This is a genomic window from Chloroflexus sp., assembly GCF_034434295.1.
Lineage (GTDB): Bacteria > Chloroflexota > Chloroflexia > Chloroflexales > Chloroflexaceae > Chloroflexus.
The window spans coordinates 1-50,652 of record NZ_DAOTZQ010000007.1 but is presented as its reverse complement, the minus strand read 5'-3'; the positions used below and the strand labels follow the sequence as shown (position 1 = coordinate 50,652).

General features: G+C 54.1%; 33 protein-coding genes. 18 read left to right on the top strand and 15 right to left on the bottom strand.

Annotation, left to right across the window (positions count from 1 at the left end; genetic code table 11):
* The 3 genes from VAE57_RS02020 to VAE57_RS02010 form a co-directional block, all read left to right on the top strand.
* Positions 1–1,353: NAD(P)/FAD-dependent oxidoreductase (locus VAE57_RS02020; protein ID WP_322820248.1), on the top strand; the 1,353-nt coding region annotated here is incomplete at its 5' end.
* A 7-nt stretch (positions 1,354–1,360) separates the two neighbouring features.
* Positions 1,361–2,833, top strand: a complete 1,473-nt coding sequence (locus VAE57_RS02015) for a sugar transferase (protein WP_322820247.1) — start codon at positions 1,361–1,363, stop codon at positions 2,831–2,833.
* Positions 2,834–2,864: 31 nt separating this feature from the next.
* A complete protein-coding gene (locus VAE57_RS02010; RefSeq protein WP_322820246.1) occupies positions 2,865–3,899 on the top strand; it encodes a Gfo/Idh/MocA family oxidoreductase in 1,035 nt (344 codons plus the stop codon).
* 465 nt (positions 3,900–4,364) lie between these two features.
* Here VAE57_RS02010 and VAE57_RS02005 read toward each other — a convergent pair whose 3' ends face one another.
* From VAE57_RS02005 to VAE57_RS01995, 3 genes are all read right to left on the bottom strand, one after another.
* Positions 4,365–5,930 (bottom strand): ATP-dependent acyl-CoA ligase, encoded by a 1,566-nt coding sequence (locus VAE57_RS02005; RefSeq protein WP_322820245.1) that lies wholly within the window; start codon positions 5,928–5,930, stop codon positions 4,365–4,367.
* 68 nt (positions 5,931–5,998) lie between these two features.
* Positions 5,999–6,421 carry a hypothetical protein gene (locus VAE57_RS02000; protein ID WP_322820244.1) on the bottom strand — a complete coding sequence of 141 codons (423 nt, stop codon included), beginning with the start codon at positions 6,419–6,421 and terminating at the stop codon, positions 5,999–6,001.
* 12 nt (positions 6,422–6,433) lie between these two features.
* Positions 6,434–8,068 (bottom strand): hypothetical protein, encoded by a 1,635-nt coding sequence (locus VAE57_RS01995; protein WP_322820243.1) that lies wholly within the window; start codon positions 8,066–8,068, stop codon positions 6,434–6,436.
* 750 nt (positions 8,069–8,818) lie between these two features.
* Here VAE57_RS01995 and VAE57_RS01990 point away from each other — a divergent pair.
* From VAE57_RS01990 to VAE57_RS01975, 4 genes are read left to right on the top strand one after another with little or no spacing between them, the layout of a single operon-like run.
* Positions 8,819–12,448: a PAS domain S-box protein gene (locus tag VAE57_RS01990; RefSeq protein ID WP_322820242.1), complete on the top strand. Its 3,630-nt coding sequence runs from the start codon at positions 8,819–8,821 to the stop codon at positions 12,446–12,448.
* A 16-nt stretch (positions 12,449–12,464) separates the two neighbouring features.
* Positions 12,465–12,863, top strand: a complete 399-nt coding sequence (locus tag VAE57_RS01985) for a response regulator (RefSeq protein WP_322820241.1) — start codon at positions 12,465–12,467, stop codon at positions 12,861–12,863.
* Complete coding sequence (locus VAE57_RS01980; RefSeq protein ID WP_322820240.1) at positions 12,844–15,012, top strand: diguanylate cyclase; 2,169 nt, start codon at positions 12,844–12,846, stop codon at positions 15,010–15,012. The genes VAE57_RS01985 and VAE57_RS01980 overlap by 20 nt, the downstream gene beginning before the upstream one ends.
* Entirely contained in the window at positions 15,013–16,185 is a 1,173-nt protein-coding gene (locus tag VAE57_RS01975; protein ID WP_322820239.1) for a response regulator, read from the top strand.
* 148 nt (positions 16,186–16,333) lie between these two features.
* On the opposite strand, the gene VAE57_RS01970 is transcribed toward VAE57_RS01975, so the two are convergent.
* Positions 16,334–17,254: a hypothetical protein gene (locus VAE57_RS01970; protein ID WP_322820238.1), complete on the bottom strand. Its 921-nt coding sequence runs from the start codon at positions 17,252–17,254 to the stop codon at positions 16,334–16,336.
* Between the two features lie 77 nt (positions 17,255–17,331).
* Between VAE57_RS01970 and VAE57_RS01965 the strand changes: the two genes are divergently transcribed.
* From VAE57_RS01965 to eno, 8 genes are all read left to right on the top strand, one after another.
* Positions 17,332–18,066 carry a metallophosphoesterase family protein gene (locus VAE57_RS01965; RefSeq protein WP_322820237.1) on the top strand — a complete coding sequence of 245 codons (735 nt, stop codon included), beginning with the start codon at positions 17,332–17,334 and terminating at the stop codon, positions 18,064–18,066.
* Between the two features lies 1 nt (position 18,067).
* Positions 18,068–19,399, top strand: a complete 1,332-nt coding sequence (locus VAE57_RS01960) for an aspartate aminotransferase family protein (protein WP_322820236.1) — start codon at positions 18,068–18,070, stop codon at positions 19,397–19,399.
* Between the two features lie 74 nt (positions 19,400–19,473).
* Positions 19,474–20,403 (top strand): undecaprenyl-diphosphate phosphatase, encoded by a 930-nt coding sequence (locus tag VAE57_RS01955; protein WP_322820235.1) that lies wholly within the window; start codon positions 19,474–19,476, stop codon positions 20,401–20,403.
* A gap of 24 nt (positions 20,404–20,427) precedes the next feature.
* On the top strand, positions 20,428–21,579 hold the full coding sequence (locus VAE57_RS01950) for a tyrosine-type recombinase/integrase (RefSeq protein WP_322820234.1): 1,152 nt from the start codon (positions 20,428–20,430) through the stop codon (positions 21,577–21,579).
* A 930-nt stretch (positions 21,580–22,509) separates the two neighbouring features.
* Positions 22,510–23,826: a chlorophyllide a reductase subunit Y gene (gene bchY / locus VAE57_RS01945; RefSeq protein ID WP_322820233.1), complete on the top strand. Its 1,317-nt coding sequence runs from the start codon at positions 22,510–22,512 to the stop codon at positions 23,824–23,826.
* Positions 23,823–25,304 carry a chlorophyllide a reductase subunit Z gene (bchZ, locus tag VAE57_RS01940; protein ID WP_322820232.1) on the top strand — a complete coding sequence of 494 codons (1,482 nt, stop codon included), beginning with the start codon at positions 23,823–23,825 and terminating at the stop codon, positions 25,302–25,304. The genes bchY and bchZ overlap by 4 nt, the downstream gene beginning before the upstream one ends.
* 75 nt (positions 25,305–25,379) lie before the next feature.
* Positions 25,380–26,165, top strand: coding sequence for a 5'/3'-nucleotidase SurE (gene surE, locus VAE57_RS01935; protein WP_322820231.1), 786 nt, complete (start codon positions 25,380–25,382; stop codon positions 26,163–26,165).
* A gap of 191 nt (positions 26,166–26,356) precedes the next feature.
* Positions 26,357–27,637 (top strand): phosphopyruvate hydratase, encoded by a 1,281-nt coding sequence (gene eno / locus VAE57_RS01930; protein WP_322820230.1) that lies wholly within the window; start codon positions 26,357–26,359, stop codon positions 27,635–27,637.
* Between the two features lie 218 nt (positions 27,638–27,855).
* Here eno and VAE57_RS01925 read toward each other — a convergent pair whose 3' ends face one another.
* From VAE57_RS01925 to VAE57_RS01880, 10 genes are all read right to left on the bottom strand, one after another.
* Entirely contained in the window at positions 27,856–29,142 is a 1,287-nt protein-coding gene (locus VAE57_RS01925) for a citrate synthase (protein WP_322820229.1), read from the bottom strand.
* 236 nt (positions 29,143–29,378) lie between these two features.
* Positions 29,379–32,357, bottom strand: a complete 2,979-nt coding sequence (locus VAE57_RS01920; RefSeq protein WP_322820228.1) for a hypothetical protein — start codon at positions 32,355–32,357, stop codon at positions 29,379–29,381.
* Between the two features lie 104 nt (positions 32,358–32,461).
* Positions 32,462–33,631 (bottom strand): MFS transporter, encoded by a 1,170-nt coding sequence (locus VAE57_RS01915; protein WP_322820227.1) that lies wholly within the window; start codon positions 33,629–33,631, stop codon positions 32,462–32,464.
* A 78-nt stretch (positions 33,632–33,709) separates the two neighbouring features.
* On the bottom strand, positions 33,710–34,666 hold the full coding sequence (locus VAE57_RS01910; protein ID WP_322820226.1) for a formimidoylglutamase: 957 nt from the start codon (positions 34,664–34,666) through the stop codon (positions 33,710–33,712).
* Positions 34,663–34,908: a hypothetical protein gene (locus VAE57_RS01905; protein ID WP_012259644.1), complete on the bottom strand. Its 246-nt coding sequence runs from the start codon at positions 34,906–34,908 to the stop codon at positions 34,663–34,665. Before VAE57_RS01905 ends, VAE57_RS01910 begins: the two co-directional genes overlap by 4 nt.
* 26 nt (positions 34,909–34,934) lie before the next feature.
* The gene (locus VAE57_RS01900) at positions 34,935–35,456 is read right to left on the bottom strand and encodes an FHA domain-containing protein (protein ID WP_322820225.1); all 522 of its coding nucleotides are present in this window, start codon (positions 35,454–35,456) and stop codon (positions 34,935–34,937) included.
* A gap of 16 nt (positions 35,457–35,472) precedes the next feature.
* On the bottom strand, positions 35,473–36,729 hold the full coding sequence (locus tag VAE57_RS01895) for a vWA domain-containing protein (RefSeq protein ID WP_322820224.1): 1,257 nt from the start codon (positions 36,727–36,729) through the stop codon (positions 35,473–35,475).
* 2 nt (positions 36,730–36,731) lie between these two features.
* The gene (locus tag VAE57_RS01890; protein WP_322820223.1) at positions 36,732–37,682 is read right to left on the bottom strand and encodes a PP2C family protein-serine/threonine phosphatase; all 951 of its coding nucleotides are present in this window, start codon (positions 37,680–37,682) and stop codon (positions 36,732–36,734) included.
* 29 nt (positions 37,683–37,711) lie between these two features.
* Positions 37,712–39,778 carry a PQQ-binding-like beta-propeller repeat protein gene (locus VAE57_RS01885; RefSeq protein ID WP_322820222.1) on the bottom strand — a complete coding sequence of 689 codons (2,067 nt, stop codon included), beginning with the start codon at positions 39,776–39,778 and terminating at the stop codon, positions 37,712–37,714.
* A 149-nt stretch (positions 39,779–39,927) separates the two neighbouring features.
* Positions 39,928–41,412, bottom strand: a complete 1,485-nt coding sequence (locus tag VAE57_RS01880) for an FGGY family carbohydrate kinase (RefSeq protein WP_322820221.1) — start codon at positions 41,410–41,412, stop codon at positions 39,928–39,930.
* A 238-nt stretch (positions 41,413–41,650) separates the two neighbouring features.
* Here VAE57_RS01880 and VAE57_RS01875 point away from each other — a divergent pair, with 238 nt between their 5' ends.
* The 3 genes from VAE57_RS01875 to VAE57_RS01865 all read left to right on the top strand — a co-directional run bounded on the left by VAE57_RS01875 (position 41,651) and on the right by VAE57_RS01865 (position 48,872).
* Positions 41,651–46,435, top strand: coding sequence for a tetratricopeptide repeat protein (locus VAE57_RS01875; protein ID WP_322820220.1), 4,785 nt, complete (start codon positions 41,651–41,653; stop codon positions 46,433–46,435).
* Between the two features lie 12 nt (positions 46,436–46,447).
* Entirely contained in the window at positions 46,448–47,938 is a 1,491-nt protein-coding gene (locus VAE57_RS01870; protein WP_322820219.1) for an ATP-binding protein, read from the top strand.
* A 130-nt stretch (positions 47,939–48,068) separates the two neighbouring features.
* On the top strand, positions 48,069–48,872 hold the full coding sequence (locus VAE57_RS01865; protein ID WP_322820218.1) for a DUF4058 family protein: 804 nt from the start codon (positions 48,069–48,071) through the stop codon (positions 48,870–48,872).
* A 91-nt stretch (positions 48,873–48,963) separates the two neighbouring features.
* On the opposite strand, the gene VAE57_RS01860 is transcribed toward VAE57_RS01865, so the two are convergent.
* A partial coding sequence (locus tag VAE57_RS01860; RefSeq protein WP_322820217.1) for an ATP-binding protein occupies positions 48,964–50,652 on the bottom strand: 1,689 nt, incomplete at its 5' end.

The window sequence follows — 50,652 nt, the reverse complement described above, 5'->3', positions numbered from 1 at the left end:
GGGGGGACAATGGTCGATATTATCGGCGGAGGCATTCTCGGCCTTAGCCTGGCTTACGAACTGCTTAAACGCCATATCCCGGTACGAGTGTGGGAGCGATCAGCCTCACTCGGTGGCCTGATGGGGCGCACACGCTTCCCTGAACTCGATGGCATGGAGTGTGATCGATACTATCACGCTATCCTCAGCAGCGATCAAACACTCATGAGTCTGTTCGACGAACTGGGGCTGCGTCACCGCCTGCGCTACACCACCACAAAAATGGGCTTCTACCACGATGGCCGCATCTACCCTATGTCAACCCCACTCGAATTTCTCCGCTTTCCGCCATTGCGCCTGATTGATCGCCTCCGCCTCGCCTACACCATTCTCGCCTGTCGTCGGATCAAAGACTGGCGGAGCCTCGAACAGATACCGGTGGCCGAATGGCTCACTCGCCTCAGCGGTGAACGCACTGTACGCCACGTCTGGGCGCCACTCCTGCGCGCCAAATTCGACGGCGATTTCAGTCACGTCCCCGCCACCTACATCTGGTCACGCCTGGTACGCACTACCGACACCCGTACCAAAGGCGGTAGCCGAGAGGTTATGTGCTACCTGCCTAACGGCTACCAGGAGCTAATCGATGCCCTGGCCGCGACAATCCGGCAACGTGGTGGTCAGATTGAGTTAAATGCCACCATCGAAACATTGCAGGTTACTGACGGACGGGTGAGTGGTCTGGTGGTCAACGGTCACGAACTCCCGGCGGACAATGTGGTGATTACAGCCCAAACCCCGATTGCGCGGCGGCTGTTGCCACCCGCAGCAGCGGCAGTGGCGGCCCGCTGGGGACAGCTCGATGGGTTCCTGGGTATTGTGTGTATGCTGGTGGTGATGCGTCGGCGACTGACTCCTTACTACACGCTGAACATTACTGATGAACGCATTCCGTTTACCGGCGTAATCGAAACCACGAACCTGATCGATCCGCAGTATGTTGGTGGATACCATCTGGTCTATTTGCCCAAATACGTCTCGGCTGAAAGCCCCTTTGCCCGGATGCCCGATGACGAATTACGCCAGGTCTTTCTCAGCTACTTGCGGCAAATGTTTCCCGACTTGCAGAAAGAGGACATTGCCGCCATCCGCATTGGACGTGAACGGTACGTCGAGCCAATCCATCCCGTTGGTGCAACCGACCTGATTCCACCTGTCACCACCGACATTGACGGTCTCTTCCTGGCCAACACCGGTCAGATTTATCCACAGCTTACAAATGGCGAGTCAGTCTGTGCCTTTGCCCGCTCAGTGGCAACTCTGATTCAGCCGCTTGTTACCCGTCCATCGCCAGCAGCGTTATCACTCATCTGAGGTTCCTATGAGCATATCCAGCGTTGAATTGACGACGACAGCCTATGGCCGGCCTAGCCAGAGGACAATCGATTATCCGAAAATAGCGCTCATCGGTGCACTGATCCTCGGTGATGCGCTTGTTGTCACAACCAGCTTCGTGATCGCGTACATCGTGCGCTTCTTTACCAATCTGCCGGTCTTTGTCGAAGGGGCGATGCAGCCAGAGTTTTACAGCATCTTGATCGCGATGCTGGTGCCGTGCTGGATTGGCATCTTCGCTATGCACGGTCTCTACCAGCGCACGGCACTGTTCAATGGCACCCACGAGTACAATCAAGTCTTCAACGCCACCAGCAAGGGGATGCTCTTCGTCGTTAGCCTAACCTTTCTGATCCCCGATATTGTCATTGCCCGGGGCTGGCTGGTAATGAGCTGGATTCTTACCGTGACGCTGACAATTGCGTGGCGCTTCGGCTTTCGCCGGGTTGTCTACAGCTTACGTGCGAAAGGGCATTTAACCGAACGCATCCTGATTATCGGTGCTACCGATGAGGGAAGCGCAATTGCCGAACAGTTATCCGCCGAGCACCGGGCCGGCGCCAATATCGTTGGTTTTATCGATGACCGTCTACCGGTTGGCAGTGAGGTCGGCACAGGCCGCGTGCTGGGAACTACCGGCGACTTCATCCGGTTAGTAAATGATCTTAACATCGAGACGATTATTATTGCTGATACTAATCTCATCCGCGAACGACTGATCGTGCTCGATGGGGCAATGGATTTGTTGAATCGTCTCGAAGTCCGCCTGGCACCGGGTCTATTCGATCTGTTGACCATCGGCGTTCAGGTACACGAGCAGGGTGCAGTTCCCTTGCTGAGCCTCAACAAAACCCGTATTACCGGCATCCACGCTATCGGCAAATTGCTGATTGACCGCGTTGGCGCCTTGATTGGCCTTATCCTGCTTGCACCACTCTTCCTGGTCGTTGCAATCGCGATTCGGCTCGATAGTCCGGGCAAAATCTTTCACCGCCGTCGCGTCATGGGTGTCGGCTATCGCCAGTTCGATGCATTTAAGTTTCGCACAATGTACGAAGATGGTGACCAGCGCCTGACCCCTGCTCAACGTGAAGAACTGGCACAGAAGGGTAAGCTCAAGGACGATCCCCGCATTACCCGCGTCGGTAAATTTCTGCGCCGCACCAGCATCGACGAGTTACCTCAATTGATTAATGTGCTGCTTGGCCAGATGAGTCTGGTTGGGCCACGCATGATCACCGCTGCCGAGATGCACCATTTTGGGCGCTGGCAACACAACCTGCTGATGGTACGCCCTGGTCTCACCGGCTTGTGGCAGATCAGCGGTCGTAGCAATCTGGGTTACGCTGATCGGGTACGCCTTGATATGCATTACATCCGCAATTACTCGATCTGGCTTGACCTGCTGATCATCTATCGTACGATTCCGGCCCTGTTGAAGGGCGAAGGCGCATACTGAGATTACCTCGTTCATCAGAGAGGGGGGCACCATGAAACAACACACACTGCGCGCTGCTGTTATCGGTATCGGAAGCATGGGACGCAACCACGCCCGCGTCTACGCCACCATGCCAGATGTTGAGCTAGTTGCCGTCTGCGACACCAACTATGCAGCCGCCAGCAACCTGGCAAACATCTATCGCTGCCGGATCTACACTGATTATCAGGCCTTGCTCGCCAACGAGGAGCTTGATCTGGTTTCGGTCGTTGTACCGACCAAGCACCACTTTGCTGTTGCCAGTGCTGCGATTGCCCATGGTGTACACGTTCTGGTCGAGAAACCGATTGCCGCCACAGTTGAGCAGGGCTGGTTGTTGATCGAAGCTGCCCGTCGCCACGGTGTCATTCTTACGGTCGGACACATCGAACGCTTCAACCCGGCCATCATTGCGCTGAAAGAACAGCTCGACAACCACGAATTGGGCAACCTGTTTCAGATTACATCACGGCGTGTGGGGCCATTTCCTGGCCGTATCGCCGATGTTGGTGTTGTCATCGACCTGGCTACCCACGAGATTGATATTCTCAATTATCTGATTGGTTCACCGATTGTGCGTATGCACGTCGAACTCCATCGTCACATCCACCAGAGCCATGAAGATATGCTCTCGGCGTTACTTCGGTTTGAAAACGGCATGATCGGTATCCTCGACATCAACTGGCTGACGCCAACCAAGATTCGCGAGCTGAGTATCATCGGTGAGCGTGGGATGTTCGTCGCGAACTATCTGACCCAAGACCTGACCTTTTACGAAAACGACTCGTGTCAGGGCAAAGCCTGGCCGGAACTGGCGCTCCTTGGAGTGAGCGAGGGGCGTAGCATCAGGATGAAAATACCACGACGAGAACCACTCTACGAAGAACTGCGCAGCTTCTGCGAAGCCGTGCGCTACGAGACTGCACCACCGGTCAGCGGCGAAGCAGGTGTTGTCGCCCTTGAAATTGCCAATCAAATCGTCGATGCCGGGTTGCGCGAACAACCCGCAGCCCGCCTGATCGAACGAGCACTGGCAGTTGGCGGCTAGTAGTGGTGATACCAGCTCTTGCTCACAGATGCACCTCATTTGGGGTTTATCCCCGTACTAAAGTATCACCGGCAAGCTGCTGGTTGTGGTCATTGCAGGCGAGGTGAATATGGTTTCCAGATCGGGTTTCAGTCTGGCGTGCGGAAGCCTCGCTTCCGCACCAGCAGTGATCACCCAGGTGCGGGGCGTACCGTTGCCGGTAATAGCCGTAATATCCAATCCGGTTTACTAAAAGTTCGTGATTGCATCATCACGCTAGCGACAACCTGAGCGCGGAGGCGGAGACGGAGAACAGCGTTTGCGCTGTATTATGCAATCCCAGCGCACGACAGCAGGAGCCATCCGGCACCAATAGTTCCCGCCCCCAGCGGGGGCGGGTGAGAATGGGGGTGTGTCGCAGCATACTGCTGGCCGCGGCACCACCATTGCACGCGCCTCATCAATTTCCCTTAACAGCGCCTACACTCACGAACGCTTCACCCGATAACCGGCAGCCTCCCGATCCCATGCGTTTCCCACACCCTCGGCTTTGAGCTTATACTTCTCGACCCGCTCGGTTGCCGTCTTCGGCAAGCTCTGGCGAAACTCAACGTAGCGTGGTACGGCAAAGTAAGCAAGCCGCTCTTCACACCAGCGTATCAGATCAATCGGATCGAGGGTCGCACCAGGACGCAACACCACAACCACCTTCACCTCTTCCTCACCGAGTTCGCTAGGCACACCGACCGCTGCACTCTCTAATACGGCAGGATGGGCATTGACCGCCCGCTCTACTTCCCACGACGAGATATTCTCACCACGTCGCCGTATCGATTGCTTAAGCCGATCGATGAAAATCGCATAGCCGGCTTCATCAAGCTGCCCCAGATCGCCGGTGTGAAACCACCCACCACGCATCGCCGTCGCCGTCTGTTCTGGCTGGCGATAATAACCCATCATCATCAGATGGTCACGCTGCGGACGAATCACTATCTCGCCGGGCACACCCGCCGGCAGTGGCTGATCGTTGGCGTCAACAATCACCAGCTCGAACCCCGGCATCGCTTTGCCAAAGGTACCAACTCGCACTGCATCGCGTGGATTAGCCACACAAAAACCGGTGGTTTCGGTCAGACCATACCCTTCGATAATCGTTACCCCAAACCGCTCTTCAAAAGCGCGCCACAAATCAGGCGGCGTTGCTGCACAGGCCGCGATACGCACGCGATGCGCCCGATCATCGGCGGAAGGCACCTGCTTCATTAGAATCGGGATCATCGCCGCCAGCAAATTGCAGATAGTGGCCCCAAGATCGGCGAGCTGGCGCCAGTAGCGCGAGGCACTAAACTGCTCGATTAAGGCAATCGTCGTGCCGCGATAGATGGCCGGTAACACTGTATGCGCCTGTGCATTGATGTGGAAGAGGGGCAGGCTGGTGCCAAACACATCGTCGACTGTTGCACCAATCATCACATCGGCGAAGAGGGCCGCCGAGTGAAGATAGGCGTGGTGACTGAGCATCACACCCTTGGGTGGGCCGGTCGTGCCAGAGGTGTAGAGAATACTGTGCAGGTCGGTTGCACTCCCCGGTGAAGGAGCGACCGGTCGCGCCCCGCTGAGGGCGGTGTGCCAGTGGACGGCATCTGACGGCACCGTATCAATTCCTCGCACTACCAGATGCCGTAACGCTGGTAACTGGGCACGCAACGCCGCAATCCGCTCGTACAGATGCGCTTCAATGATCAAAACAGTTGCCCCGGCATGATCGAGAATGTAATGCAGTACGTCACCTTTCAGATGCAGATTGATCGGTACCGTGACCGCACCAAGGCAAGCACACCCGAACCATGCCCAGAGGTAATCGGGCGTATTTCCGATCATCAAACCGACGCGATCCCCTGGACGCACACCAAGCTCGTAGAGCATGCCGGCTGCCTGGTGCGCCAGAGTCACCGCCTCCGCATACCGCCATTGCTGATCGGCAAACCTGAGCAGCACGCGATCAGGGTACTGCTCTGCTTGCGTGTCAAGAAGATGCCAGATCGTGTTCATAGGCTTTGTCGCTGTAATGAATCATGCTATTCACCGGCGAACAGCTTCCAGAGTACTGTACACCCGGTTCAACGCCGGTCGTGCTCTCCCATCATGGCCAGCAACTGCTCATCGCGGCAACTGCTCTGGATGCTGAGGAGACCCAACCAGCCTACTCCTGCCACCACCAGCACGAGTGGTATCCAGCTACTTCCCAACGCAGGCCAGAATGTGCTCAACGTCGTGATGGCATCACCACCTTGCCCTTGGTACCACAGCACACCTAACCCCATCAACCCGAATGCACTTACTTGCAAGGGGTGCAGACGTGGCCCACGTATCCCACACGACAGGGCAGGGCGTTCCCGCCAATACTGGATCAGCCCACCGCCAATGATACTGAGCGCAACACCTATACCGCTGCCCCCAGCCCCAAGTACCAGCTCCAACCCACCTGCCAGCAGGAGTGCACCGGCGATCCAGATCAACCAGCGTAACCATCGACCATTCATAACGAACCTGTCTTAATCTAACTTCACCGGCCCCAATTCCGCTTCCAACACCTCAACCGCAGTGCGCAAAATCTTAATCCGGGCATACTTTTTGTCCTCGGCCTCGACAATCGTCCACGGCGCATAGGGCGTACTGGTGCGGAGCAGCATCTCATCGGCTGCTTCGAGATACGCCGGCCACTTTTCGCGATTGCGCCAGTCTTCATCGGTCAATTTCCAGGCTTTATACGGCACATGCTGTCGTTCTTCAAAACGGCGCAATTGCTCTTCAGGGCTGATATGCAGCCAGAACTTGGCAATAATCGCGCCAAAATCAACCAACTGGCGTTCAAACTGATTGATCTCGGCATAGGCGCGACGCCATTCGTCAGGACGAGCAAATCCTTCCACCCGTTCAACTAACACCCGACCGTACCACGAGCGATCAAAGATTGCAAACTGACCACGCGGCGGCAACCGTCGCCAGAAGCGATACAGGTAGTGGCGCGCTTTATCATCGCCAGCCGGCGCAGCAATCGCATGCACGGTATAGGCACGCGGATCAAGCTCCGCCGTCAGGCGATGAATAGCACCTCCCTTACCTGCTGCGTCCCAGCCTTCAAACACAAACACGACCGGTCGCTTCTGATGGTACACCTGCAAGCCGAGCAGATACATCCTGGCCTGCAACCGTTTCAACTCCCGGTGGTAGGTATCATCATCGATACGCAAACTCAAATCAACGCGCTGTAACGGGCTGGCTGCCCGTAACAGTGGCGCAACCGGCGTCACAACTACCGGTGTTGTGATTGGTTCAGCCTGTTGCAGGGTAGTAGTGGTAGCAGTAACCGCATCTACCGGCGCTGCACGTGGCGCAGAGACCACCGGCGTGCGCAAATCGAGATAGTAGCGTCGCAACGCCAGACCACTATCATCAAGACTAGCCTCACGGTCACTGGCCGTAATTCCCAATCGACTCTCCAGCGCCCCGACAATAATTTGCAAGACGGTGAGCCGGGCGTACCGTTTATCGGCAGCCGGAATAATGTGCCAGGGCGCGAATGCGGTATCGGTGCGCGAGAGCATCTCTTCGACGGCCAGATAGACCTGTTTGTAATGACGATGCTGCCGGCGATCTTCCTCAGTCACTCGCCAGGCATTGAGCGGATCGGCAAGCAACTTTGCAAAGCGTCGTGCCTGCTGCTTTTTTGTGATATGTAACCAGAACTTGAGAATGAGCGCACCATCATCGGCCAGTTGTCGCTCGAAAATGACCGCATCTTCACAATGTGTGCGCCATTCATCACGACTGCCACCGGTAGTGTAGGCCGCCAGCAATTCACGGTACCACGAGCGATCAAAGAAGCTCATCTGACCGTAGCTGGGTATCTTGAGCCAGAAACGGTACAACCAGGGATACTGTTGCTCATACGTGCGCGGTGGGGTAATCGAATGCACCCGAAATCCACGCGGATCAAGGCGCCGGGTGAGGGTTGCAATTGTCCGCGCTTTGGCGGTGCCTGCCCAGCCTTCAAACACAAAGATGGTTGGAATGCGCACCTCCAGCAGCATCTGTTCGAGATCAAAGAGCCGTGCCTGCAATCCCGGAGCCAGTTGCGTATACTCTTCCTTGCTGAGCTTTACATCGGTAATACAGCGTTCAAGCATTGTTCGTTCCTTACCGAGAGCCAACAAACAATGGCCGTTGCCGGTAACATAAAGGGTTGACAACATATGGTTATGTAACGCTATTGTACCACTGTCTGTCAGCCATGTTCCCAACCTCAAATCATTCGCTGATGCAACGAGTTGTCTATACGGTATGAGCCTGTATGCAGAAAGTCAGACGTTTGACTACCCGCCATAGCAAGAACTTAATTTCATACAAGCCGCGATGTCATGCACCTGGACGGTCGCGCAGGCGCATGAACGCTCGCCAATCACCAACGACAGCATATTTTGCTTTTAAGCTACTGGGATAGTAGCGAGGATGGCCGGCGACCATCTTCGGTCTCATTACACGTTGAATTGGTTGCCTTGCTCGCTCGTTATGCATGTGTCGTAGGGTTTGGAGTACGGCAGCGGCTGCCGCAGCAGCCGTGCTTGCGATCCGGCGCGTGACACGCCGTTGACACAAGGATGAAGTCGGTCAGTAATGAATGATCTAACTGCTCGTAGCTGTTTTTTGAAATAGTTCAAGAACCTGGAACCGGATACCTAATTCTTTGTTCGTCGTTAATCGCAGTGATGTCGTAACAACGTATCAGGTGACACGCGACATATACGTTTCGTTAACAATTGGCAATAGTTTGGAAAGGGTCACAGCGTATAATGTATAGCAAGTGCGGCGACGGCAGAAGCGTTCGTCAATCCAACTGCGCAACACCTCATGGCAATCCACTCAGAAGGGGTGAACGTATGGCCCATCCATCACCAACCCATCGTCTGACCCAAACCTACATCGTAAGTTTTGTGGTGATAGGAATGCTGATCGTTGGCGGCTACTGGTTGCTGACAGCCAATACGTCGCGTCTATCCCAAAATGACACCGTACTGGAAGCAACGCATCAGCAGCAAATCCGTATTCAGCAGGCAGCCCTCTTTGCCAATGAGCTGGCTCTGTTTGCCAATGCCGCACAAGCCGCTTCATTACGCGCTGAATTACGCACACTGAGCGCCGAAATCCAGCAAACACATCAACGGATGCTGGTCGCTATTCCCACACTCTCAATCGCCCAAATGACGACTGACCTCGACCGCTTTCTTTTGCACGTGAACAGGTTAGTCGAAGCTCCTGCCGATCAACTCAATCGCGACAATCCCGATCTGCATGCAATCCAGAGCATTGTTTCCGTCTTACAGAGTCATCTCCGCACGTCAGGTAACCTGCTGCTATCCCAGAGCCAGGAGCTACGCAATCAGATTGCGCTTTCGCAGGCCGGTATCTTGGCAACGATTTTTCTGCTGGTGATTGCCAGTGGTTTGTTGGTGCTGCGCCCATATACGCGCCGCGCTCGTCGCGAAGCCGAACAACTGCGCATGCTCTCACTGGTTGCCCGCCATACCGATAACGCAGTGATTATTACCGACCGCGAAGGTCGGATTGAGTGGGTGAATGAAGGTTTTACCCGCATTTCCGGCTATACCCTGGACGAAGTGCGCGGGCGGAAGCCCGACGAGTTTTTGCAAGGACCAGAGACCGATCCGGCAACCATAGCCCAGATCAGGCAGGCACTCAACAATGGTGAATCGGTAAAGGCCGAAATCATCAATTACACAAAACAAGGACAACCATACTGGCTGGCACTCGATATTTCACCGGTGTACGACGATCAGCACAATCTGATCCGCTTCATCGCCATTGAGTCAGACATCACCCAGCAAAAAGAGATGGAGCGCATGCTACGGGCAGCGCTCAAAGAGAGCCGGGATGTGATGAACGCCCTCGACGAATCAACTATTCTCTCGATTGCCGATCCCGAAGGGCGTATCTTGGAAGTGAATGAACGTTTCTGCGCGATCACTGGCTATCGCGCTGATGAATTGATCGGTAAAGACCATCGCATGTTCAAATCTGGTGTTCATCCACCAGAATTTTTCGCCGACCTGTGGCAAACCATTAAAGCCGGGCGCATCTGGCGGAACGAGATTTGCAACCGGGCTAAAGATGGTCGGCTTTTCTGGGTGGATACAACCATCGTACCGTTCATCGGTGATGATGGCAAACCCGAACGTTACCTTACAGTCCGCTTCGACATCACCGCTCGCAAGCAGAGTGAAGAGCAGTTGCGGGCCAGCGAGACTCGTTATCGCTCGGTGATTACAGCAATGAGTGAGGGGATCGTGGTGATGAATCGTGCAGGCGAGATTGAAACCTGCAACGCCAGCGCCGAACGTATTCTTGGTCTGAGTCACGATCAGTTGATCGGACGCACCAGTTTCGACCCGCGCTGGCAGACGATCCACGAAGACGGCAGCCCATTTCCAGGCGAAGAGCATCCGGTTATGGTCTCGCTAACCACTGGCCGGGCACTTAATGACGTGATCATGGGCATTCGTAAACCCTCTGGCGATCTGACCTGGCTCTCGATTAACTCCCAACCGCTCTGCGACGAACAGGGAAACGTCTACGCCGCTGTTGCCAGTTTCCACGATATTACTGCTCGCCGACTGGCCGAACAGGAATTGCGCTTCCAGAAGACCCTACTTGAGTGTCAGACTGAAGCCTCTCCCGATGGCGTGCTGGTTGTCTCGCCCGAACGTCGCTGCCTCTACTCGAATCAGCGGTTCCGTGAAATGTGGAATCTGTCAGATATGGAAGTTGATCACGTGATGTGTACGTGCATGGAAGCGTTGCTGGCCCAGGTCTGCGATCCCGAACGAGTACGGAACGAGATTGAAGAGTTGTATGCCAACCCCAGTCTGAGCGGAAAGGCCGAGATCGAGCTGAAAGATGGTCGCACGTTCGAGCGCTATAGCGCCCCGGTTATCAGTGCCGAAGGTGAATACTACGGACGGGTCTGGTTCTTCCGTGATGTGACCGAACGACGTGCCATCGAACGAATGAAAAACGAGTTCGTGGCCGTTGTGTCGCATGAACTGCGCACACCGCTCACCTCCATTCGTGGCTCGCTCGGCTTGCTGGCCGGTGGAGTCGTCGGCGAGTTACCACCACGGGCAGCCTCGATGATCGACATTGCGCTCAAAAATAGTGAACGATTGATCCGTCTCATTAACGATATTCTCGACATCGAGAAGATCGAGTCGGGTAAGATGGTCTTCAAGTTCCAGCCGGTCGCCCTCGACGAACTGGTACGCCAGACCATTGAGGCAAACCGTGGCTTTGGGCAACAGTACGATGTGACTATCGAACTCACCGCAACTTTACCAGGTGTACAGGTGTACGTCGATCCTGATCGTATGACACAGGTGGTTACCAACCTGATCTCGAATGCAATCAAGTTCTCGCCACCAGGAGGTAAAGTCGAAGTCGCTATCGGACGCGAACCACGCGGACGGATACGCATCACCGTTACCGACCATGGGCCGGGTATCCCGGTTGAATTCCGTGATCGCATCTTCCAAAAATTTGCCCAGGCCGACTCGTCCAATACTCGCCGACAGGGTGGTACCGGTTTGGGCTTAAGCATTAGTCGAGCTATTGTCGAACGGCATGGCGGTCAGATCGGCTTTGTCACTGCCAGCGGCGTAGGCACAACCTTCTATGTCGATCTGGCCGAGTATCGCTCCAATACAAATACTACTGTATCATTACCACCACAATTCGATAGACCACGGATTCTGATCTGCGAAGATGATCACGACATTGCCGTCTTGCTCTCGTTGATGCTGCAACAGGCAGGCTATGCAACCGACGTTGCCTATTCATTGGCCGAAGCACGTGACTTGCTGGCGCAGCGTGAGTATCGAGCTATCACCTTCGATCTGCTATGGCCTCACGAAGATGGCATCGCCTTTTTGCGCGAATTACGCACACAACCTCACACCCGTACCTTGCCGGTTGTGGTTGTATCGGCCCGTGCCGGCGAAGAGCAACTGGCAAGCGGTCATGACCTGGATGTGGTAGACTGGTTACCAAAGCCTATTGATCAGCAACGCCTGCTCGCTGCTCTACAGCGAGCATCCCGCCGCACCGGTACCGGTCGACCGCTCATTCTTCACGTAGAAGACGACAGTGATGTCGTAGCGGTAGTAAGTTTACTGCTGGCTGAGATCGCCGATGTGAAAGCGGCAACAACCATCAGTGAAGCCCAGGCGTTACTGCAAGCACAAGCCTTTGATCTGGTCATTCTCGATCAACACCTGCCCGATGGTAATGGCGTTGATCTCTTACCGCTGATCGAGCGTCTGCAACCACCGGTACCGGTTATTTTCTTCTCGGTGCATGATCTGGAGCCGGAGATTGTCAGCCGAGTGGCGGTAACGATGGTTAAATCGCGCACCACCAACACCGAATTGCTAACAACGGTCAGTTGCTTGCTCGATCAGCCGATCTCGTTACCGGTTACCCCAAAAGAAGCTCGATAAGAAAGGAGCCAGTGTTGTGACATTACTGCAAAAAATCCTCTTCATCGAAGATGATCCCGACATTCAAATGGTAGCCCAACTGGCGCTTGAGGCAGTTGGTGGCTATACAGTGCAAATCTGTAGTTCAGGCGCAGAAGCACTCGCTACCGCCGAACAGTTTGCTCCCGATCTGATTTTGCTCGATGTGATGATGCCGGGAATGGATGGCCCAACCACGCTGAAAGAGCTACGGAAACGCCCTGCGCTGGCTAACACACCGGTTATCTTCATGACTGCCCGCGTCCAGCGCCATGAAGTCGAGCAGTATCTGGCATTAGGGGCAATTGATGTTATCTCCAAACCCTTTGATCCAATGACCTTATCGGCACAGGTTGCAGCAATTTGGGCAAAAGCTCATGAGACCCAATCCCGCTGAACAGTTTGAAGCATTGCGCAAACGGTATGCCACGCAAATTGGCGAACGTGTGACGGCGATCCACGCAGCCTGGAACCAGCTTGTGCAGAGCGACTGGGATAAGACGGCTGGTGTGGAGCTGCTCCAGCTTGCGCACAAACTGGCCGGTTCGGCTGCAATGTTCGGTTTCGCTAACCTCGGTGCGGTGGCCCGTGAGATCGATCTCAAGCTGAAAGAGTGGCTTGAGCACGACCAACCCCTGGACACCCTTGCTCGTCAACATCTGGCCCAACAGATTGCATTGCTACAACAGGTATTAGGCGAATATCACGGCTCCACAACGGTACCGGAAACGGATCAGCCCACGCCATCAACAGCGCCATCAGAGCCACCACCAATAACCGTAACGGACACCGAACCTGTACCGCCTATCCCTCAATCGCAACCACCGGCAACGCCACGCGAACCAAACGGTCGTCCGCAAACCATCGTTTTAGTCGAAGATGATCGCGAGTTCGCTGCGAAACTGGTCGAGCAGTTACGCCTCTTCAACTACGATGTCCATTTGGTAAACGATCTGGAAGGACTGCCTACCCTGATCCGTGCCATCAATCCGGCAGCAATCATTATGGACATCGTCTTCCCAGAGGGTGATCTGGCCGGCACCGAGACCATCACCAACCTGCAACACGAACGCACCGAACCAATACCAGTCATCTATATCTCGCAACGCGATGACTTTACTGCCCGTCTGGCAGCAGTACGTAGTGGAGGTCATGCTTATTTCGCCAAGCCGGTAGATGCCGGGCAGTTGATCAATGCCCTCGACCGGCTGACCGGTGTCGAAGAAAACACCCCCCTGCGCGTATTGATCGTGGATGACGATCATGAGTTTGGTCAAAACTGTGTTCATAGCCTGGAAATAGCCGGTATCCATGCACGGGCGATTACTGATCCCCGCGAGACACTGAACCAGTTGCAGGTATTTCAACCCGATCTCATCGTCCTCGATATGTATATGCCGATTTGCAGCGGAAAAGAACTGGCCAGCATCATTCGCCAGCAAGATCGCTACGTCGGCATGCCCATCGTCTTTCTCTCGGCTGAGACCAATCGGTTAAAGCAGCAATCGGTGCTCTCATTGGGGGCCGACGACTTCCTTGCTAAACCAATCTCGCCTGCCGATCTGGTAGCAGCAATCTCGGCGCGAGCGATGCGCGCACGCTACCTTCAGCGCTTTCTCATCCGCGATAGCCTGACCGGACTGCTGAATCATCAGGCGGTAGAAGAGGAGTTGAGTCGCGAATTCGCCCGTGCCGAGCGCCTGCAACAACCGTTGAGTATCGCCATTATTGATATCGATCACTTCAAGCGCGTTAACGACTCGTATGGGCACCTGATCGGCGATCAGGTCTTACGCAGCTTTGCCCGCCTCCTGCAACAGCGTCTGCGCAAAAGCGACCTTATCGGGCGTCACGGTGGCGAAGAGTTTCTGGTTGCCCTTCCGAATACCTCACTGGTAGAAGCCCGTACCTTGATTGATACGATTCGCACCAGTTTTGCTGCACTCCGTCACTATGGGCCTGCCGGCGAATTCACAGTTACCTTCAGCGCCGGGATTGCTGGCTATCCACATCACCGTAGCCAGCTTGGTGTGGTACAGGCTGCCGATGCAGCCCTCTACCAGGCCAAACATGCCGGTCGTAACCGCATCGTTGTTGACACAACCGCCGATGATGCGCCGCCGCTTCTGCTACCAGCCGCCAAAGACGAAGCAACCACCCGCAACGAGCAACCCCTCTGGCGGGCGTTGATCATCAGTGCTAATGGTATTCAACGCCGCCTGCTGCGCCAGGCGCTTGCGGCCCAGGGTTTGATGTACGACATGATCGCTGATGTTGAACGTGCCTTGCAGTATGAAGCGCCAATCCCACCCAACCTCATCCTGGTCGATATGACGCAGATTGAAGGGGCGCGTACTGCGAATATCATTCTGTTGCGCGAACACTTCGCAAAGGGACGTATTGTTACCATCGCTCCGGCAACCGCCGAACCACGTGCCGCGGCTACGGTTGCTTTCGGTGTCGATGATTATCTACTCATTCCACTGGCTGCCGGTGCGTTATCAGCCTTGCTTGATCGCCTGAGTGCATCAGAGAGGAGCACATAGATGAAATCCCAAACACTGCTGATCGTTGATGATGACGATACCGTTGCCGAGATGCTCGAGCTGGTGCTGCGTGGTGCTGGTTACGAAGTGCGGCGTGCCGCCAGTGGTGAAGAGGCATTACAGCAGATTTACAAGAATCTACCCGATGCCCTGATCTGTGATGTGTTGTTACCCGGCATCGATGGCTATACCCTGTGTAAACGTGTGCGGCAGCATCCGCTGACCAAAACTCTCCCGATTCTGATGCTTACCGCACAAGGCGATATTAGTGCCAAGATTGCCGGCTTTGAAGCCGGTGCCAACGACTACCTGGCCAAACCATTTGAACCGCAAGAGCTGGTCTACCGGGTCAAGAACATCCTGGCACGCACGACAATCGAGACCCCGGCTGCACCAGCACAACGCGGAAAGGTGATTACCGTCTTCGGGGCAAAGGGCGGTGTCGGTAAAACAACAATTGCCGTATCGGTGGCGCTGGCCCTGCGCCTGCGTTCGCGCCGGCGGGTCGTGATTGTCGATGCCGATCTTACCTTTGGTGATGTTGCCGTCCATCTCAATATCGCACCCACACGCAGCATCATCGACATTGTCCGCAGCGGCGACGAGATCGAGCAGGAGATGGTAAAACAGGTTCTGCTTTCCCATCCATCAGGACTGCAAGCCTTACTCGCTCCGCCACGGCCTGAAGAGGCAGAGCTGGTAAGCGCTGAACATCTGACTCGCATTCTTGATTTACTGGCTGTGAATGCCGATTACGTGGTGGTTGATTGCCAGACCAGCTACGATGATCGCACATTATCCGTATTTGATCGTACCGATCACGTCTTGCTGGTCATTACGCCGGAAATTGGCCCATTGAAGAATACCAGTTTATTCCTGGGGCTGGCTAACCAGTTAGGCATCGATCCACGGGCGATCAGTATTGTTCTGAACCGATCTAACTCCAGCGTTGGCATTGGTGTGAATGAAATCGAGCGCGTACTACGCCGTAAGGTCAACTTTCACGTGATGAGTGGCGGTCAGCCGGTCGTCACAGCAGTTAATCGTGGCACACCACTGATTCTTGAACAACCAAAACACCCCTTCGTTCAACAGATTCTCTATCTGGCCGATCAGATGATGAAACAGCTCGACGCCAATCAAAACGTGCAGACAGATACAGTAACCCGGTGATACGTCACCGCAGCCAATAGCAGACTCTCACCCCACCTCATCAACATCAGAACCGGTAGGAGCAGGTGTAAAGCTGGTCCCTACCGGTTTTGGCATCAACAAGTGACAGACACAAGACTGACACCTATCGGTGTTCGTCTATTCACTCCTACGGCGTCGCCGTGCGTTGTGGTTCGGGCGTTGGCGACGCCTCGATCACAACTTCAGGCGTCGGTATCTCAGTCGGCACCTCCGGTGGTGCCTCGGTGGGCACCTCCGGAGGTGTCTCGGTGGGCGTCGGCGGTACCTCAGTGGGTGTCTCTGGCGGTATTTCAGTGGGCGCTGGCGGAGCCTCAGTCGGCACCTCCAGCGGTGTCTCGGTGGGCACTGGCGGAGCCTCAGTCGGCACCTCGGACGGTATCTCCGGCGGCACCTCTGGCAGCGGTGTTTCCGTCGGCGTTGGCGGCGGTGGTGGTGGTGGAACAAAGATTGGCACCGTCGGCGTATTGGTCACCGGTATTAGCTCATAAGGAGTTGCCGTTGGCGATGGAGTCAGGGTTGGTGAAGCGGTCAGCGTTGGCGATGGCGTGGCAGTGCTATCACCGCTAGCAGCAACTGTCGGTGAGGTTAGCAGCGCTGTCGGTGTTACAGATGCCGGCACAACCACCGACGGTGATGCTGCGGGAGTAAAGAGTGTGTTAATGAAGGCAATACCACCCAGGGCATATCCAATCAGTGCTATCGCCAGTACTGAAAGCAAAACGGTATAGATCAGCCTATCACGCGGGGTCAGGTCAGCGAGCCATGCCCGCAGACCAGGTGATGGCGGTGAACTGACCATGATAGAGGCCCCCCCTGCCGGTACAACTTCCGGGGATGACGTTGTAGGTAACGGCATCCCCATGTATAATGGGCAACGTACATGATCGGTCGATAGACAATAGCGAACCTGATAATCTGGCTCAACGCGAGGGATCTCTTGTGCCTGACCGGAAGCATAACAGCGATGCTCTGGCGTCGGTGACGCAAAGCGGATCGCCTGATTTTGTTTCAAACCGAGGTATGGGCAGTGTCCTGAAGGTTCAAGCATAGCGGCGACGCTCCTCAAAACCGGGTCGCTGCCAATTATACGATCTGGCCGCGAGCATCGTCAAAATATTGTGTAATATGCGAATCGTTATTCTTTCTGATGTACACTCGAATATTGTCGCCCTTGAGACTGTCCTGGCCGATGCCGGCTCCTTTGATGCACTGTGGTGCCTGGGTGATACGATAGGGTATGGCCCAGCCCCTAATGAATGCGTCGAGCTGATCCGGCACCACGCTGCGATAACACTCACCGGCAACCACGATCTGGCCTGTCTGGGCAAGATTAGTCTTAACGATTTTAATCCCGATGCCCGGCGCGCAAACCTCTGGAATGGTTCCCAACTGACCGCGGCCAATCGCGAATGGCTGCTTCCGCTGCCGCCGGCCCGTAGCGCCGATACCCACTACTACCTGGCTCACGGCAGCCCACGCGAACCGATTTGGGAATACCTGTTGATGCCATCGCAAGCCATCGCGAATCTCGAATGGTTTAGCGAGCCGGTCTGCTTCATCGGTCATTCCCACGTCCAGTTTGCCTTCCGCTGTCTACGTAACGATAGCCATTGTGAACGGATTATGCCAGAAGCAGATAGTCAACTGGCGCTCACCGCTGATGCACGCTACTTCATCAATCCCGGTAGTGTCGGGCAACCGCGTGACCACGATCCACGAGCAGCCTACGTCATTCTCGATACTGACCGACAAACCGTTACCTTCAAACGTGTTGCCTACGATATTAAACAAGTTCAACAACAGATGCGCGATTATGGGTTACCACCCGCCCTTATTTATCGCCTGAGTGTAGGAATGTGATATGACACTCGAAGATCAATATCGTCGGCGATTTGCCGGTTCAGCGATGCTCGCCGAGAGGGCACGTGTCCGCTTCCCCGGTGGTGCAACCCACGATGGTCGCTACGCCGATCCTTTCCCTCTCTTCATGGAACGAGCCAGTGGGCCGTATAAGTGGGATGTTGATGACAATCGGATGATCGATTACTGGTGTGGTCACGGAGCCTTGCTGCTTGGTCACGGCCATCCCACCATTGTTAACGCCATTCAGCAGCAAGCCCCCATCGCCACCCATCTCGGCGCCAACCATCGCCTTGAACTGGAATGGGCCGATCTGATTGCCAACCTCATTCCGGCGGCTGAACGCATTCGCTTTACCGCATCGGGAAGTGAAGCCACAACCCTCGCTCTGCGCATTGCCCGCGCCGCTACCGGCAAGACGACGATCATCCGCTTCGCGGGCCATTTTCACGGCTGGCACGACGCACTCGCCCCCGGTGCCGATCCCGATGATCCCCACCGCGGAGTATTGCCGGCAACCCTCTCTAGTTTGCTGATCTTGCCGACCGATCTTGATCAGGTGGCTGCAACGCTGGCGACACATACCGACATTGCCGCGGTCATTCTCGAACCTACAGGTGCTTCCTACGGTTCGATCCCGCTTCCCGATACATTTCTGACCGGCTTACGTGAGCTTACTCAGCAATACAGTGTGTTGCTCATCGCCGACGAAGTCGTTACCGGCTTTCGGGTTGCGCCCGGTGGTGCCTGCGCACGTGCCGGAGTACACCCTGATCTGGTCTGTCTGGCCAAAATTGTTGCCGGTGGATTGCCTGGTGGGGCGCTGGTCGGACGGGCTGACCTCCTCGACCTGCTGGCCCATGACGAGGATGGCCCCCGTGGACGCATCCGCCAACAGGGAACGTTTAACGCCAATCCTCTCTCTGCGGCTGCCGGCATTGCTATGCTACGGGCCGTCGCTACCGGCGAACCTGGTGCTATCGCCGCCGCACGTGGCACAATGCTCATCCAAATGCTCAACGAGCTGTTTGCGTCGCATCGTTTGCGTGGCTGGACAGCCTTCGGTGATGGATCGATCTTTCACCTGTTTGTCGATCCGGCAACCGACCTGCTCCCCGGTGAGATTCCGCGCAATCTGCCACTTGCCACGCTTAAACGCGGGGGAGACCCCAAAATCCTGCGCCGGCTGCGGATGGCGTTACACCTGCATGGTGTTGACTTGATGCGAGGGCGCAGTGGCTTTGTGTCGGCTGTTCATAGTGAAGAGGACATTCGGGCTACGGTGGCTGCGGTTGCCGCAGCTATCGAGCTGGTGATGGCCGAATCCGCTTGAAATCCAAAAAATGGCAGGTGATACACCTCTCTGCAACGTCACCTACTGCAATATGTAAGGAGTTTGTACCTGCAATGCAAGTCCAATCGATCACGCTACCTCGTTCAGGGCTATTCATCGGCTTCAGTGTCTTGCTGGCCTTCTCCTTGCTTATTACCGTCCCGGCAAATCCTGACTGGTGGCAAATTATTGTGTTGGGAATTGTTCAGGGCATTACTGAATGGCTGCCGATCTCATCAACTGCCCATCTGCTGCTGATCAGCGAATTGCTCAACTACCAGGGCAGCATCGGTGGTACATTTGAAATCGCTATCCAGTTCGGTACGGTCTGCTCGGTCTTGATCTTCTACTGGCGCGATCTGCTCACGCAGGCTACCGCTGTGATCGGGCGCGGTGATACGCTGACCGTTACCACAGCTCGTAAACTCTGGCTGGGGATCATCATTGCGTTTGTGCCGGCAGCCGCGGTTGGGTTGTTAGCCCGTGACTTCATCAAAGCTGTGTTATTCGAGTCACCACTACTGATGGCAACGACCCTGATCATTGGTGGCTTTATCTTCCTCTGGATAGAATGGGACGGTGCGCGGCAACCCCGAACGACTGCCACCGTCGATTTTAGCAACGTCTCTTACCGCCGCGCCCTCATTGTTGGTATCGCCCAAACCTTCGCCCTGATTCCGGGAGTATCTCGCTCTGGAGCCTCAATTGTCGGTGGTCTGCTGGCCGGTTTTGATCGACCAACTGCCACAGCTTTTTCGTTTTACCTGGCAATTCCAACGCTCGGCCTGGCAACGCTGGTAGATTTGATCGGCAGCCTCGATCAGATTCAAAGTGGCGATTGGGGCCGGCTGCTACTCGGCGCGACGGTGGCGATGATCGTGGGCTATGGCTGCATTGGCTGGCTCTTACGTTACATTGCAACGCACAACTTCACCCTCTTCGGCTATTATCGCATCATTGCCGGTGTGCTGATTATCGGCGCAGTAGCGCTGGGCATCCTGTAGACGACTGCAATGAGGAATAGACCGATGGACGAGGATCAGGCGACGTTCAACCTCAGCGAGCAACCACTGACCCCGACCACACCAATCCGTGAGGCCGGGGCGATCTGGCTGGCACGGCTGGCCAGTGCCGGCCTCGATGACGACGATGACAACGAACTCGATGAGCGTACTCGTGAACGTCAACGCCACCATGCCCGGCCAACGATTGCCAGTTACGAAACTGCGCTGCGCATCTTTGTGCGCTGGGCCGAGCGAAATGGACGTAAGTGTCTGGGCGATTTGCAGGTAGCCGATCTGGTCGCCTACGCTCGTGCTCTGCGCAAACGCAGTTACGACCTCTCACAGCGGGCTGCGGCTCAGGCTGACAGCCGGCGCGAACGACTCTCTGAGCGAACTGTTCACGCCTACGTGCGCCCGCTGTTCGGCTTTCTGGCCCTCGCCGACTCGCAGGGTGCCATCTCGTTTCGGGTTGCCGCCGCTCGCCCCGAAGTCAGTCGGGTACTGCCCCGGCTACCCGATCCGGTCGCACCAACCCCACCTGATCTACGCCGGCTGGTACGCTTCTACGACAAACCGCAGGGCGAAGAGCGTGAACGCCAGATGCTCACCCGCCTACGCAACGCGGCTCTCTTGCACCTGCTCTTTTCGAGTGGTGCCCGTATCTCGGAAGCACTTGGTCTCGATGTTGGGGATGTCGCCCGCGACCGGCGCATCTTGCCGCGGGTGATCGTCCGCGGCAAAGGCCGCCGCGAGGGAACCCTCTTCATCCGGCGCCACGCCGAACAGGCGCTGCACCGCTACCTGGCCGCCCGTAACTGGCCGGCGGCCCGCGAACCACTCTTTATTGCTTTTGATCCCCGCACGGGTGGCGGACGCCTGTCGCGTATCAGCGGCTGGCGAATCGTCACCGGGGCAGCCAACGCTCTCGCCGACCACCTGGTCTGGGAAGGGAAGGCTGACGAAGCTGAATTATTACGTCAAGTTACACCACACACCTTCCGCCACTTTGTCGGGTATCACCTGCTGAACGAAGGCGTTTCGCTGGCCGAAGTCTCACAAATCCTGCGTCACCGCAGCGTCGAAGTAACCCGGAGCTTCTACGCCAGCTACGCCGACGTGCAATTGCAAGAGGTACACGATCAGTTCAGCGCCGATCCGTGGCCCGATGAGGAGTAGATTCCATCTCACCACTCACCAATCAGCTAGATGAACGTGACGAGAATGAACACGCACGTTGACCCCTGACCAGCCGGGCGTCCGCTGCAACACGCGACCGGTGTAGAGGTATGGTGGGGTGTAGCTTACGTACTCCAAACCCTGCACCACGCTCCACGATGCGCGTGGCGTACAGGCGCTGGCATCTCCTGGGAGCGCGAGCGTCCGGCTCGCTCACCACGTGTAACGGTACGCCGTACTCACTTCTTGCGGTGCATCGCACCCCTGCACCAGCGTGCGACAGCGAGAGTCCGTCCGGTAGCGGTGGTTCCCGCCCCCGCTGGGGGCGGGTGAGGGTGGGGGCGTGTCGCATACTCCTTTAGCATCCCCGTGACCAGGATGGTCAACGGCGTGCCACGCGCCGGATCGTGAGCACGGCTGCTGCGGCAGCATGGCTGCCGCACTCCAAACGTCGCGACACGCGCCCAACGAGCGGGTAAGGCAATCCATCCAGCACGTTATGGCACGACCGTCACCCCTCCCCGCCGTCAGGCAGCCCCGCCGACCTTCCACGCATTGAGACAAGGTTTCAACCCTCCGATCCGTGCTAACCCGCCCCCTTGTCATTCGCCGCCCCGCACCCACTCCCCGCCAGCAGGCAGCCCCGCAGGGCTTTAATGAATTGAGGCAGGGTTTTAACCCGCCGCTCCACGCTAACTCGCCCCCTTCCAATTCGCCGCCCGATACCCCCTCTCCGCCGGCAGGCTAGCCCCGGAGGCGCTTCCACGCATTGAGGCAGGGTTTCAACCCTCCGGCTCACCAACCCACCGCCATCTTTATCCTGCATGACCTATTACGCAAGCATTTTGTTGTATAATACCAATTGTCCGTTTCCCCGTATCATCATCCTGGAATCCAGCAAAGTGGCTGTGTCCAGGCAGAGGAGTTACTATGGCCGAGATCATTCCCCTCACGCCAGCAGGTGCCGATTCGGCGACAGAACCATTTCGTGGTGGCGCCTGCAAACTCCATCCCCAAACGATGTGCCCAGCCTTCGGAGCCTTACGGGTACTAACCAGGATCGAGGGCGCACAACCGGCAATGGTCACCGATACCGGCTGTTTGTACGGTCTGACGTTCGTCACTCATTTTTACGCCGCCCGCAAAAGCATCGTCGCTCCGGCCCTCGGTACGGCTGAATTGTCGAGCGGCAAGGTTCAGGAAGCAGCCAATGCCGCAATTACCGAGGCTGCTTCAGCGGCTAATACCACGTTTATCCCGGTTATTTCACTCTGTGTCGCCGAAACAGCCGGTCTGGCCGAAGAGTTGTTACCAAAAGAGATTGATGGCAAGCCGGTTATTCTGGTACGGGTGCCCGCGTATGCCATCCATTCCCATCCTGAAGCCAAAGATGTTGCCCTGGCAGCGGTGATGCGGCGATTTATCGACACCAGCGGCGACCACGAGCCGGGAACACTGGCTCTGATCGGTGAGGTCTTTCCTGCCGATCCGCTGTTGATTGACGGAGTTGTACGCCGGATGGGTGGGCGAGTCGTCACTACGCTACCCGGTCGGCATGTTGATGAGATTCGGCAGGCAGGACGGGCAGCCGCAGTTGCGGCCCTTCACCCCTTCTACCGCGAGACGATTGGTGTATTGCGCGAGCGCGGTGTGGTGGTGATCAGCGGTGCTCCTATCGGCGCCGACGGCAGTGCAGCCTGGCTTCGTGCGATTGGCGCAGCCCTTGAACTCGATGAAGATACGGTCGAACGGGTTGCTGCCGAGGAAGAAGCTACTGCCCGCGGTTTTCTGGCCAGCAAGCCCTTGCAGGGCGCGACCATCCTGGTTTCGGGCTATGAAGGGAATGAGATACTCTACGCCCGCCTGCTGATCGAAGGCGGTGCCCATGTGCCGTATGTGAGCACGAGTATCGGGCCGAGTGCACTCACCGCTGCTGACGAAGCCTGGCTGAAAGCACATGGCACGCAAGCTGTCATCTATCGCAAAACCCTGGAAGATGATAAGGCGGCAATGGAGCGCTGGTCGTTCGATCTCATCATCGGCACCACGACCCTGGCTGCCTACGCCAAAGAGAAGGGTATTCCCGCCGTCTACTACACCAATATCCTCAGCGTGCGCCCCCTCTTCCTGGCCGGGGGCATGATCGCTTCGCTCACCTTTGTTCGTGATCTGCTCAACCGCAAACCCATCTACGACCGCATGCTTGCCTTCTTCGAGGGTGATGATCGCCGGGAGGGACATCGATGAGTATCACGCTGATCCGCGATATTTCTGACACAAGTAGCTACTGGGGAGCGTCGTGGGTGTTTGGCTGCTTCCCCGATGTGCATATCGTCTGCGATGCCCCAATCGGTTGTTACAACCTGCTCGGCATGGCGGTCACCGATTATACCGACGCCTTGCCACATATGGCCAACCTGACCCCAACCTCGATCCGCGAGGAGGATGTCATTAACGGTACCGCCAAAGCGCTGATTCGCACCATCGACGATCTGCGCACGATGGGTATGCTGGACGGCAAACGCTTACTGATCATCTCCACTGCTGAGAGCGAGATGATCAGCGCCGATCACGCCCAACTGGTCGCCCGGATTGACCCCGACGCCCGCTTCTTCTGGAGCCAATCTCTGGAACAGGACGAATGGATAGGGCGTGAACGTGCTCTGCGCTTTGCCTGGGAGCAGTACGGCAAGCCCTTTGTCAACGCAGATGTCCAGCCTCGTCCGCGCACAGTCAACATTATCGGACCGTCCCTTGGCTGCTTCAACGCGCCCAGCGACCTCTACGAATTGCAGCGGTTGATTACCGGGATTGGCGCCGAGATCAATCTCGTTTACCCCTACGAAGGCAGCATTGCCACAACGCCCAAACTGGCTGAAGCGGCAGTGAATGTGGTGATGTACCGCGAATTCGGGCAGGGGTTGGCTGAAGATTTGGGACGACCGTACCTCTTTGCGCCGTTTGGCGTGTTTGGGACGACGGCCTTTTTGCGCGAATTGGGGCAGCTCCTGGGCATCGATCCGGCTCAAGTCGACGCCTTCATTGAGCGCGAGAAGCGTACCACCCTACAGCCGGTGTGGGATTTGTGGCGTGGGCCACAGAGCGACTGGTTTGCAACCGTGGATTGTGCTATTGTCGCCGCCCGCAGCTATGCCGATGGCCTGCGCAGCTTTCTCGGCGACGAGTTGGGGATGAAGATTGCCTGGGTATCGGGCCGCCCGCGCCGGGAAGATGAACCCGACAATATCGAGATTCGTAAACGGCTGCACGCCAAAGCGCCGGCATTCGTCTTCGGCAGTATCAACGAGAAAATCTATCTGGCCGAAGCTAACGCTCGCGGCACCCATTTCATTCCCGCAACTTTCCCCGGCCCGGTTGTCCGCCGCACCACCGGCACCCCGTTTATGGGTTATGCCGGTGCAGCCAATATTATGCAAGAACTGGTGAATCGGTTCTACGAAACGGTGATCAACTTCCTACCGGTAGAGACCATCAACCCCGGCCCTGCCGGCCCACCCAAACCGACCTCTGCGGAAACGATGCCCTGGACAAAAGAGGCAACCGAGCGGCTAAACGCAGCTCTTGAGGCCGTCCCCTACCTTGCCCGCATCAGTGCCAGCCGCAGCTTGCGTGCCGCCGCCGAGCAGCTCGCGAAGGCCCGTGGCCTGAACGAGGTTGGCATCGAGATTGTCGAAGCAGCAATTGCTCAGAGCGGCGCGGCGTGATATGCTGAACAGAGAACGTCGTCTCTTGACGGCGTTCTCTGCCGATGATCAGATCACGTTGCGGAGTAATGCTGCATGCATATCTTAGTTACCAATGACGATGGAATCGATAGCCCCGGTCTGTGGGCACTGGCCAAAGCGATGCGTGCTGCGGGTGCCAGGGTAAGTGTCGTTGCTCCAGCCGAAGAACAGAGCGCCATGAGTATGGCATTACCGCCACAAAACAATCGTGAGTTACGGGCAATTATTCCCCCTGCCGAACTTGATGGTATGCTGGCCTTTGCCCATAATGGCTCTCCGGTGGGCTGCGTGACGGTGGCGATGTTGAGTGGGGTGTTGCCACCGATAGATGCAGTCGTCGCCGGCATTAACCGTGGCCTGAACGGTGGCAGTAATGTGATGCTGAGCGGTACGGTCGGCGCAGCGATGATTGGGGCGCTATGGGGACTACCGGCCATGGCAGTTTCCCTGCAATATATCGGCCCTGAGCCGATGCCATGGACGACCGCAGCTTACGTTGCCGAGCGCTTGTTTCCGTTGCTCGAACAGATTCGCGGTCAGGCACCACTGGTGCTGAACGTCAATGTTCCTCACGTCGCTTCACCAGACGATCTGCGCGGATTTCGCCAAACCCGTCTTTCAGAGTTTTTCTTCGGTCACTACCTCGACATTGAACTCAACCCGACCGACCCGGTGGAACGTTCACAAATCATCTTTCACTTCGCTCGCGAACGGGTTCCCGATTTTGATATCGATACCGACGATGGTGCAGTACGCGCCGGTTACGTCTCGATCACACCGTTGCGACCGCTTATGGACAGCAGTCCGGTGACGCTCAATTTACCCGATCTACACGCCTGATCACGCTCTGTCACTCATCCCGGGTTACGTAAGCCACGCTTCCGCGCCAACCGCACTGCTGGTTGGATTGCGGAAGCGATCCGTTCACAATACCTTTACGCATCGCTCTGCTTATTCGTGCTATACTGAGCAGCGGTCAACAACCACCGTTGCTTGACCAAAGGATTCGGGCCTGGTTTCCCGGAGGAAGTATGTCAACACTAATTGAAGCAATCGTTGCCCGTGAGGTGCTTGACTCACGAGGCAATCCAACCATCGAAGTCGATGTTCGGCTGGAAAGTGGTGATGTCGGACGGGCCATCGTACCCAGTGGTGCCTCAACCGGTGCCCATGAAGCGCTTGAGTTACGCGATGGTGACAAATCGCGTTATAACGGCAAGGGTGTGCTGAAAGCTGTACAAGCGGTGAACGAAGACATTGCCGAAGCATTGATCGGCTTCGACGCTGCTGACCAGATTGCCCTCGATCAGGAACTGATTGCACTCGACGGTATGCCCAACAAGAGTAAGCTCGGTGCCAACGCCATTCTGGGTGTCTCACTGGCGGCGGCGAAGGCGGCTGCGGCTGCTTTTGGCCTGCCCCTCTACCGCTACCTGGGTGGTGTGTATGCCCACGTACTGCCGGTGCCGATGATGAACATCATGAACGGCGGTCAGCACGCCACGAACAGCACCGACTTTCAGGAGTTTATGATTATGCCGGTTGGTGCCGAGAGCTTCCGCGAGGGTCTGCGTTGGGGTGCCGAGATTTATCACATGTTGAAGAAGGTTATTCACGACCGCGGCTTCAGCACAACAGTTGGCGACGAAGGTGGTTTTGCCCCCAGCCTGCCCACCAACGACGCCCCACTGCAACTGATTATGGAAGCTATCGAGAAGGCCGGCTATCGCCCTGGCGAGCAGATTGTCATCGCCCTCGACCCGGCGACAACCGAGATTTTTGAGGATGGCAAGTATCATCTCAAGCGCGAAGGGCGTTCACTCTCCAGCGCCGAGATGGTTGACTACTGGGTTGATCTGGTCAATCGCTATCCGATCATCTCTATCGAAGACGGTCTGGCCGAGGACGACTGGGAAGGTTGGGCACTGTTGCGAACAAAGCTGGGCGACCGCGTCCAACTGGTCGGCGATGACTTCCTGGTCACGAATGTGCAACGGCTCCAGCGGGCAATTGAGGCCAAAGCAGCCAACTCCATTCTGATCAAGCTTAACCAGATCGGTTCGCTCACCGAGACGCTGAGTGCAATCCAACTGGCCCAGCGCAGCGGGTGGACGGCAGTAGTATCGCACCGTTCCGGCGAGAGCGAAGACGTTACGATTGCCGACCTGGTGGTAGCAACAAACGCCGGTCAGATCAAGACAGGTGCACCGGCGCGTACCGACCGGATTGCCAAGTACAATCAACTGCTACGGATCGAGGAGGAGCTGGGAAGCGCTGCCCGTTACGCCGGTCGTAGTGCGTTTAAGGTGTAGAATCGTATAACGTTTTCTGCACTATACTACCGGGATGAACGTAGCTTGCAGGGCAATCATTTGGTCACCCTGCAAGCTACATCTATTCGGTAAGGGAACTCTTACGATGACCCAATCGGTACCCACGACAGCCACCTTGGGCTTCACCCTTCTCCCTCACCCAATCGACTACTGAATCATCAGGGCGGCCTGAGACCGCCCTGGTGATCATCGTTCAATTATCGCTGATCAAGCGGCACATAATCCCGCCGCTGTGGACCAACATAGACCTGGTGCGGACGGGTAATCTTCTGATCGGGGTCTTCGAGCATCTCGATCCACTGTGCCAGCCAACCTGACGCACGTGGAATTGCGAACAGGAAGGGGAAGTACTCGATTGGGAAGCGCAGTGCCTGATAGATCAGACCGCTGTAGAAATCCACATTCGGATAGAGTTTACGCGAGATGAAGTACTCGTCCTCCAGCGCAGTCCGCTCAAGCTCCATCGCGACATCGAGCAGCGGGTTAGAAGCGGTAGCGGCAAAGACTTCATGAGCAATCTTACGAATGATCTTGGCCCGCGGATCGTAATTCTTGTAAACGCGATGTCCAAAGCCCATGAGGCGCGTTTCACCCTTCTTCACCCGCTCAATAAATGCCGGCACGTTCTTTGGATGGCCGATCTGCTGCAACATGCGCAGTACCGCCTCGTTGGCACCACCGTGGAGTGGGCCGTAGAGAGCGGCTGCGGCAGCGGCCAGCGCATTGTACGGATCAGCGTGGCTTGAGCCAACACTACGCATGACCGAGGTAGAGCAGTTCTGCTCGTGATCAGCATGCAAGATGAAGAGTACATCCAGCGCTTTGGCCAAAACCGGATTCACTTCATACTCACGCTGGTTCATGTAGTCCATCATGTACAGCAGGTTAGCGGTGTAGCTGAGCGAGCTATCAGGCAAATTAAAGGGACGACCAATACGGTGGCGGTAGGCAAAGGCGGCAATTGTCGGAATCTGTCCGATAATACGCCAGATCTGCTTTTCGCGTACAGCTGGATCGTGGATGTTCTTGGCTTCAGGGTACAGCGTAGACATTGCCGCCACCGAGCTGATGAGGATGCCCATTGGATGGGCGTCATACCGGAACGCCTGAATCAGCTCAACCAGGCTGTTGTGCAAGAAAAGATGCCGACTGATCCGGTATTCCCACCAGGCCAGGCGTTCTTTTGAAGGGAGTTCCCCGTACAGCAGCAGGTAAGCAACCTCAAGATACGAACTCTGCTCGGCCAGTTGCTCAATTGGATAACCTCGATACTCTAGAATCCCCTTATCACCGTCGATGTAGGTGATGCTACTCTTACAGGATGCAGTATTGAGGTACGCCGGATCGTAGGACATCAAACCAAAATCGTCTTCCGATACTTTGATCTGGCGTAAGTCGGTTGCGCGAATGGTGTTGTTTTCGATTGGAATTTCGTACGTTTTACCGGTGCGGTTGTCGGTTACGGTGAGAGTGTTCCTGGTCATAGCCATGCTCTTTCATGCTCACTGCGACTGCATCGCCATTGATACATCAGTGCTACCGCACTGTGATCGACATCATGGAGGCCGTACTACAGTAGTTTTATTGTGGTGGTACGCTCCCTCGTATTGTACCAAAAGTTGTTACAGATTGCACAGAGTTCATTTACCGCCCCTGCTGCCACCGTCCAGGATTGTTGGGCAAGTGTTGATGGGAATACGTCCCAACCCACTGCGCCGGTTTAATGACCGGCAATCATGGCCGGTGCCACCACCTCAATCGGGATGCGCCAGATGGTTGTATCAGTACCTGCGACTAGCAGCGGTTCGAGGGAGGGCCAGCGATAGCTCCCAATTACAAGCCAGTAACGACCCGGTGGTAGATCAGCCGGAATGGTCAAACGACGATCATCGATTACCACTTCACCTGCCTGCCAAAGACTGGTTGGACGTCCACCTGCTGCCGGTGGGCCATCGACATCAGCAATGCGTTCATCGCGATCATTGCGGAGATGCAGCATAATACTCCGTTCATCGAGATTGCTACACAATGCTTCCCACCACAGCGTGATGGCAACACTGTCACCAGCCGTTACCCGTCTGGCGCTCAGATCATACCCGCGCAGCAGCATATCATCCCCAAAACGAATGTTAAGAGGATTGACAGGACGGTTCATCGCTGTTGTGAGGAGCGGATGTTGTGCCACCCAATCGAGCGTAACATTGCCGGCCTGATCGATGGTAAATGCAAAGAGGTCTACCGGCGTCAGCAGGGCACGCTGATCGGTACCAAGCCAGAGCCGGGCTGTGTAAGCGCCGGGTTGCCGTACACCCTGCTGAATACCAAGTGGTAATGGTTCGCCGGCCTCATTAACGGCAATTGCCGTTCCATCACGCAGATCAATGGTGATTGTTTGCTGCTGGATGGCAGTAGCAACCGGTACGCGCACCCCATAACGCCCAAAGAAGTGGCCCTGTCGGCGATCCCACAACTCGATGGCAGCAACCACTGGCCCACTGTCCGGGTTGAACATCGTCAGTGATGTTGTTATGCGCAAGTCCTCTGCCATAGTGGTTGCCTGTAGCACGACGTTATGGGGTAATCGCCCACGAACAACCGGTGGATCGGTTGTCAGTAGTGCACTCAGCAGCAGAATCGGTTCGGCTCCGTGCTGACGTACTACTACTGCCCGCGAACCCAGTAGTGGGCCAAAGGTTAACCAGCTTCGCCCTGCTGGGACACGATACATACGGCCATCAATGCTCAGGCCACTCTCGGCCAACGCCGCAACCTGGAGGGTCAACCAGCGCTCGTCTGGTTCGCCGGTAGAAGGTATTTCGTTCAGTCCCAGACGTCGATCAGCAACAGACAGCGTCATTACCTGATCAACGCGCAGCAATTGATCGAGAGGTAAATACGCAATCTCCGATTCCGGCTTTCGATAGAGCACATAAGTGTCACTACGCCAGATTGGAGACGCGACGATTCCCCAGGCTGTCGGATCTTCATCGCGATGCAACAGCACGTAATCACCAATACCTGTATAATTTGTCGCTACCGACGTTGCATAGCCGGTACGCACCGATCCATACACAGCAGTATGATCGAGCAAGTAAGCTGCCAACGCACTGGTCACGCCCTGCACTCGTGGATCTCCCGATAGAAATACGCTACTGCCAGCCGGTACGACCTGCCGCAAATCACGTAATGCCGGCAGGGTGTCGGCAAAGAGGCCGGGGCGTCCCCAATGGTCGGCCACGACACGCCCGGCGGTCCACGTTATGGAACCACCAAGACACAGCGTAACACCAAGGATGCTGATCGCTCGTAACCAGCCCCATCGTCCTGCCCACCGGTCAATGAGTGCCTGGAGACCCGCTATTGCCAGCGCAACGGCAATCCATCCCAGATAAGCAGCCGCTTTGAGATAACCGTAGTGATACCCTGAACCAAAACGCAGGTAGATCAGAAAACCTGTCGCCCCCAGCAGTATCCCAACCCAGCGATTGCGCTGTGGTACCGCAAGGATTGCATAACCGGCCAGCCCAGCCATCATGACTGCCGCCGCTCCAGCCAGCAGGTTTAGTGGTTCTGGTTCAGTGCGCAAACGAAAGGGAGTCAACCCAACAATATCACTCAGTGGCACAAAGCGAAAGAGGCCAAGGGTGGTTAAAGGCAGACTGTAGCGGTAATTAAATCCGGCAAAATAGTCTGGTATCGTAGGCAAAGCAAGAAGGAGGGTGAGCAGGAGGAGACTCACCGCCTGTCTGATCATTCGCCAACGGTCTTGCGTTTGCCAGAGGGTAACGATCCCAATACCAGCCGCCATCAGACCGACCGGCCCAAGCGCCGGATAATAGGTTATTGGCAATGCCGCCAGACCGATGGCCGCTGCAACCAATCCCTCGCCAAACCGGGACGCCTGAACAGCAGCAAGCCCCACGATAATTGCCAACGGAATCAGCGGCCAGGCGGCAAGCTGCATTCCGAAGTTGAAGAAACTCACCCACAGTAAGAGACCATTGAGTACAGTCAGTAACGCAGCGATGGTCGCTGACCAGCGCCGAAAATTGAAGACAACCTGTAACAGCACGTATATACCGACACCACCCAACGCCCGCAACCAGGCCTGCAGCGGGGCAAAGCTGGTTAGCGGTTCGCTGCCACCAAGCAGATCAACGCTTCCCTGCCAGATACTGAACCCAAGGGTTAACCCAATGCGGGGTGGACTGACATTCAGATCGCGTAGTGGATTAGCCGGAGCGGTGGCAATCGCACTTACCGGCCCCCGGCTGAGGTAACGAGCGGTTGGCCAGTAATTTTCAATATCCCAACCCTCACCAATCGGTGCCGAATAGCCATAACTCAATAACGGTGCAATACCGACAACAATCCCCACTCCTGCCACCAGGAGTGCCGGCCAGTGCTGTCGTATTGCTACAGATATGCGCGGCGGGCCATATCGCCACCATGCCAGCCCGTTGCACAGACCACCGAACGGCAAAAGAATGCCTAGCGCCAGCCCCAATCCGCCCAGAAAACGAACGACCCAATAACCAGTTACTATCGTCAGTGCATATCCCATCAGGAGCGCCAATAACGTTCGCCAGGGCTGAAGAGCAGGCGGGAGCAGGAGTCGTGCAATTCCCCACCCAACCCAGAACGCAAGCAGACTTGCCGTTATCAATGGCAGTAGAATATCAACAACTATCGTATTCATACCCGGCCTCGTTGCCGAAATAGCAATCCCTCACGCAACGGGGCGCAGGGATCGCATACTGCGACTGTCAAGGTCAACGATCAATGTGTAGCGACCAGCCGACATCATTGCCGACGGGCAACGTAAAACAACACCAGCGCTGCTCCCAGATAGAGCACAACCGAAACCCCGATCAGCACTGGTAACGTTCTATCATACAACAAACCAAGACAAACGCTGCCGGCGAACCAGCTCACACCGAAACCGGCATGAAACAGGCCATACGCCGCGCCCCGCCGATCAGGTGGCGCCAATTGGCCTACCGCAGCGCGCAAGATTGACTCTTGCGCACCCAACACCGCACCCCAAAGGACAACACCGATGATAACGGTGAGCAGACCAGTGCTGAAGAGAAGTGGTGTGCTCAAGGCTCCCAGGGCGGTTACCCCAACCAATGCACTGAGGCCAATCCGGTCGTAGAGCAAGCCAAAGCCAAACGCAGCAACGGCATCAACCGTCATCGCCAGCGCGTACAATGCGGGAATACCCGCCGGCTGAACGATGTGCAGGCGCTGCAGATGGTAGGCAGCCAGGGCAAAATCAACACTGGCCGCCGCAAAGAGAGCAACGCCAGCCAGGTAATACCAGAACTGACGTGAAAAGCCGGTTGTGGTGAGCGCCGGGGTATGCCGCACTACATCAGCCGGCTGTGGAAAGCGCATCCGTGCCATTAACAAGACCATCAGGCAGAGCAGGCCGGGAATAATCAATACCCCAAACGCCAGTTGAAAGCTCCCACTGAATGCCAGGATGGCGGTCAGCAGCAGCGGCGCCAGTACTGCGCCAATCTGATCCAGCACTTCGTGTAGCCCAAAGCCTTTACCGGCACCTACTCGATCAGCAGCGTATGAAATCAGAGTGTCTTTCGCCGGACTGCGTAACGCTTTGCTCAAACGCTCAACCATTAACAATCCTACCGCTAATGGCCATGCGTTGGCTAAAGCGAGCAACGGGACCGCAATGACCGTCAAACTGTAGCCAAGGATGGTCAGCAACCAGTAGCGGCGGGTACGGTCGCTCAGATAGCCAAAGACCAGACGCAGCCCATAGCCGATCAACTCACCAATCCCTGCCGTCAGGCCAACAACCGCACTACTGGCACCGAGCAATGCCAGATACTGACCACTCAGACTTCGGCCACCCTCGTAGACCATATCGGCCAGCAGACTCACGACACCCATGAGGGTAATGAACTGAAGGGCACGCTGGTAGGTCGGGGAAGATACAACGCTCATGACAAACCTCGCGACGTATGTCCTATACCAATGATCTGGACAGAAAGACGTGACCGGCGGGCAAAAACGCAACAAATATTAACGTCTTCCTCCACGATGAAACGCAAAGGCTACCAGAGCGTGCCAGATCGCAACTGCCGCCAGGCGAGCAGTACGATCATCAATATCGTATTGAGGATTGAGTTCACTGAATTCGATCAGGCGTGTGCGTGGCTCAGCACCGGCAAGCGTTGCCAGCGCAACCAGTTCATCACCGCGCATACCGAGCGGGTTGGGGGCGCTGACGCCAGGAGCCTCGGCAACCTGTACCACATCGAGATCAAAACCCCAGCCGATACTCCCGGCATCGCTCACCTCTAGCAGAGACCGCATTGTATCGACGACTCCGTAGCGGCGAGCAGTACTCAGCTCGATGATCGTCGCGCCTCGTGTACGCAGGTATTCGGTATACGCAGGTGCGTTCGCGAAGAGCTGCGTACCAAATACCCAATAGCGTTGCGGTGCAATCAAACCTGCTTCAATCAGTTGCCGATAGGGGGTACCGCTATTTGCCGGTTGATCGGCCCGCACGTCGTAATGCGCATCGATATTAATTGCCAGCGGCGGCGGTGGGGCCACCGTTGCCATCGCCGCCATATCGGGAAAGCTGATGTCATTCCCCCCGCCAAGCGAAATGAGTAACTTTCCATCGGCAATAATACGTGCTACCAGAGCCTGTTGACGCGCATGAATCGTTTCGAGGTCGTCGGTGGTATCTACATCACCAAGATCGCAGATCGTAAGATATTGCAATCCGGCAATACCCAGGCGGTATAGACAACGTCGAATTGCAGTCGGCCCCTGTGCAGCTCCGGGCCGACCACGGTTACGCTGTACACCGATGTCCTGCGGACAGCCGAGTATCACGACCTGAGCGGCGTCATACCCGACCACACCGGGAATGACCAATTCACCCAGACGTTGGTCGTTCGGATCATCACGACGATAGAAGAGATCACTCGCCGGAGGATGTAGATGTGACCATTGTGCGTTCACTGGCGGAAGAAATCGATAACCTGGCTGCGTTCTTCTTCACTCGGCATCAACTCGATGAAGGTGATACGATGCCAGGGGAAGATCACGGCCTGCACACCGGCAGCCAGATACGGCACCGGCTTGCCATCACGTTTGCGCATATTTGTCACTTTTATGAAGAGATCGCCGGGCTGCGGCTCTTGATCAATATCGGCCAGCAGCGGATCTTCGCCGGTAAGATGAAGAATGACTGTTTTCGGCATACAGAAGCCTCCGCAAAGGATATGTCTTATCCGTTTGTTTCAAATCGCACCAGTAGCATACCGAACTGTATTTCATCACCATGGTGCAGCGGCATCGGGCGATCCGGTGACACCCGTTGGCGATTCAAAAATGTTCCGTTGGAACTGCCCAGGTCTTCGAGCACATAGCTGCCATTGCGACAGACAATACGGGCATGACGGCGCGAAACACCGGCATCGTAGCCCCCATCGAGACTCAAATCAACATCGGGAAAAAAATTTCGTTGTTGATCTTTGCGCCCGATCACCAGCTCAGGCGTAACCGGCAAAACGATACGCCGTCCTGAACTCAAGACCACCAGGGCAACTGTTGCGCTTTCGGTCTCCGTGGCCGGTGCCGGCACGATGGTAGCCTCGTCACCGTCCAGTTGGGAAACTTCAGCAGCCGCACGATTTAGAGAGGCTGTGGTCTGGCGAGCAGGTTTAGCATGGAGTAGACTGGCACCACAGACCGTACAGAAGATAGTACCATCGAGTTGTTGCGCCTGACAGTGGCTGCAAATCACCATTGGTCATCACTCCAGACTACGATTGCCCTTCGCGCCCAATCAGGCCACGTGTACCGTATTTAATCCGCTTGCGACCTTCTGCACTTGCCTGACCGGAACGCAACAGTCGGGTTGCTTCTTCCTGCACAGTACGGGCCAGATCAATTTCACCTGCTTCAAACAGCCGCGTACCGGCCATTTGCAATCGTCGAGTTGCTTCTTCGAGCTTTCCCTCTTCGACTGCCTGCCAGGCACTGGCCTGAAGCCGATAGGCCACCAACCGTTCCAGCCAGTGTTTCACTGTTGGATCAACTTCATCACTGACTTCATCAGGATCACGAGTTGTAACTGTGAGAACTTGTTCATGACTTGCAGTCGCCCCATCACTCCCCGGTGTGCGATAGCGCAGGCCAAGACGAAGCAGCGTATGGCGGCCAACCGGCAACGGCGGAACAACCACCTCCATTAGTAACACCTGTACATCATTTTCGGGCCAATCGCCCAATGCTGCCGTCCAGATAAAATCGGCCTCTTCAATAACCGGCACTGGCCCGATGTACGGACGCACACGATCAAGCGAGCGGAGTAAGGCCTGGGGGGGAAGGGTGGCTCGTAAATGGACATCCTGCGCAAAGATACTGTGCATCCGCTCAACTTCAGCAGTAAAGATTTTGGTAATTTCCGCTGCCGAGGTGATGTAGTGAGTACGACTATTCTCACGGGCCGCAATGGTTTCGAGCAAATCTTCGTTCCACTCGCTTCCAATGCCGAGAGCCGTAATCCCGATGCCCCGTGATTGCGCACGACGGGCAATCTCTACACAGCGCCCCTCATCGCCGTAGGTACGGCCATCCGTGAGGAGGAGCAGGCGATGAACGGCCCGCGGCATCATCGCTCGTTGTAATTCCTGCACACCAAGTGCCAGTCCAGTTGCCATCTCGGTGCCACCCGCAGCTTCAATCGCACTGATCTGGCGTTTAATCTCGGCCCGTGCACGCGCCAGTTGCGCTGAGACCACAACTTCAGCGCGGTCATTGAAAGTGACCAGTGCAAAGCTCTCGTGATCACCCAGCAGATCGAGGATTTGCATCGCTGCCTGCTTGACCTGCTGGAGGCGCTCACCGCGCATTGATGAACTGCGGTCGATGACCAGGCACAGGTTGAGCGGCAGGCGCGGCATTTTAGTCGCACCGCTTTGCGCTGACAGCTCGACAAGGGCATAGAGCAACTGCGGCTCTTGACTGGCCGGTAAGACACTTCGACTGGGCGTGATGCGCAGGTCAACCTTACTCATAGCTATGCCTCATCGAGCGGCAGCGAAACAACCACCGCCGAGATATTATCGTCGCCGCCAGCCAGATTGGCCAGCGCAATCAACTCTCGACAGACATCGTGTGGCCAGGGACTATGACGTAGCGCTTGCTCGATAGCCTGTTCCTCTACTAGACTCCACAGGCCATCACTACAGAGAACCAGATGCGAACAGTTGGTCAACTGGTGGTAGACAAAATCCACTGCTATCTGCGGTTGTTGCCCGACAGTACGGTAAAGCTGATTACGCAGGGGATGATCGCGCGCCTCTTCCGGGTCGAGCTGCCCTAATGCAATCAGACGCCCCACCGTCGAGTGATCGGTTGTAAGCAGACGCAATCCACCCGGCTCGTACACGTAGCACCGAGAGTCACCGACATGAGCGATGTACAGGCCGTTCCCAATCACCAGCGCAGCAGTACAGGTGGTACCCATATCAGAACCGGTCGCCTGGGCTTCCCGCCAGATCGCCGCGTTTGCCTCCTGCACAGCCTCAATCATCAACGGCTGCAACGCTTCGATCAAACCATCTTCAATCACCGGCAGCACCAGCCGCTCAAGTACACTGGTAAACACCGTCTGCACTGCCAGTCGGCTGGCCACTTCACCGCCCTGATGGCCTCCCATACCATCAGCGACGATGAATAGGCCAACGGCGACATCACTTCCCTCTCGGGGCAGGGTCATAATCGTAGCCAGCGCACAGTCCTGATTTGCTTCACGCACACGGCCAATGTCACGTAAAGCAGCAGCGGCAAACCCCTGCGCCGAACGACGTAGCGTCAGTGCTGGTTGATAATCTTGCCCAATCTTGCGGGTGCCATCCTCTTCTGGTGGCGTCAGTCCCTGCTGCCGTTGGCGTTCAGCTTCAATGTCGGCCTGACTTAACGGTTCGGTCGGCGTTTCGTCCGGTGCAGGAGTTGTTTCATCCGACATAAGCCCCAATTCCCTTCGCTCTATCGAACTTACGCTTTCAAAGCGTAGAGATGATGATCCATGGAACCGATGTAGACAATGCCATTGACAATCATCGGGGTTGAGACAATCGCCCCTTCGGTTGGATATTTCCAGATCAACTGCCCACTACCGGCATCAAGACAATAGACAGCCTGATCAACCGCACCAAAATAGAGTCGACCACCTTCTACTCGTGGCGAGGATGTGATCTGACTCCCAACTTCATACTTCCAGACCAGGCGGCCATTTTTGGTGTCAAGTGCGTACATCACGCCATCGACACCACCCACAAAGACCCGCGTCCCAACCACAAAGGGCGATGAATTGATGTAATGGCCGGTACGGAAGCGCCAGGCCGGCCAGCCACCTTCGGCATCAAGGGCGTACAGGTTCTGATCAAGTGAACCAACGAAGACCAGGCCATCACTGTACGCCGGCGATGAACGTACCGGCTGTTGTGTCCGCTGTTTCCATTTCACCGAACCGGTACGGCTATCAAGACAGTAGACATTCCCGTCGTCACCGCCAATAAAGACCGAAGCACCATTGATGCAGGCAGACGAGCGAATGGGGTTCCAGGTGCGGTATTTCCAGATCAACGTACCACGCAGACCATCAATGGCATAGACATGCTGATCATCGGAGCCAACAAAGATCACCCGATCATCAATCCGGGGTGAGGAGCGGATCGCCTTGCCGGTCCGAAACGTCCAACGCACACCACCGCGCCGCATATCGAGGGCGTAAAGTGTACCGTCTTCTGAGCCGATGTACACCATATCCTGCCAGACTGCTGGCGATGAACTAATCCCACCCTCGGTCGCATATTTCCAGCGAAACTCACCGCGTGTTGCATCGAGTGCGTAAATGTTGGTATCGTAACAGCCAACAAATACTAAACCGCCGCTGACAAAAGGCGACGAACGCACTTCATCTTCAAACTTAAACCGCCAGACCAGCTCGGTAGTCTGCGCACCCTTGAGGACAGCCGGCGCTGATACCGTTGACTTAGCCGTACCGGTCCCGGCCAGTGAAGGCACCGTCAACAACGCCTGGCGAAACTCTTCCGCACTCTGCCAGCGTGCTGCCATATCATACTCAAGCGCACGCGCCACTACCGCTTCCATTTCTGGTGAAACGGTTGGGTTGATCTGGCGGATCGGACGCTCTTGAAACGTAAAGGGTGTCTCGAGACGAGGATCAGTATTCGTCAGCAAATGGTGCAGAGTAGCACCCAACGCATAAATATCACCAACCGGCTCAGCAACTCCACGGTACTGCTCAGGCGGTGAATAGCCCTCGGTACCAATCATCGTCCCTTTGCGGTCGCTCCGATTAAGATGACGGGCAATCCCAAAGTCAATCAACACAATTCGATCATCACCGACCACCATCACATTCGATGGCTTCATATCACGGAAGACAATCGGTTCTGGTTTATGATTATGTAAATATGAGAGCACATCACAGATTTGCAGTGCCCAGCGGGCGACCCGCGCTTCATCAAGCGGTTTACCGTGCTCCTCCAGCACCGTCTCCAGGTCTTTTCCCGGAATAAATTCCAGCACGAGGTAGACTTTACCATTCTCTTCAAAAAAGTCATACACCTTGGGAATGGCCGGATGTTGCAGGGTCGCCAGCAAACCAGCTTCACGCTGAAAGTTCTTCAGGTTTAGCAAACGGGTCTGCGAATCGGGGGCGCTTTGCGCCATTTCTTTAATCGCGCAGTAGCGGACGACATCCTTAAAGCGTAGATCGCGTCCGCGATACACCACGCTCATACCACCAATCCCAACCGGAGCCTCAACCTGATAACGCCCCTGCAACAGTGTACCGGGGCTGAGCATTGTCGGTATAGCCGGTGCTGACTGGCTGGCCGGTCGGGCTTCAATCTGGCGTGTGCCCTCATCTGCCGCCGCAGGGTGAGCAGCAGGACTGATCTGGCGTGTGCCCTCATCTGCCGCCGCAGGGTGAGCAGCAGGGCTGATCTGGCGCGTCCCTTCCTCAGCAGGAGCGCCGGTATCGGCAGGTTGGGCATTGACAGCTTTGGTACCGACCCGTTTGATCAAACCCATGAATCACCTCACCCAATGGTAGTGCATGCGATTACGGTAACATTGTTGCAATCGTTCCTCTATTATAGAAGGTGTTGGCAGCTTCAGCAACCGCTATCAGGCACGAAATTGACATGTGACACAAGATAGTTTTCGGCGCTGAACGTCGCCTACACCTTCACCCATCCGCGCACCCGCTCCAGAGCCTGCTGCCACCGCTCATAGTGCGCAGATCGCTCGGCAGGTGAAAGACGCGGCACAAAACGCCGAGTACGCTCATCAAGCAGGGGCGGTAGCGATTCTTGCGACCAGACCCCCGCCCCAATCCCGGCCAGCAATGCCACACCGCGTGCAGTCGTTTCGGTATCAGCCGCTCGCACCAGGGTAACCCCGCTCAGATCAGCTTGAATCTGGCAGACCAGATCACTGGCAGCCAGACCACCCCCTACGCGCAACTCTTCTACGGTAATCCCGGCTTCGGTCTGCATCGTCGCCAGAATGTCAACCAACTGAAAGCCGATGGCTTCGTAGAATGCCCGGGCAATATGACCGACATCTACCCCCAATGCCAGCCCAAAGATAGCACCACGAGCGCTCCGGTCTTCACTGGGCACGCCTAACCCATTCAGCGCCGGCACAAACACGACCCCACCACTATCCGCAACCCGGCCAGCATGACGGTCGAGATCGGTCACCCGTCGCACCAGACCAAGTTCACGTAGCCAGTTCGCAGCCGCGCCGGTCGTTGTCATATCGGCTTCGAGAGCATAGGTTGCCACACCTGCAATCTCCCAGGCCAGGTAAGTCTTACAGATGCCCTGGGGCGGTGGCGAGGAACCAATCACCGCATTCACAAATGATGCTGTCCCGTGCGTCGCCACTGCCTGGCCCGGTGCACGACAATCGTAACCAAACAACGCCGATTGTTGATCGGTAATCATCGCCAGCACCGGCACCATCGCCCCATCCACAACCAGATCGCCAAAATGATGGATTGTTGGACGAGCAACCGGTAACGCCGCACGCGGCAGATTCAAGGCATCGATCCATTCATCCCACAGCGCACGTCGGCGTGGATCGTAGACTGTCATAGCCTGCAACAGCGAATGATCAAGCGCATGCTCGCAGGGTCGACCAAGCGCCCGCACGATCCAACCTGCGGCCAGCGACACGCGCAACACCCCACGTTCAGCAGCACGACGAAAGGCTGCATCGTGTTGCATCCGCCAGGCCATATGCATTGCCCCGGCATACGCACCGGGAAACTGGCCCAACCGCTCGCGGCGCTGCGGTCCTAATGGAGTCTGATCTAACGCTGCAACCATTGGTGCCGTGCGCAAGTCTTGCCAGGTAATGGCATTCCCAATTGGTCTGCCACTGGTCGCGTGCCAGGCAAAGACTGTATCGCGCTGTGAGGTAATCCCGCAGGCCAGTAGTTCGCTCCCGCGCACACCAGCCCGCCCTAACGCTTCCTGAATTGCTTCAGCGACACTGCGCGCAATGGCTGCCGGACGCTGCTCGACCCATCCCGGTTGTGGATATACGCGCCCTACAGACCGATAGCCATAACCACGCACCTGGCCATCGGGATCGTAAATCACTGCCCGACTGCCACTACCACCCTGATCAATCGCGAGAAGATAGCGCTTACACACAGACTGGCCTCATCTATCGCAAGAACACATGGGGAGTATTATAGCAAATTGACGAGCAAGGAAGGATACCCTGATCAAACCCATTGCTTTCTATCAAGGAATGCGTTACCATGAGCTATATTGACTGTTAGTATTCTCTTAAACACGAAAACCTCTGCCCGGCACCACGGCGAGGGAGAGATTCTATCAAAGAGTACACTTCATCCACTTGGACGAATTGAATATTCTGGTGACACCTATGAGTCAGACAATTAGTCAAATCATTCAAAGACAGGCTTCTCTCGGTGATACAATTACCCTCGAACTAAAAACGGGAAAGGAGTTCACAGGAGTTATTACCGAAATTGGCACTGATCATATAACGATAAATCGTGATGAGGAGATTATTACCATCTTTCTTGACTCAATCAGTGGTTATCGCGTCAAGCAAATACAACCATTAGTAAAAAGCGCAGATTCTTCGCCTTCAAAAATTGACAATTCTGTCGCATCACCAGTTTCATCTTCAAAACCCATTGAAACAAAAAAAGATGATGATGAGCCACAAAAGATCAAATCTTCAATTGAAGAACAAATTCAAAATTCAACCATATCATTTCATACTCCAGATTTTACATTACCTTTGGATGAGATAAAAGATATTCAGCAAAAAGAAATTATTAAGACAGCATGGGATCGCATAGAAAATAAATACAAATATGCAAATAAAATCAATGAGCTAGATCCAAAATTTGGAAGAATTCAATCCATTATCAACGAGCTTCAAACCCTTGTTGATCGATTCCCAGGTTTATTCACCACAAGAAGACTTCTTGGATATCTCTACTGGTATTCAAGAAATTATCGAGAAGCCTTTGAATTGTACTATCAACTAGCATTCCATTCCAATTACGCAAGGGATTGGTATAATCTGGCCGTTCTAGCCGGATTACTTCAAGAAGAAGAACTTACCTGTTATGCTTTGGAACACTTTTTCTATTCTTCCGCTCTCGAAGGAGAAACTACAGCATGGTTTTTCTATGTGAAACTAATACAAAAATATTCTAACTACAGAGCCTTGAAGAATCTAATCGAGAGTAGAGGTAAAAAATTTTCTGATAAGGAACATGAAATTCTTTTCAAGACAAGCATCTACATATTAATTTCTATCAATAATGAAAAGATCGCCACTACACTGATCCAAAGACAACAAAATGGTGATAAGCAATTTGATCTGGTTAAGGAAGCGCTCAATTACCTGGATATGAAACCTGATAGCGGTTATCAGGACAGGATTACCCAACTCTCTTCACAGAGAATAATAGAAACCAATCAGCGAAATATTCATCACCAACCACAAGGATATGTTTATAAATACAATCCTTATCAGAAATTTGGCTTTTTGAAAGGAACAGATGGTGTAGAATACTTCTTCCATCGCAGTGCGGTTTCAGATGACGATCTACTCAATCGCCTAAAAGACTTCACGTCAGGGAAGCAAATTCCTGTGACGTTTGAAGTTGCACAGGGTCCAAAAGGTCCGTTAGCAATTGGTGTTACACTCTACCGAACTATTGATGAAATGTTCAACCGTGCTACCGAATTCGCTGACGAGGGTGATTATCCGAAAGCGATTGCGCAAATAAAGAAAGTTATAGACCTTAATCCTGACTACCCCTCTGCGAGAGAGTATTACGAAAAATGGCGCGAGTATGCAAGAATAAGCGGGGTACCAAGAGGAACAAATCCATATGCCCGCGCCAAGCGTGCGCAATTAATTGAGAAAGATTTTGAAAAAGCTGTCAGACTACTTCAAGAGGCCATCAACAAAGGTGATAATATCGAAAGCGCAATAAAGGATCTGGCTTCTCTATTGGTTCAACAAGGAAAAGCTGAAGAAGCTGTTTGGGTCTTAGAACAGTATCGTCGAAAAATTCGCGACCAAAAATCGGTAGATAATATGCTTATTGGCTTCTATCAAAATGCTGGTCAATACGATAGTGCAATTACTTTGCTAGAGGGGAAACTATCGCAAGCAATGAATGAAAGTAAAAAGACTGCAATCTTATGGCAGATCGCAAATTGCCATTTACGAAAAGAAGATTATGTGCAGGCAGAACGAACGTTGCGCAAAGTACTTGAAATGCAGCCAGATAATAAAATAGCACAACGAAATATCGCTATCTGTCTTTTCAAACAAATGCGATACGATGAGGCTAAAAGTATATTAAACCAGATATTGACAAACGCTCATGAAACCCAGGCATTGGAACTCTTGGAAGCAATCAAACAAGCACAAATAACCGGACAATTTGCTCGCTTTGATGCCATAGTTAGGGATGCCTTAGTAACTGAACTCATTGTTGAACGAAGTAGATTTACAGAGTTCTTGTTGAATCGGTGCGAATATCGTGGACTCTCACCAGACAGGATAAGGAAAGGTGATGATGGTCGAAAGATTTATATTGGTTCAAAGCGAGATGCGCGACATGATATCGAAAGACTGGAAGATATAGCAAGACAATTGGGAACACGGCGACCGTCTGAAAGAGCGGATTACTATCTTACAGCAGCTCGGATTACGGAATCAGATGATTCCAATCAGTTCTATCAGTACTTATGTCGTAGCTTTTCATCTAAAGGTGATTCATTTTTGACCGAAAATAAACCTCTGGACTCAGCTCGAGAATTGTATTCCGAGTCTTTAGCAGTATATGATGGGTACCGAAATCCTGTAAAAGGCGAAGACAAATATGATGAGCAAGACGCAGTAAATGCACTTGTTCGCTATTTATATTCATGGCTCGGTCGAGACTCAGTTCCGACAGTCCCACCTAAGAGTAATGAACAAGATTCTGTACTGAAGCAGCAGCTTCAGTATATAGATGATGCTCTGGAAGAGGTCATTTCAAAACACCCACAACGTGAAAAAGTCTTCGACGCTATTTCCTACTTAATTTTTCGAAGCAAGTACGCGGGTGAGCGCATACTAAGAAGCCTTTACTCTCGTTCCTCCTTACAAGCACTCTCTATAAATTTCCTGCAACGAAAAGGCGTTACACTTCCTGGTTCCCTTACAAAAATTGATGAATTTATAGCTTTATGGAATGAATATCAACGAAAGCGTTCAAAAAAGATCCGTTTCTTGATAGATGAGATTCGCATTCTTTCCAATATAGACATATACCCCGCATCATTAGAGAACAGTATTGAGCGACTCAAAACCTTAACAGAGCACATTTTTCTTGATCTAGACAAACAAAGACTCGAACAAATCAGAAATATTCTCGAACTATCCTTAGATTTATGTAAACACAGTACATTTGAAGAGCAAGAGCGTCTCTGTCTTCAAATAGATAGCCGCTGTCAAGATCTGCTGAAGGAGATTGAGAATAGCCCCACCAAACTATCGGTTGAAGAGATGTATGCTGTCATTGAAACAATCCAAAAGAAGATAAAGGCAAGACTTGACGATCTTTATATAAGTTCCACACCGCAGATAACGCTCCGTTTACCGGTTGAAACATATACTCCTGACACGGATCGGCGAATAGAAGTTCAAATAGTGGTCAGTAATCGCGTAGGATGTAGTCCAGCAGAGTCGCTAGAATTGGTTATTCAAGAATATGAGGACTCTTTCACTGTTCCCTTGTACAGTTCTTTACGGGGTGGTGATCAACGTATTATCAAAGTTCCGATTCTGGTAGAAGAAGACGTGCTGCACGCGCAAGCATTCTCCTTGCCCGTCTATGCAAAATATCGAATACGGACAGGAGATACCATTCAGACTGAGATACAGAGCTTTGCAATTCGATTGGGAACAGAACATGAATTCCAGGAAATCGAAAACCCTTACGCAGCTTATGCCGAAGGCGGGATTGTCAGCAACCCTGACATGTTTTTTGGTCGAGATGAATTGATTGCTAATATTGCTAAAACCTTGCAAAGCTCATACCGTCAAAGTAAGTGCGTGATCATTTATGGTCAGAAGCGTGCAGGAAAGTCTTCTATTTTGTATCATCTTAAAACCAGATTGCAATCGAACAAAGATATACTTATTCTTGACGTAGGTAACATCGGCTCCATTCTGGATGAACAATCAAATACACCCTTCCTTTATCAAATTCTCTGGGCTATTTTGAAAAAGCTGGCCTACACTATCGAAGATGAAATAGTAGAGAGAGGCCGACCAGAGATAAAACTTGATCTTCCTGGCGATCAGGCATTTTTTAACCATCCAAGCCCATTATCCTTGTTTAAGGATGTCTTTGAACGTTTCCGAAGAACTACTGCAAAGTTACCAGAATGGCGCAATATACGTTTGGTTCTAATTATAGACGAATTTTCGTATATTTATCAATATATTGTGCGAGGGTTGATTTCTGAAACGTTTATGATGAACTGGAAAGCACTGCTGCAAGAGAACTATTTTCATGCAGTGCTGGCCGGTCAGGATGTTATGCCTAAGTTCAAGCAGCGTTTTCCCAATGAATTCGGAACTACCCAGGATGAACGTGTCACCTATCTTCGGCGGGAAGATGCTATCAAGTTGATCGATGAACCGATTCGGATCGGAGGCCGGTCTGGCGAGAGTCGATACCGTGAACGAGCCATAGATCGGATACTTGACCTGACGGCCGGTAGTCCTTTTTACATTCAGATTCTCTGTAATCGTCTCGTCGAGTACATGAATCGTAAACGTGCCAGTTTAGTCACCGAGGCTGATGTCGATCAAGTGAAAGATGAGCTAATTAAAGGTGTCAATGCGCTAACGCTAGATAAATTTGATAATTTGATTAGCTCGGGCGATACTTCAGAAGATGCGATTAGCGATGATGATGCGCTCAAGGTGCTTGCTGCTATTGCTTTACATAGCAAGACAGGTGGACCATGTAACCGTAACAGTATTGTCTGCCAAACACACACGCCACTTGATACTATTCTTGAAGATCTGGTTAAGCGAGATGTTATTGAGCGTGTAAGGGAACAGTATTACTCGCTTCGAGTAGGTTTGTTTAAAGAGTGGCTTATTGCAAATCAATGAGGTGTAGAGCCTATGGACTTTGAAAATCCTTTCGCTGATTACGGGGGTATTGTACGTGGTGAACGGTTTATTGGTCGCCATGACAGCCTGAAAGTTGTTGAAAACCGAATCATTCGCCCAAAAGAACCAGGCAATCTGGCGATTATTGGTGATTACCGCATTGGTAAAAGTAGTCTGGTATACCAGGCTGTCATGGAGCGTAAAAAAGAACTTATTGCTCGCAACATATTTCCAATATGGATCAATCTTGGCACTTTCGATCAAGCGCCTTTCTTTTTTCGCTCATTAGTAACCTGCAGTCGTGATGAATTGGAAGAGGCAGGATGTCTGACCGATGCGATTACGCAGGCATCACAGCGCGCCCTTCACGACGAGTTATCCTGGACTGAAGGGTATGTCCGGATTCAAAGGTATTTTGAAAAAATTCGCCAGGCTGGTATACAAATCCTGTTCATTCTTGATGAGTTTGATCATGCACGTTATCTGTTCAAAGGAGATATATCAGGGTTTCAGGGGTTACGGGAACTCTCTTACCGACCTGAATGGCGCATCAACTTTGTGACAATATCTCGTCGCTCACTACGAGATATTGAATTACAGACGAAAGCAATTTCCACATTCGACTTGATATTTTATAAATACTATCTTGGCATGTTCAATAATAAAGATATGGAGGAGTATTTTGCCCGTATTATCTCTGTTGGCATCGAATTAACCTCAGAGTTGAAAGAACGCATTCGTTTTTATTGTGGTAATCATCCATATTTACTAGAGATGCTTGGTTATGAAATTGTCGAACAATTCCGTGAAACAGGTATTGCGGATGCTGATCAGGCTGCTCATCGCATCGAGCAATCGCTAACTGACCATTACCAGCATATGATCTCGATTCTAAGCGAGGATAACAGTTTGAAAAAATTACTACAGATTTTGTTTGGTCCGGTCGTAGATGTTAAACAAACAGATATAGAGGAATTTCAACGTTATGGGTTCATTCATCTTTCTGAAACCGGAACTTTCTCAGCTTTTTCTGCACACTTTCAAGCTTATTTGCAACTGGTGGAGCGCGAGACGGATCTCTGGCCACTGTGGCGGGAAACTGAAGTTGCGCTACGTAACGTTGTGACATTAAAGATGCTTGAGCGATATGGTGAACACTGGATAGAATCCTTAAGCAAAGCAAAGGCTTCTCTTAAAGCAATATTTGATAGATGTCGAGAAGCACAACAAAAAGAGGTCAAGAACTTCGGTAGCAGAGCCTCTCAGAATCTGCTCGACTTCACATACCCTAAAGATTTGTTTGATATTATCTTTGCTGAATGGGATGTATTCAGACCAATTTTTAGCAAAGATAAAAACTATTGGGATCAGCGTGCACAAATGCTTGCCAAAATAAGAACGCCTCTTGCTCATAATCGCGATCAGACGCTATACGAGTACGAGAAGCAGATTGTAAAGGGGTACTGCGAGGAGATTCTTGAAATATTAAGAGCTTCAGATTAGATACACCGCTTTACTTTTGCCCATTATGTCTCGTCCAATGACCAAACCACACGCTCTTTTTCAGCCCTGGTACCTTCATTCATGGTATCATCCGCGTAACACATCAAGTAGCAGGAGAGGAGGCATCTGGATGCCAGGCCCATTTCCCGGTATGGACCCCTATCTGGAACGGCCAGACCTCTGGCATGACGTACATCAAAGCCTGATTACGTACATCAGAGACACCCTCCAGCCCCAGCTTCGCCCGCGCTACCACGCCCGTATCGGGGAACGGCTGTACGTCATTCCACCCCAACGGTCGGTGTACCCGGACGTGACCGTGACTCAACGACAACCGGTGTCAATCCCGGCAACGAGCGGCGGGACTGCGGTGCTGGTAGCCGACACCCCACTGGTGATTATTGCACCCGCAGACCCTATCCGCGAGCCGTTTATCGAGCTTATTGACCTTGCTCAGGGTGGGCAGGTGGTCACCGTTATCGAAATTCTCAGCCCGGCAAACAAGACCGTTGGTGAAGGGCACGATGTGTACCAACGCAAGCAGGCAGAAGTCCTCGCCAGTGATACGCATCTCGTGGAGGTCGACTTGCTTCGCCAGGGGATGCATACCGTTGCCGTTCCGCTACCCTATCTGACCCCGTTTCGGCCCTGGCACTATGTGGTCTGCGTCAGCCGTGCCGGACATCGTGACCGGTTTGAGGTTTACTTACGCACAATCCGTCAGCGTTTGCCCCGGATTGCGATCCCCCTGCGTCCACCAGACCCCGATGTTGTGCTAGACCTTCAGGCAGTCTTTGATCGCTGTTACGACCACGGCGCATATGCTGATTTGATCGATTATCGTGCTAATCCCGACATCGCACTTCCCGCCGACGAGACGGCCTGGGTGGATGAATATTTGCGCCAGCAAGGGCTGCGTGAAGGGACGGTGTGACGATAGGCTGACCAATTGGAGAACCCTTGTAACACTGCGTAGCAGTATGACCGGCAGCGCCTCGCTCAGGCATCCCACGAACATAGAACTTTCAAGAGGTCTCCTGGTGAGCGAAGGATGGCATGAGGTCGGCAATTGCGTTCACCACCTGTGCGAGAGATCGACCGCGACCACGCACCTGAGCCGCAGCCAGACGATCTGGTGGCAGCATTGCCGTCAGGCTGGCATTGAGGGCTTCAGCCCGCTCGCGGAATGCCTGATCGAGGGCCGGATGGTGGAGCGGTAATTGCAAAAGTTCGACTGCCTGTTCAGCCCGGTCCTCTGCGGCCAGTACCGCAGCAATACGATAAATCTGAATAAGCATGTACGGTACTGCCCAGCTTGTCCGCAACAGCTCCAACGCAGCACAATAGTAGCTTTTGGCATCCTGATAGTTGCCGAGGGTGAATGCAACATCGCCGAGATTACCTAAGGGCAAATGCATCCCCCAGCGTTCACCAATCTCGGAGAAGAGTTGCAGACTTTGCCGGTAATAGTGACAGGCTTCGGTATACCGTTGCTGCATTTCGGTTACGATGCCAAGCAGGTTGAGTGTGAGTGCCGCCTCACGTCGATTACCAACCTCCTGTGAAAGCGCCAGACTCTCGTGAAGCAGACCTTCCGCCTCTGCATACTGAGCCAGACCTTCGGCAACACTGGCGATAGAACGGAGTGCCGTTGTCATGCCAGATCGATCATTGAGCAACCGGTAACGATCAAGACTTGCCTGACATATTATTTTGGCCGCTGTATAATCGCCCTGCCGTTCTCTCACCAGAGCCAGGTACGCCATTGCGTGAGCAATGTCTAACGCCGTCTCTCCTGTTACATCTGGAACATCGTGCAACAACGTCAGGCTCTGTTCAAGCAGACGATCTGCTTCTGCATATTGTCCCAAATGCAACGCAAAATCTCCCAGACAGACCATTAACCGTCCCCGTAGGTTTTGCCATGCTGATGTATCAGGCCATAAGCGTGAGCTATCGACTGCTCTGGCAAAGAGTTCTTTACCTTCTTGAAAGTAATTACGATACTTGTAGAAGAGGTGAAGACTGCGTGCCGCCTGGGCCAAATCATCCCGTCTTGCAGTCTGAATTGCCCACTCCCAGGCGACCTGGATGTTCGGACGTTCAGCATCCAGGGTTGTTAGCGCGGTGGATTGATGATCACCGCGCAGATACGTTTCGTGAGCTGCCAATAGCTCGCTGTAATACGCGCAGTGACGATCACGGGCTACTTGCTCGATAGTCGGCATCGCTACTAACTGTTCAGCAGCCAGATGGCGCACCAGCGTGTGCAGTGTATAGCGTCCTGGGGCTACGACTTGCACCAGCGATTTGTGAACCAGAGCAACCAGATCCGCCAGCGAAGCCTGCGTCACCCTTAACGCCACCTCGCGGCTCCACGTGCCCTGAAAGACAGCAAGCTGCGCTAATGTCGTCTGCTCACCGGGTGAAAGTAGACGCCAGGAATAGATAAACGTTGTGCGCACACTGCGATGACGCTCGGGAAAATCCTGGAAGGTAGTGGCAAGCATATCGACGTTTGTTGCAATAGCAGCAGCAATCTCCATCGGTGTGAATTGCTCTACCCACGAAGCTGCCAGTTCAATCCCCAACGGTAATCCTTCAAGCAGACGACAAATCTGAACAATCGCAGCAAGGTGTGCTTCATTGAGCGTAAATGCCGGCCAAACCCGGCACGCACGCGCTACGAACAGTTTTACGCTATCGAAAGTATT

Excerpts from the sequence above, each read along its gene's own strand:
- VAE57_RS01900 (WP_322820225.1), bottom strand. The coding sequence starts at position 35,456 with ATGGTGATTTGCAGCCACTGTCAGGCGCAACAACTCGATGGTACTATC.
- VAE57_RS02005 (WP_322820245.1), bottom strand. The coding sequence starts at position 5,930 with ATGAACACGATCTGGCATCTTCTTGACACGCAAGCAGAGCAGTACCCT.
- VAE57_RS02015 (WP_322820247.1), top strand. The coding sequence starts at position 1,361 with ATGAGCATATCCAGCGTTGAATTGACGACGACAGCCTATGGCCGGCCT.
- VAE57_RS01990 (WP_322820242.1), top strand. The coding sequence starts at position 8,819 with ATGGCCCATCCATCACCAACCCATCGTCTGACCCAAACCTACATCGTA.
- VAE57_RS01905 (WP_012259644.1), bottom strand. The coding sequence starts at position 34,908 with ATGCCGAAAACAGTCATTCTTCATCTTACCGGCGAAGATCCGCTGCTG.
- VAE57_RS01965 (WP_322820237.1), top strand. The coding sequence starts at position 17,332 with ATGCGAATCGTTATTCTTTCTGATGTACACTCGAATATTGTCGCCCTT.
- VAE57_RS01895 (WP_322820224.1), bottom strand. The coding sequence starts at position 36,729 with ATGAGTAAGGTTGACCTGCGCATCACGCCCAGTCGAAGTGTCTTACCG.
- VAE57_RS01865 (WP_322820218.1), top strand. The coding sequence starts at position 48,069 with ATGCCAGGCCCATTTCCCGGTATGGACCCCTATCTGGAACGGCCAGAC.
- VAE57_RS01970 (WP_322820238.1), bottom strand. The coding sequence starts at position 17,254 with ATGCTTGAACCTTCAGGACACTGCCCATACCTCGGTTTGAAACAAAAT.
- VAE57_RS01955 (WP_322820235.1), top strand. The coding sequence starts at position 19,474 with ATGCAAGTCCAATCGATCACGCTACCTCGTTCAGGGCTATTCATCGGC.
- surE (WP_322820231.1), top strand. The coding sequence starts at position 25,380 with ATGCATATCTTAGTTACCAATGACGATGGAATCGATAGCCCCGGTCTG.
- VAE57_RS01980 (WP_322820240.1), top strand. The coding sequence starts at position 12,844 with ATGAGACCCAATCCCGCTGAACAGTTTGAAGCATTGCGCAAACGGTAT.
- VAE57_RS02000 (WP_322820244.1), bottom strand. The coding sequence starts at position 6,421 with ATGAATGGTCGATGGTTACGCTGGTTGATCTGGATCGCCGGTGCACTC.
- VAE57_RS01875 (WP_322820220.1), top strand. The coding sequence starts at position 41,651 with ATGAGTCAGACAATTAGTCAAATCATTCAAAGACAGGCTTCTCTCGGT.
- VAE57_RS02010 (WP_322820246.1), top strand. The coding sequence starts at position 2,865 with ATGAAACAACACACACTGCGCGCTGCTGTTATCGGTATCGGAAGCATG.
- VAE57_RS01975 (WP_322820239.1), top strand. The coding sequence starts at position 15,013 with ATGAAATCCCAAACACTGCTGATCGTTGATGATGACGATACCGTTGCC.
- VAE57_RS01925 (WP_322820229.1), bottom strand. The coding sequence starts at position 29,142 with ATGACCAGGAACACTCTCACCGTAACCGACAACCGCACCGGTAAAACG.
- VAE57_RS01915 (WP_322820227.1), bottom strand. The coding sequence starts at position 33,631 with ATGAGCGTTGTATCTTCCCCGACCTACCAGCGTGCCCTTCAGTTCATT.
- VAE57_RS01995 (WP_322820243.1), bottom strand. The coding sequence starts at position 8,068 with ATGCTTGAACGCTGTATTACCGATGTAAAGCTCAGCAAGGAAGAGTAT.
- VAE57_RS01890 (WP_322820223.1), bottom strand. The coding sequence starts at position 37,682 with ATGTCGGATGAAACAACTCCTGCACCGGACGAAACGCCGACCGAACCG.
- VAE57_RS01870 (WP_322820219.1), top strand. The coding sequence starts at position 46,448 with ATGGACTTTGAAAATCCTTTCGCTGATTACGGGGGTATTGTACGTGGT.
- bchY (WP_322820233.1), top strand. The coding sequence starts at position 22,510 with ATGGCCGAGATCATTCCCCTCACGCCAGCAGGTGCCGATTCGGCGACA.
- VAE57_RS01950 (WP_322820234.1), top strand. The coding sequence starts at position 20,428 with ATGGACGAGGATCAGGCGACGTTCAACCTCAGCGAGCAACCACTGACC.
- VAE57_RS01960 (WP_322820236.1), top strand. The coding sequence starts at position 18,068 with ATGACACTCGAAGATCAATATCGTCGGCGATTTGCCGGTTCAGCGATG.
- VAE57_RS01920 (WP_322820228.1), bottom strand. The coding sequence starts at position 32,357 with ATGAATACGATAGTTGTTGATATTCTACTGCCATTGATAACGGCAAGT.
- VAE57_RS01885 (WP_322820222.1), bottom strand. The coding sequence starts at position 39,778 with ATGGGTTTGATCAAACGGGTCGGTACCAAAGCTGTCAATGCCCAACCT.
- eno (WP_322820230.1), top strand. The coding sequence starts at position 26,357 with ATGTCAACACTAATTGAAGCAATCGTTGCCCGTGAGGTGCTTGACTCA.
- bchZ (WP_322820232.1), top strand. The coding sequence starts at position 23,823 with ATGAGTATCACGCTGATCCGCGATATTTCTGACACAAGTAGCTACTGG.